This window comes from Exiguobacterium sp. s150, assembly GCF_018618435.1.
GTDB classification, from domain to species: Bacteria; Bacillota; Bacilli; order Exiguobacteriales; family Exiguobacteriaceae; genus Exiguobacterium; species Exiguobacterium alkaliphilum.
On sequence record NZ_JACSMC010000001.1, the window covers coordinates 229395 to 285810 of the forward strand.

Below are 56416 nucleotides of genomic sequence, written 5' to 3' on the forward strand. Positions count from 1 at the left end.
GTTCCCGATTGCTCCGGCAAGCAGTAACCCGACGCTATAGCCGAGCAAGTTGAATCCGTTCACTTCTTTATGCAGGAAGTAAATCAAGCCGACGACGACAATGGCCGTGACGATAAAGAAGAACGTCATCTGTCCTTCGAGCATGCCCCAAGCCGCTCCTTTATTGCGGTAAGACGTCAAATAGAGCCAGCCTGGAATGAGTTCAATTGACTGTCCAATCGTCATCGTCTGGACGACGATCCACTTCGTCACTTGATCGAGCACGATGAGAAATAGGGCCAATCCGTAATAGCGCTTCATCAAATTCTCCTTTCACGTCATAAGAAACCGGAGTGGACGTTCGCCACTCCGGTCCAGCTTATGCGATGACTTCCGTACAGCGCGGGCAAAGCTCTGGATGCTCGGCATGTTGACCAAGCTCCGTCGAGTACGTCCAACAACGGGCACAGGCGGCACCGTCGGCTTTCGTGACGGTGATTTCTGCCGTCGCATAATCGACATCCGCGTGCGCGACATAGTCGAGTTGCGACACTTGGAGCAGTTGACGAACGTTGTCGATCGTCTCGAGCAACGCTTTCGTCTCACCCTTCGGTGCGACGAGCAACTTCGCCTCGAGCGGTTTCCCAATCAATTTTTCACCGCGGGCGATCTCAATCGCTTTCAACACGTCGTTACGGAACGTGAGGAACTTCGACCATTTCGCAAGTAACGCCGTCTCTTCTTCTGAGAGCGCGACGACTTCATCGAGATCCGACAAGAAGACGCTATCGGCTGCCTTCGCCGGAATCTCTTGCCACACTTCGTCCGCCGTGTGCGGAAGGATTGGCGCGATCAACTTCGTGAGCGCGATGACCGTATCGTACATGACCGTTTGAACGGCACGACGGCGTGCGTCATCTTCACGCTCGATGTAGAGGATGTCTTTCGTGAAGTCGAGATAGAACGAAGACAACTCGTTGACACAGAAGTTGTGAATCAAGTGGTAGACGGCCATGAAGTCGAACGTGTCGTATGCTTTGATGACTTTCGCCTGCAACTGCTTGAGTTTCGTCGCCATGAATTGATCGGCTTCTGGCATGTCTTCGAAAGCGACGCGCATCGACGGGTCGAACCCGTTCAAGTTCCCGAGTAAGAAACGGAGCGTGTTGCGGATTTTCCGGTACACTTCCGACACTTGCTTGAAGTTGTCGTGCGAAGCGCGTACGTCAGATTGGTAATCGACCGACGACACCCAAAGACGGACGATTTCGGCACCGTATTGTTTTACGAGATCGTTCGGCGCGATCGTGTTGCCGAGCGATTTCGACATCTTACGTCCGTCGCCGTCAAGCACGAATCCGTGACTGAGAACCGTACGATACGGCGCTTTCCCGGTCGTCGCGACAGCCGTCGAGAGCGACGAGTTGAACCAACCGCGATACTGGTCTGACCCTTCCAAGTAGAGGTCGGCCGGACGGCGAAGGTTGGCGCGTTCTTCGAGCACACCTGCGTGTGACGAGCCCGAGTCGAACCAAACGTCCATAATGTCGAGCTCTTTACGGAACTCCCCGTTCGGGCTGTTCGGATGCGTGAACCCTGCTGGGAGCAAGTCTTTCGCTTCGCGCTCATACCAGACGTTCGAGCCATGCTCGCGGAACAAGTTCGCGACGTGGTCGATCGTCTCGTTCGTGATGATCTCCGTGCCGTCTTCCGCGTAGAAAATCGGGATTGGCACACCCCATGCGCGTTGACGGCTGATGACCCAGTCCCCACGGTCACGGACCATGTTGTAAAGACGCGTCATGCCCCATTCCGGCACCCAGTTCACTTCTTCGATCTCACGAAGCAAGTCACTCCGGAAGTCTTTGATTGACGCGAACCATTGCGGCGTCGCACGGAAGATGACCGGTTTTTTCGTACGCCAGTCGTGCGGGTACGAGTGTTTGATGAACTTTAAGTTAAGGAGGTAGCCGTTCTCTTCAAGCTTCATCCCGATTTGTTTGTTGGCATCTTCATAGAAGAGGCCTTCAAATCCAGGTGCCTCGTCCGTCATGTAGCCACGATCATCGACCGGGCAGAGGACGTCGAGCCCGTACGCTTGTCCGACACGATAGTCGTCTTCCCCGTGACCTGGTGCCGTATGGACGAGACCTGTCGCGTCAGCCGTGACGTGGTCACCAATCATGACGAGAGACGTCCGGTCGTAAAGCGGATGTTGCGCCGTCATATGTTCGAACGCCTGGCCGTTCCACGACCCGTCCACCGTGAAGTCGGTCCAGCCGAGCGCTGTCGTCACGTCTTCCACGAGGCTTTCTGCGACGATATAGCCTTTGCCGTCATGGTTGATTCGCGTGTACGTCAACTCATTACTGACCGCGATCCCGAGGTTCGCCGGAATCGTCCATGGCGTCGTTGTCCAGATGACAAAGTGGTCGGTCGTCTCCAAGATGCCTTTTCCGTCGACGACTTGGAACGCCACATAGATGGCGGGCGACTTCTTGTCATAGTACTCGATTTCCGCTTCGGCGAGGGCCGACTCTGAAGAAGGTGACCAATAGACCGGTTTCTTCCCTTTATAGATGTAGCCTTTTTCAGCCATCGTCCCGAATAGACGGATCTGGGCCGCCTCATATTCTGGGAGGAGCGTGATGTACGGGTTCTCAAAGTCTGCGAGTAAACCGAGACGTTTGAACTGTTCGCGCTGCGAGTTCACTTGTTCCATCGCATACGCCGCACATTTCTCACGGAATTCGGCGACCGTCATCTCTTTACGGTTGACACCAGCTTTTTGGAGCGCGTTCTCGATTGGAAGACCGTGCGTGTCCCAGCCCGGAATCATCGGCGACTGATAGCCGTTGAGTGACTTGAAACGGACGATGATGTCTTTCAACACTTTGTTGAGGGCGTGCCCCATATGGATGTCGCCGTTCGCGTACGGCGGGCCGTCATGCAAGATATACTGCGGTTTGCCCGCATTCTTTTCGAGCACACGGTTGTAAAGGTCCATCTGTTCCCATGCTTCTTGCATTTGTGGTTCACGTTTTGGCAGGTTTCCGCGCATCGCGAAATCTGTTTCAGGCATCAATAGGGTGTCTTTATAGTTCATTGAAACTCCTCCTCATTTTTTGACAACAAAAAAACCCGCCCCTAAATAGGGACGAGTTGGTCGACTCGCGGTACCACCCTACTAGTCTCGACATAGGTCGAGACCGCTCTCGGTGACCGATAACGGGGTCAGGCGGTCGCGCTTACTCGTTTCAGCACGACACTCGTAGGGGATACCGAATAAAGTCTTTCTCTTAGGCTCGCACCTTCCCTAAGTCGCTTAGTAGGTATGACTTTATCGACGTGTCCTAGTCGACGTATTGTGTATTATCCGTGATGTTTGTTTGGTATGACTTCGTCGTCATTATACGTAAGTTCGGTCGTATCGTCAAGAACCGTTTGGACCGGTGGTTCGCCGACAATCGTATCCCATTCCGTACTATTTAACAGCTCCATTTGGGCATCGACGAGAACGCGGAAACGTGTCCGGTACAGCTCGACTTTCTTCAACATTTGAACGACTTCACGCTCAGCGAGTTGCTCTTTCCGTGCCGCTTCCTCTTCACGCGCGAGTGCTTCACGTTCCGCCTGCTTCAAGATGAGGCTCGCCTCTTTCGCAGCGTTCGTCTTCACTTCTTCCGCCGCCTCTTGCGCGACGATAATCGATTTGTTCAATGTGTCTTCCATCGAGGAGAAGTAGTCAATGCGAGCTTGCATATCGTTGACGAGTTCTTCATACCTTCTATTCTCACGAATCAACAGTTCGAACTCTTTGATGATTTGATCTAAAAATTCATTGACCTCATCGATGTCGTACCCGCGAAAACGAGTCGAGAACTCTTTATTATGAATATCAATCGGTGTCAACGCCATTCGACTTTCCTCCTAAATTTAACGTATGATGCCATACTGGATTTTTATTTTCTCACGTTTCGTCGAGCCGAGAATTGCTGTCAACTTCACTCGACCGTAACCGCGAATCGAGATTAAATCATCGGGCTCTAAGATGAAGCTCGCATCCTCGATTTGTTTATGGTTCACTTTACAGTCGCCGTGTTTGACGAGCGCCTGCGCTTTTTGCCGCGATAAATTGAGCACTTCGCTCACGACGGCATCAAATCGAAGCGACGAGACGATTCCGAACTCTTCCGTCCACTTCGTCTCCGGAACGACGAGTACGGCTTCAGGTGCCACGTCCGAAATGCGAATTCGGGCTTTGCCGACTCGGTCGACGTTCATCTCGATGAAACTAGCCGCCTCTGTGGTCGTGGCAAACTGGGCGATCCCGTCTTCTAACACGACGTCTCCAAACTTCTGACGTTTCAGCCCGGCGTTCAAGAGCGTGCCGGTCACTTGACGATGGGTCAAGTCGACAAACTTTGTCGGATAGTCGATTTGACGAATCGCGATTTCAAAATCGTTCGGCTCGAGTTCATAATAGTCCGGCGCCAAAATGAGCCGACGTCGTTCTGCTCCTTCAAAACCACCGTCATCGTAAATCGCTAGACGCTTCCCGACGATTTGCTTCACAATTTGGTGTTCACGCGGGTCTAAAAAGTCCGTCAATTTGAACAAGTAGTTGTCCTCGACTTGTTGCACCCAGTCGAGCACTTGCTCGATGAACGCCCGTTCGCTCGGACGATAATGGTCAAAGACGCTCATTTACAGACCGAAAATCGCTCGCACCCCAACCTGTGCCATTCGAAGTACGAATAAGGCGACGATCGGCGAGATATCGAGCATGCCACCGATTGGCGGGATGATGCGGCGGAACGGGTTGAGAAACGGTTCGCACAAATAAGACAAGATTTGTCCGAACTTAGACTCGCGCGCGTTCGGGAACCACGACAACAAAATATAAGCGATTAACACCCAGCTATAATACCCGAGAAGCGTAACAATCGTATTTCCTAAAGCTTCTACTACGTTATTCATTCACTTACCATCCTTTACTATTGAGTTCGTCCTCCGAAATCAAGTTCGAGATCGACCCCGTCAACTCGATATTGTTCGGAGTACATAGAATCGTGTTATGTCCAATCGACGTCATCGTCCCTTCGAGCGCGTAGACGACACCCGATAAGAAATTGACGACTTGACGAGATTGTTCTTTTGACATGCGTTGAAGGTTGACGATGACAGCGCGGTTTTCTTTCAATTGGTCGCTAATGTCTTGCGCTTCGGCGAAGACGCGCGGCTCGGCAAGAACGACTTTCGAACGTTCTTTTTTCTTCGAGTTGAACGCGACGAGATTGTTTGACGTTTTCGGGCGATCGTCTGTCTTGACGATTTGCTCGGTCATCGGCTGTTGCTTCGTCTCGGCGACGACATACTCTTCACCTTCATACGCATTCCGTTCTTCTTCTTCGAGTCCGAAGAAATCTTTCATCTTGTTTTTGATTGACATAACGGATTCCTCCTTAAGATATATTATTGCACAAGTATGGTTCCAATACGAACAAACGATGCGCCTTCTTCGACGGCAATCGGATAGTCATTCGACATGCCCATCGACAGTTCCGTACACGGGGCGTGAGCGTACCCTTTCGCCAACACGTCGTCACGTAACGTCCGCAACTGATGGAACGTGTCACGAAGTACCGACTCATCTTCTGTCAACGGTGCCATGGTCATGAGACCGATCACCCGGATGTGCGGATACTGTTTACAGTTCTCGATGAAGGCGTGCACCTCCTCTTTTTCAATCCCATGTTTCGATGCCTCGCCCGACACGTTCACTTGGACGAAACAGTCGATGACACGATTCGCTCGCTTATCGATTTCCGCTGCGAGCGACAAGCGGTCGAGTGAGTGGATGGCCGCGACGCGGTCGATGATTTGTCGCACTTTGCGTGTCTGCAGGCTTCCGATGAAATGGATGAGCGCATCATCTGGCAACATTTCTGCCTTTGCCAACAGTCCTTCCGGTCGATTTTCTCCGAAATGACGTACGCCTTCTTCATAAAGGGCGGTCGCCACGTCCGGACCGACCGATTTCGTGACGGCGATAAGGGTCACGTCCTGTCCGGCTCGATGTTGTTCGATGGTTTGTCTGACATGTTTCACGTTATTCGCTATACTCACGACTTCTTCTCCTTGACGAGGACGGCCGCAAATCGACGTAACGCATCCCCGTTCCGATACGAGAAAAACGTTCGGTCCGAGACGGTCGACAAGTTCGATTGGGTGACGTCCAGTTTTCTTTCGACGGCGAGCGTCTCATTCACTTGTTGTAGCGACAAGTGCGCATGTCCGTCTCGCTCATCTGTGACCGCGGCGTCATATGCCGCTTCCGACACGTCTTTGACGGCGTCGAGCACTCGTTGGTCGACCTCATACGCGTCGGCCGTGATGGCCGGCCCGACGACCATGTCAATCGCATCAGCGGGCACCCCGAGTTTGGCGAACGCATCGGTCATCGAGGCGACGATGTTGCCGACCGTACCTTTCCAACCCGCATGGGCCATACCGATGACGCCATGATCTTTCGCACAAAAGAACAGTGGGACGCAGTCGGCGAAGACGAGGGCGAGCGGCATGTCCTCCGTCGTCGTGACGAGGCCGTCTGTCGCTTCAATCGCTTCCGCGTAATCATACGCCCCTTTGCCTCGATCGTTCGTATCGACGAATGCGACACGATTGCCATGAACTTGGTCGGCCCAAACCGAGTCAGTTAACGCAAGACCGGCGTCCATAAAGAAACGTTCTCGGTTTTTCACGACGAGGGCACGGTCGTCTCCGACGTGGAGGCCGACATTCCCTTCATTGTGCCAATCTGTGCGGGTCGTCACGTAGGCCGAGTAGCGCTCCGTTTCAGTTTCCCATGAATGAATCAATCGCATGTCGTTCTCCTTTTTTACAAAAAAGGAGTGCCGAGAACCGGCACCCCCTATTTTTTAGTTACGGCGTTGTCTTACGAACGCTGGGATGTTGATCGTCTCGTCTGGGACGTCACCACCATAGACCGGTCTATGGAAGTTCCCTTCTTCTTGTTGCGCAGAGTCCGCTTTCGGTTGAGCCTCTTTCTTCACTTCTGCCTCAGGTTGTTTCTTCGGCTGTTGAAGGAACGGGTTCGAGCCTTGTGCTTCTTCTGCAAATTCAGTTGCGATGACCGTCACGATAATCTCGTCGTTCAAGTTTTCGTTGATGACCGAACCGAAAATCAAGTTCACTTCTTCATCCGCAGCACTTTGAACGATTTGAGCCGCTTCCGTCACTTCATAAAGACTGAGGCTGAGACCGCCCGTGATGTTCATCAACACGCCTTTCGCGCCTTCGATTGAAGACTCGAGAAGCGGTGAAGAGATGGCTTTCTTCGCGGCTTCAACGGCACGGTTTTCACCTGTCGCGACACCGACACCCATAAGGGCCGAGCCTTTTTCAGTCATAATCGTCTTCACGTCAGCGAAGTCGAGGTTGATGAGACCTGGGATAGCAATCAAGTCCGTGATCCCTTGTACACCTTGGCGCAAGACGTTATCCGCTTCACGGAACGCCTCAATCATCGGCGTGTTGCGCTCGACGATTTCAAGAAGCTTGTCGTTCGGGATGACGATGAGCGTGTCAACTTTTTCTTTGAACGCTTGAATGCCGTGTTGGGCATGTTGCATCCGCTTGCGTCCTTCGAACATGAACGGTTTCGTGACGACACCGACCGTCAAGGCGCCGATTTCTTTCGAAATCTCTGCGATGACAGGGGCTGCCCCTGTACCCGTTCCGCCACCCATACCGGCTGTGACGAAGACCATGTCCGCGCCATCAAGCGCTTCAATCAACTGTTCACGGCTCTCTTCGGCTGCTTTCTTCCCGATATCAGGATTTGCACCGGCACCGAGTCCGCGTGTCAATTTCGCACCGAGTTGGAGCTTCACGTCCGCTTTCGACATGTTGAGTGCTTGCGCGTCCGTGTTGACCGCGATGAACTCGACACCTTGCACGCCGTGTTCGATCATGCGGTTGACGGCGTTTGAACCGCCGCCACCGACTCCAATTACTTTAATTTTTGCTACGGCGTCAATCGCCTCATCAAAGTACATCATTCAGGTATCCCCCTACGTAATTTCCGATTGTGAATCGCATCAGCTTACACGCCAAATAATTTTTCCATTAACCGTCCGAATCCGTTTTTCGATTCGCGTTCTGTCGAATCGTACTCGTCACCAGCATCCGGTTGTCGATCTGTCTTCGTTGTCGACGAGACGACTTCGCGTTCTTCCGGCTTCTCCAAGTTTTGCTTCGAGACGTGGTGATCGCTCATGAGCACGTACTTGAGAACGCCGACAGCTGTCGCATATTTCGGATGTCTGACACCGATGGACGATGGTTGATAAAGTCTCGTCTTTTGACCCATGACACGGGTCGCCAGCTCTTGGATGCCAGGCAAGGCAGCGGCGCCACCACAGAGCAAATAGCCTCCGCTCAGTGCCGGAACTCCTACCTTTTGCACTCTATTCAACACCAATGTAAACATTTCCTCTATTCTCGCCTCTAAAACATAACTAATTTCAGCTTGCGGCTCATACGCCACTTCCCCGTTAATGTTCGTGAACGAGAATCCTTCAGTCGCATCTGCCATTTCTTCAAGCGCAAGACCATATTCTTCTTTCGCGACTTTCGCATCTTGGTATTTGCAGTTGAGCTTGTATACCAAGTCGCGCGTCATATGATCGCCCCCGACTGGAAGGATGTAAGAATAGACGAGGTCACCACGGTAGAAGACAGATACAGTCGTCTTCTCGTGTCCGATGTCGATCAAGCCGATCCCAAGGTCAATCTCATCCACAGAAGCGGCACTCATGCCGAGCGCCAAATTGCCGAGCACGAATCCGTCGAGCTTCAGTCCCGCCCGCTCAATCGAACGACGGATGCTATGTAAGATCGTCTTCGAGCCCGTCACCATCTTCCCGTGCATCTCTAACCGATAGCCGAGCATCCCACGCGGGTCCACGACGCCGGTCTGTTGATCGACCGTGAACGAGGACGGAATGACATCAATCACGCTCATCTCGTCGGGTAGACGCATCACTTGTGCCGAATTGATGACTTCAATCACGTCGGCATCCGTAATTTCTTGGTCTTCTCGTTTGACCGAGGCGATTCCATGACATGGGGCAATTTGGATATGTTCCCCTTCGATGGCAACGTATACCGAACGAACTTGATCACCGAGTGCCGCTTCGGCATGTTCGACGGCTTGTTTGATGGCTTGAACCGTCTTATCGATGTCGACGACGGCGCCACGTTTTACTCCTGCAGACGGAGCACAACCTTCTGCCAAAATATTAAGCGTTCCCCCGAGCAATTCACCCACGACAAGCTTAATTTCTGACGTTCCAATATCTAATGCGGCTACATAACCGTTCGCTTCCAACAGGGAAACACCTCCGCGCTAAAATTTCAGTTTCAGTCTTCCATTACAATATTACAGATATCCAAAAATATTGTTAGGTCCGGCAAGATATCTCACGTCTAAGTTTACAACAAATAAGATAGTGAGAAAAGGTAGAATCCTACAAATTAAGCGGTTTTGGGGTGTCAATTCGATTACAAACGATAAAAAAACAGCCCCGGCATGTCGCAGGGCTGTAAAAATTCAGACTATTCTTCCGATTTTTCATATGGGACGAAATAATAGCCCCCATCCATGACGACCGTTCCTCGCTGTCCTTTCGGGATATTTTCAAAAATTTCACCGTACTTGGACACCGTTTGACTCAGTTTGAACGTCGGTGTGAGCAATGTGTTCCCGTCGTTCATGTAAATCTCATAACGTGTCGGTTCGCCTTCTTGTTGTTTGAACACGATCTCAGACATTCTCGCCCGTAACGCGTCATCGACCTGCTCGAGCTCACCGGCCACTTTCTCAAGATCGGCCTCTTTGTCAAACTGTCTCAAGAGCGGCCCGTCTTTCAACTTTGCCGGGTCATCGATTTGCCCGGTCGGATGAAGCGAGCCGTCCGCTAAGACGACGACTTCCCGGTCGTCCGTCCTCGAATAGGCGATCATCTTCTCCTCTTCGAGCTTGATGGTGACGATATTGTACCAACTTCGATCCACTTCCACGTCTTTTACGCCGGGAAGTTCACGAATCGCCGTCTCGAGTCGGCTAGGAGACACTTCGACGATTTTTGACGTCGTGTCTAGGTCGATTTGTTCCAACACGTAAGACTCGGTCAACCAAGCCAAGCCAGACACGTTCACCGCCTTCACGTCAGACACCGACGTCTGCATATAGACGACGAGGGCGATCAATACGGCGAACAGCAGCAAAATCGCAGACAATCGACGGTTCGCCTTCTTCCGTCGCTGATCTTTCATATATGGAATCCGGTCTTCCAAACTACGGACGGTGTTCTGACGTGTCTCCATGCTTCCTCTCCTTTAGCGACTTACTTCTTCTACAAGCGCGGCGAGGGATTCCGCGGCCTGCGGGAACCCTAACCGTTTCGACGCTTCCGCCATCTGTTGTTCGTTTTCCAAGACGTGCTGTATCTTCTCGACGAGCGTTTTGCCCGTCAAGTCCGCTTCTCGAATCAAGACGGCAGCTCCGCTCTCAACGAGTGTCGAAGCATTTTTCGTTTGATGGTCGGCCGTGACATACGGGCTCGGAATCAAAATGCTCGGCAAACCGAGCGCCGTCAATTCAGAAATGGTCGATGCGCCCGCCCGTGACACGACGAGCGTCGCACAGGCGAGCAGGGCAGGCATATCGTAAACGTATGGCAAGATATGGACGTTTTCCGCCGGCTTCGCTTCGGCGACGACCGCCTCATAGTGCACGTTCCCGGTCACATACAGTACGTTGACCGGTTGTTGGCTCAGTTCCGGAATCGCTTCGAGCACGGCCCGGTTGATCGCCTCGGCCCCACGGCTCCCGCCATAGATGACGATAATCGGACGCTCATCGATTCCGTACGTCGCTCGGATTTGAGTCGGGTCGGCGACTGTCTGTAACACTTCGCTCCCGCGCGGGTTACCGATGACGCGAACGTTCGCCCCCGGGAACTGTGACTCGGACCCGGCGAACGACAGCGCGACACGGTCAGCTTTCTTCGATAAGAACTTGTTCGTCAGCCCTGGGATGCTGTTTTGTTCGTGAAGGATTGTCGGGATGCCCAACTGCTGGGCCGTGAACACGACCGGCCCGGACACGAAACCGCCTGTCCCGATGACGACGTCCGGACGGAACGCCTTCATTTCTTTTCTTAGCTGACGGACCGATTTCAAGAACCAATAGCCCGTCTTCACGTTCTCAAGCGACAATGACCGCTTCAACCCGGCGATTCGAATCGATTTGAACGGGATGCCGGCCCGTGGCACGAGATCGGCCTCGAGTCCGTTCTCGGTTCCGATATAGAGCACCTCTAAATCGTCGTGACGCGCCTTTAACGTGTCGAGCAATGCGAGGGCCGGATAAATATGGCCTCCCGTCCCGCCTCCTGAAATGATGACTCTCATCGACTCGCCTCCTCGATTGAACGGACGAGGTCGACGAAATGGGCACCGCGTTCCTCGAACGTCTTGTATTGATCCCAACTTGCGCAAGCTGGCGATAATAAGATCACGTCTTCTTCTGCCGACTGCTCGAACGCGAGCGGTACGGCTTCTTCTAATGTTTCGACAGCAAAGGCCGGGACTCCTTGGGATTCTCCGAGCGTCTTGAACCGTTCGGCCGTCTCCCCGTACGCGACGACCGCTTTGACACGTGACATCGCCGGGACGAGTGAAGACAAGTCAGCGCCTCGCTCGAGTCCGCCGCAAAGCCAGACGATTGGCGCATCGAAACCGGCAAGTGCCGCTTCGGTCGCCACGTTGTTCGTCGCTTTCGAGTCGTTGTAAACTCGGCGGCCAAGCACGCGGCCGACGTTCTCCGTCCGGTGGGCGACCCCGCCGAACGTGCGCAACACACGCTCAACATGTTCACGCGGGATGTTGAATGGTTCGACGAGGAGCAGTGCAGCCAAGACGTTTTCCACGTTATGGGCACCGCCGAGCGCGAGTTCAGACACGCGGATGATGTTGTCCCCATGAAGTGTAATCCAGCCGTCTCGTACGGAAGCATCGCCGGCATCATAACCGAACGTCGATGCGTGTAACGCGTCAGGGACACGCTTCATCACTTCTTCGTCGGCTCCTTTGACGACGATTCGGTCCGAAGAAGTCATGTTGCGGAACAAGTTTGCCTTCGCATCGGCATAGGAATCAAAGTCGCCGTGATAATCAAGGTGCGCTTCCGATAAGTTCAGTAGCGCCGCTGCTTTCGGATGGAACGTCTCGACGCCCATCAGTTGAAAGCTCGACAGTTCGATGACGATGAGATCATCCGGCTTGGCGCGGGTCGCCACCTCGATTGCTGGGAAGCCGATGTTTCCCGCCACGTGCACTGGACGGTCACCGCCTTTTAACAGTTCGTGGACGAGCGTTGTCGTCGTCGTCTTCCCGTTCGACCCGGTGATGGCGACGAACGCAGCGTCTGTCGCCATATAAGCGAGTTCGACTTCTGTATAAATCGGGATGCCTCGATCCATCGCTGCTTGGAGGAGCGGGATATGGTACGGGATTCCCGGATTTTTGACGATGACGTCTGTGTCATCCAATAAGTCGAGTGGGTGCGAGCCGAACACCGACGTGATGCCCAACTGCTCAACTTTCGTCCGCTCTTCTGTCGACGGCTCCGAACCTGTGTTCATCGTCACGATCACCCCGACACCTACCAAATAAGTGGCGGCGGCGATGCCGCTGCGTGCGGCGCCGAGGACGAGTACGCGCTTACCTTTCCACTGTGCTTCCATTTGTTCCACCATCCATTACATAAGAAGTAACGACAACACTGCCGTGATCAAGCTGATTCCACCGAACGTCAAGACGATGCGCCATTCCGACCATCCGACCATTTCAAAGTGGTGATGAATCGGGCTCATCTTGAAGATGCGCTTCCCGGTCGTCTTAAATGAGATGACTTGCAAGATGACGCTGAGCGTCTCGATGACGAAGATGATTCCGACGAAGACGAGCAACAGCTCGAGCTTCAACATGAGCGCAAGTCCGGCGACCGCGCCACCAAGTGCGAGCGATCCCGTGTCACCCATGAAGATTTTCGCCGGATATTTGTTGAAGACGAGGAATCCGAGAAGTGCCCCGACCGCACTGAAGGCGAACCAGGCGATTCCGGCCTCGTCTTGCCCAAGCGCATAAATCCCGAAGAACGCGAACGTCGGGATGGCCGAGAACGAGACGAGACCATCGAGACCGTCCGTCAAGTTGACGGCATTCGAGAATCCGACGAGCCAGAAGATGACGATGGCGACATACAACCAACCCGTATCAAACGCGATCGAAGTGAACGGGATTTGAATCGTCGTATCCAAGCCGTCTCCGAGTGACAAGAACCAGACGAACAAGACCGAGACGACAATTTGTCCAATCAACTTTTGGAGTGATGTCAGACCGAGGTTTCGTTTGTTCACGACTTTAATATAGTCGTCGAGGAAGCCGATCACACCGAACGCGAGCGTGACGAACAAGAGCGTGCCGAAACCCGCGACCGCGTCTCCGAAGATGAGCGAGACGATGAATCCGATGACGAGCGCGAGCAAGATGACAATCCCGCCCATCGTCGGCGTTCCCGATTTCTTTTGATGCCAATCCGGACCTTCATCCCGAATCTCTTGACCGAACTTCAGCTGCCGGAGCGCGGGAATCGCGCGCGGCATGACGACCAAAACGGTCAATAATGAACTGATTAAGACGATTAAACTAATTAACATGTTCGTACCTCACTACTCTCTATTATTGAACTAGACGCTCGAGCGCCAGTCCTCGCGATGCCTTTAACAATATCACAGTCTGTGGTCGTTGATAACTGCCAAGGAGCGGTTTCGCCTCTTCAACCGTCCCGACGTGCGTCACGTTGACGGACGCGTCCGAAATCTCTTCGGCAATCCATTTCGCCTTGTCGCCAATCAAAATGACATCCGTCACCGGGGCCGTGATGGCATGCCCGACTTTTACGTGTTGCGCCTGTTCGTCGGCACCGAGCTCATACATGTCGCCGAGCACGAGGACACGGCGCGAGAATCCAACGAGCGACTTTACCGTCTCAATCGCCGCAATCATCGAGGTCGGACTCGCATTGTAAGCATCGTTGATCAAGTGCGCATCCCCGAACATCTGTTTCTCCATGCGCATCGTCGTCAGCTTGACCCGGTCGAGACCGCGTTGGATCATGGCATGGTCGAGCCCGAACTGACGGCCACACGCAATCGCGTACGCGGCGTTTCGAATCTGATGGGCACCGAGCACTTTCAGTTCGAACAACTCGCCATCATACCGGAAAATCGACGCGTCGAACGTCGTCTCGACGACCTCGATCTTCCCGTCGGCATCGTCAGCGTAGCCGACGCGGAACCCTTGATCAGATAGAAGCGGCTCATCCGCATCGACAATCAAGAGGCCTTGTTCTTTCAACCCGGCCTTGATTTCAAGTTTCGCTTTCGCGATGCCTTGACGGCCCCCGACTTGTTCCCCGTGCGACTCACCGATATTCGTGACGAACGCGACGTCCGGCTTCGCGATGTTCGACAACAGTTCGATTTGCCCGAACCCGTTCATGCCCATCTCGAGGACGGCCACTTCGGTATCGCGTGGCATGCGGAGCACCGTGAGCGGCAAGCCGACGTCCGAGTTAAAGTTTCCGGCCGTCTTGTGCGTCTTGAACTTTTCCTCGAGCACGACCGCGACCATATCTTTCGTCGACGTCTTGCCGTTCGAACCGGTGATGGCGACGACGAGCGGATCGATTTCTGCCAAATAGCGGGCTGCCGCTTCTTGGAGTGCCTTGAGCGGTGACGGCACCGGGATGACAATGATCCCTTCCGGTCGTTCCCGTCCTTCTTCCCAAAACGTGACGATGGCGCCTTGCTCGATCGCCTTGTCAATAAAGTCGTGCCCGTCGACGCGCGCCCCGATGATTGGGACGAATAGTCCGTCGCCGTTCTCATCACGCGAGTCCGTCGCCACTCGGCGTACTTCCCGTGTGTCTTCAATCGTCACACCGAACCAGCTGGCCAATGTTTGAATCGTTAGTTGTTCCATCGTATTTCCTCCTGTGACAAAGGAAAAGAGAGCCGAGGCCCTCTTGATCCTGTTGCGTTAATTCGACGGGGATTGGAGCTTCACCTTAAGTGTCGCCCCGGTTTTGACAGGCTTGTCTTTCCCGATAGACTGGGAAGTGACGAAGCCGGTCCCGTCGATTTCTAAATTCAATTGATACAACGTTGCCAATCGTTTCACATCTCGGAGTGACCAACCCGACAAGTTCGGCATCGCGAACGTATCGTCGGTCTTGAGCAATAACCGTTCGCCCGTGACGTACGACTGACCTTCGACTGGGCTTTGGGCCGTCACACTACCGCCACTGCCGAGAAGGACCGGTGCGAACGCAGCTGCTCGCGACGTGTCGACTGCTTCCTTCCGACTGAGGTCGATGTAGGATGCAGTCGTCTTCGCTGAGGCCTCGACCGCTTTCTCTTGCTTCTCCGGCTCGACGCTCCGATAGCGGAGCGCCACGTCCATGACGTCCTTGAACAACGGGGCCATGATCCGCGGACCGGTCGTCGACGAGTCGCTGTTCGGACGATCGACGGCGATATACATGACGAGCTCCGGATCCTCTTCTGGGGCCATGCCGACGAACGAGTCAATGTACTGGCCACTCAAATACTTCCCGTTCTCGGCAATCTGGGCCGTTCCCGTCTTCCCGATGACGCGGTAGTTTTCGAGGGCGTACAGTTGCCCGGTACCGAGGTCGCTGTTGACGACCCCGTCGAGTGCTTCTCGCGTCTTTTGGGCCGCCTCGGCCGTAATCGGTTGTCCGACGACTTTCGGGTTCGTCGTCCGAATCGTCTCACCGGTCTCGCGATTGACGACTTTTTTAATGACGTGGGGCTGTTTCATCGTCCCATCCGTCGCAATCGCCGACGTCGCTTGCAAGATTTGCATCGGCGTCACCGCGGTCGATTGTCCCCATGCGGTGATGAGCACGTTGAGCGGGCTGTCGAAGTCGTATTGACTGTTGACCTCGCCCGGCAAATCGACGCCTGTTCGTTGGTCGAACTTGAAGGCGTTGAAGTAGTCTTCGTAACGCCCGAGACCGAGCCGTTCGTTTGCCATGATGGAGAATGCGACGTTCGACGAATGCCAGACACCTTCTACCATAGGGATGGTACCCCATCCGGTAATATTGTAATCATTGAACGTCGTCCGTCCATACGTGTAAGAGCCGGACTTGTACAGTTCGTTCGGATCGAACACGCCTTCGTTGATCGCCGCGGCGAGGGTGAAGATTTTCATCGTCGATCCCGGCTCGAAACGTGACGAGACGGAAAAGTTGCTGTACGACGTGATTTCACGCGTGTTCGGGTCGAACGACGGCCGGTCAGACAAGGCGACGATCTCACCCGTCTTCGGGTCCATGATGATGGCCGTCGCATTTTTCGGTGCGTACTCTTTATACAATTCATCCATCTTCGTGTCGAGTAGTTGCTGAATCCGGTGGTCGATCGTCAACTGGACGTCGGCCCCGTCTTCCGGCTCGATTCGCAGCTGCTCGTCGCTCGCGATGAGCGGACGACCGGCCAAATCTTTCTCGAACCGGGTCAGTCCATACGACTCGCTCAAGATGTCGTTTAGTGACTTCTCAATCCCGAGTTCGCCGACGAGTTCGATTCGTCCGTTCTGATCGATTTTTTGCGCATACCCGATGACGCTTGATGCGAACACTTTGTTCGGGTAATAGCGTTTCGGTTCCTCGACGAACGTGATGCCTGGAATCTCGAATGCTTCAAGCTCTTCTTTTTGCTCGACCGTCAAATCACGTCCGGGGACACCGAACTCGATTTGTCCACGGTCGACGTTTTGTTCGAGCCGTTTTAAGATGTCCGCTTCGGTCATCGGAATGACGCTCGCGAGTTCGCGTGCGGCTTCTGGAAACTCTTCGGGCATGAGTGTCTTTCCTTCGACGCGCTCGCCGCCGAGCTTCAAGACCGCCACGACCCGGTAAGACGGGATGTTGATGGCAATCGGCTGACCGAACCGGTCAAAGATTTCGCCACGTTCTGCTTTCAACGTGCTGACCGCTTTCCACCGTTCTTCTTCGGCGAACGCGAGCATATTCTCACCTTTGTACGTTTGAAAGACAGATAGATAGAAGAACCAACCGACAAAAAATAAAAAGAGTGGTGTGAAGCAAACAATCGCTACCCACGCCACTCTTTTTTTACTCTGTTGTAGAGAGTTCATCTGTCAATCACCTTGACGTTCTTTTCGTTGAACTGCATTCCGAGCTTTTCAGCTATCGCATAGATTCTCTCTGGCGAGCTTAATTGGGCGATCTCATATTTCAATTCTTCATTTTCTTTGGCGAGGGCGTTCGTCTCTTGCGTGATTAACGCCGTGTCGCGCATGATGTTGTACGCTTCGTTATGTTTCGACACCGTGATGCCACCGAACAAGACGACAGAACCAATCATGGTCGGATACAAAATAGCTTCGAACAAAGTTAACGTACGTCGTTTTGGAGCAGGTATCGGTCGTTCTTGCGGAATCGGATTTCGATTCGGTGAAATGTGAGGCTGCAAAGCCTTGCGGGCAGCTTCTGGCATCAGGTATCCCTCCTACGTACAGTCTATTTTTGTTTTTCAGCGACGCGCAGTTTCGCAGAGCGGGCGCGGCGGTTGTCTTCGAGCTCTTCCCCGCCGGCCGTAATCGGCTTTCGGGTGATGAGTTTAAGTTCAGGTTCAAACTCTTTCGGAATGACCGGCAACCCTGGCGGAAGCGGCGGGTGCTGACTTTTCTCTTTAAAGACTTGTTTACAAATCCGGTCCTCTAATGAGTGGAACGTGATGACACAGATGCGGCCGTTGATGGCGAGCATGTCAATCGCGTCTTGCACGGCGCGGTCGAACACGTTCAATTCATCGTTGACCGCGATACGAATCGCTTGGAACGTCCGCTTGGCAGGATGTCCGCCTTTGCGTCGTGCCGGTGCCGGGATCGCATCTTTAATCAAGTCGACGAGTTCGAACGTCGTCTCAATCGGTTTTTCGGCACGTGCCTGCTCAATCTTTCGGGCAATCTGTTTCGAGAACTTCTCTTCCCCATATGTAAAGAAGATGCGGGCAAGGTCCCCGAACGCCCATTCATTTACGACGTGATAAGCCGAAAACGGCTTCGAGCGATCCATTCGCATGTCGAGCGGCGCGTCAAAGTTGTAACTGAACCCTCGTTCCGCCTCGTCGAGTTGTGGCGAGGAGACGCCGAGGTCAAATAAGACGCCGTCAACTTGTGTCACACCGCGACTGAGAAGCTCGTCTTTCAAATGGACGAAGTTGCTCTTTATAAAAGTAACCCGGTCTTCATATGGAGCCAATCGCTCTTTCGCATGTGCGAGTGCGACGTCATCTTGGTCGAACGCGTACAGATGACCGGTCGTCAATCGCTTCACAATCTCTTCGCTATGACCCGCTCCACCTAATGTACAGTCGACATAAATGCCGTCCGGTTTGATGTTCAATCCTTCGATGGACTCCATTTTTAAAACCGTTTCATGCTCAAACATACAAAAACCCTCTCAACCTACAAATTTCAACTGTTTTATTACACTTACTTTATCATAAAAATGTCAAGCACCGCATTCGTTTTTAGCGAAAAGAGGAAACAAAAAGGTAACAAACGAAAAAAGATTCCCTGTTTTCAAGGGAATCAAATTATAAACATCCTTTTTCTTACAATTTAACTAAACATCGCTCAATTTCAGAGGTTTCATACGCACGGAACAGACGTTTGAACAAATCGAGACCGTGCCGGTTCAACATCGGCACCATCGACCAAATCCGCTCTTGCGGCGCATTCATCGGGACGAGACGTGTCGACAGATGGATGCGACGATCGTTCAACCGGTACTGTTCACGCTTCGCCTCGGCCCGCATCTCGTCGGCGAGCCGCTCGAGCAATTGTTTCGCGCTCGATTCAAACCGATGACCGTGACGCCCCGCTTCTTTGCCGACCGCCGCGGCTAACGCCCGATAGCTATACAGTTGTTCATCGAAAGCCGCATCGTCGAACGCATGGTCCGGGAGCGGCGTTGCCAAGTATTCCGCGAGGTCGACCCCTTCTTGCCGTAACTTCTTCTCATCATTTGATGAGAGGAGGACCGCACCGAGCCGCGGAAGCAGGATCGGCATCTTCCAGCCGAAGACGTGGAACAACGGACGCAACTGAAGCCAATAGGCGATCTCACCTGGCCCGGCGACATAGGCGAGCGTCGGGAACAGATAGTCTTGCATGAGCGGACGCGAGACGACGTTGTTCGAGAACCGCTCCGGGTGCGCTTCGATTTCTGCGAGCAGCTCCGCCTCTGTGAAACGATGTCCCCGCTTCGTCGTGAAGACATCACCTTCTTTCGTCAACAGCTCACGCGTCCCGTCATGATAGAAGACGTGTGCCGCTTCTCGGTTCAGCTCCACTTCCGGCATCCCCGGTTCGTACGCCTGCAGGAAAGCCTGTTTTACTTCGTCGTGCCCTTTGATGAGCCGACCGAACGCCGTCTGTCCGAGTGTCCGCACTTCTTTTTGGTGCGGGTCGAAGAGGAGGAACTCCTGACCGACAAAGCGACGCATCATCTTCCCGAAAAATTGGGCGAACGAATGCGACTGTTGCAACACGTCCACGAGCTCACGATAGAGGGAAGGGGTGTGGACCGTCTCCGTCTCGGCGAGGAGCATGCGCTGTAGCATTTGAACGAGTTCAATTTTCAACCGATCGAACTCGAGCTCTCCGACCGAAGCCTTTCCGGCAAGCGGGACGACCGAGAGTGTTTCTTTACGGAACTGACGGGACATCGGTTGCGGGACGAAGACATGGTTGATTTCGGCGTAATCATGGTCCTCCGTCGCCATCCAGAAAATCGGCAATACCGGTTTATTCAACACGGCCTCGGCTTGTTTGGCCCGTTTGAGCACGGTCAACAGCTTGTACACCGCGAACAATGGACCGCCGAACACACCGACTTGTTGTCCGGTCACCATCGTATACGCGTCACCGTTCGCGAACGCTTCAAGCTTTCGTTCCATCGCTTCTGATAGCGGGCCGTACTCGGCTTGTTGGGTTCGTAAGATTGACGCGAGCGCTTCTCGATGCGGATACGTCCGTCCATCGAGCTCTTCTGCCCGCGCCTTCAACTCACCCATTCCTTTATAATCAAGCCAATCTGCATACCCTTCCTCGATTTGAATCATCGGAGAAGACGAGGCATACATGGCATCAAGCGACTCTATCCTCACGTATAACGACTTCCTTTCAATCAATCAATACATCATATGCTTGGCGATGCCGACGATGAACAAGACGGCATGGGTCGGGACGAGCAATAAAAAGAGCAAGCGCCAACCATGGATAAACATCTTCGTGAAGATGACCTCCTCGTGCCTCACCCGCTGCCAAATCGCGTTTATCGGAAAAATGGCAACGCACGCGGCGAGCAACAACCAAAACAGGTCATCCCCGACAATCGCCTCTAACAGGACGGCGCACGCATAAAACCAGAGCACGACGCCGACATCACAAACCAGCTTGAACGTATTGACCGATTTCGGCATAATTTTTCTAAGTATCATATACACCATAAACCAAATGATGAGTGGAAATGAAACGATATACACTAACACGATGCGCTCGCCCCTATAATCAATTTTTGCATGAGCGGGATGGCCGTCAGTTCGACCCCTCGCGTCTCCGCCCGTTTCAAGAGCGGCGTCAGGATAGCGTCTACTTCGGTCGGCCGGCCGGCTTCTATGTCCCGTAACATCGAGGAGCGATTGGTCGCCGTTTTCTCGATGATCGACTCGATATATGTATAGGGTACGGACTCGTCGAACAGCGACGTCAATTCCTTATAAATCGCGAGTGCGACGTCTCGGCACGGCGGTTGCCCGACCATACCGTTTGGCACCCGACAAAGCGCCGTGATCGGATTGATGATGGCGTTCGCGAACAACTTCTCGACGACGACGTGCCGGATATCGGATTCCCAGACGATCTGTAACGGGGACGCGCTAAAAACGAGCGGCTCCATACCTGTCAGGCTGCCGATTCGGACACGCCCGAGTCCGCTATGGCGGATGGTCGTCCCGTCACGTGTCACGCCGTGTTCGACGACTCCAAGCTGAAACCCACGCCGTTCTGCATAATCGAGATGGGCAATCCCGTTCGCACAGATAAACACGGGCACGTTCCCCGTCAACCGCTCGGTCGCCGCTTCCACGTGATGCGCTTTTGTCGTCACAAAAAAGACGTCCGCTTCCGTCTCGTCAAGCAGATGAATCGGTTTGGACACGACACGTGCCGTCCCGCTCGTCACCCCAACGCGTTCGATTGTGACGTCACCGTGTTCGCCGTTTCGACCGTATAACGTCACCGTATACTCTTCTGCGAGGAACGACGCCATCAACATGCCGACGGCTCCGTTCCCGATGATGCCTATCCGTTCAATCGGTCGCATCGGCAACCCTCCTTCTCGTCATACACAAAAAGAGTTTACCACAATCCGAATCGATGACCATAAAAAAAGAAGCGGCCTCCTAAGAGACCGCTTCTTCAAGCATTATTTGCTTGTTACTTCTTTACCGTTGTAATGTCCGCAAGATTTGCAAACACGGTGTGAAAGTTTCATTTCGCCACAGTTCGGGCACTCGTTCATACCAGGTACGTTGAGTTTGAAGTGAGTACGACGAAGACGTTTGCGAGTTTTCGACGTTCTACGGAATGGTACTGCCATCGTTGTCCACCTCCTTGAAAAGTTAGCCTTTCTCGTCCTCTTTTTTCGAGAACAAATCGGCAAGTCCCGCGAGGCGCGGGTCAATTTTTGGTTGGTCGTCCAGCTGGTCCTCTACGAGGGCCCAGCCTTCCCCTTCAACCTGAGTTTTGTCTGTTTCGTTCCCGAACACTTGCATCGGGACGTCTAACATGATGAGCTCACGTACGATCGGTCGCAGATCAATCGTATTTCCTTCTGGCAAATTGACGTCATCGAATTGCTCCGTGTAACGCCCGTTCTCCAAAAAGAAAGGCTCGAGTGATTCAATATCGAATTCATACATGACATCGTCTAACGTACGCGCATCTGGCAACGTCAGGTCACCTTGAATCTTCAGATTGAATGTAACTTGATTAGATGTGAACGACGCATCCCCGTGCACATGCACTGGGCGAATCGATCGGATATCCGGATGGAGCTGAGTCAGCTCCGGAAGTTCGACCGTCTCATCGACGATAAAACTGTCACCTTGGTTTCGAAGCTTAAGTAGCTGTGCAATAGACCATTTCATCCGAATCACCTCAATTGCAACAATATGAATTATAGATAGGCCAACTTGTTTTGTCAATGTTTTTTCTTTACACTAAAATCAGTTGACGACGGCGCTTTGTCAAAGCGTACTTATCCATCTTACACCAATCCAATCGACATTGCAAAGGAGTAATTTTATGCAAAAGACGGCCATCATCGCCGAGTATAATCCGTTTCACAACGGTCACCTGTATCAAGCGGAAACCGCCCGGCTCGAGACCGAGGCCGAAGCCGTCATCGCCATCATGAGTGGACAGTTCACCCAGCGCGGCGAACCGGCCGCCTTCGACAAGTGGTCACGGGCTCGAGCGGCGGTCGAGACCGGGGCAATCGACCTCGTCGTCGAACTCCCGACCCGCTACGGCGTTCAACGCGCCGACCGCTTCGCGAGCGCAGCCGTCCATCTCGCCGAGCGGATGGATTGCCAGACACTGTCGTTCGGAAGCGAGAGCGGTGACGTATCGGCGATTCAGCAGGCCGCCAAGTCCGAGGTCGAATCGACACCGGCCTATCGTGACGCGTTCCAATCTGCGTTAAAGGAAGGATCGTCCCCGGCGAAGGCATCGAGTACGGCGTTCGCTTCCCTGTATCCCGATTTTGACTTGACGCTCCCGAACAATATTTTGGCCTACCACTACGCGCAAGCGGCCAGTTCCATCAATCTTCATACCGTCCGGCGTCTCGGGGCCGGTTATCACGACACCGGCGTCTCGGACGTCATGTCGGCCACGGGCGTCCGCGCTCATTACCTTGAGGCCGGAAGCGTGCGAGCGGTGCCTGAGGCCACGCGGAGGCTGTTTGAACGTCAGTCGATGGCGCATTGGTCGCTCTATTGGCCGATGCTTCAATATAAGCTACGGACGACGCCAAAATACGTGCTCGAGCAGCTCGTCGGCATCGACGCCTCGCTCTCGCCGCGTCTCATCGAGGCCGGGATGGAACCGACGTTCGAACGGGCCCTCTCGAAGATGCTGACGCGCCGGTATACGCGGACGGCGATTCAGCGGGCGCTCGTCTCGGTGCTCATCCACTTCGAGCGGACAGAGTTGCCCGTCCGTTTCGATGACGTCCCTTACGTGCGTCCCCTCGCCTTCAATCCGGTCGGCCGACGCGTCTTGAACGAATTAAAAAAGACGGTACCGCTTCTCAGCAAGTACCATCCTGACCTCGCCTTCGAGGCGCGCGTCACCGAGGCGTACCGCCTCCCGCTCGGCCTGTCCCGGCCCGAATATAGGGAGACGCCTCAGTTCATCGACTCCAAATAACGAATCGCCTCTTCGACCGTCTTGACCGGTACGACTTCAATGTCGGACTCGAGCCGGTCGAGGGACGACCTCGCTTCCTCGTAGTTCGGTCCGTCCGGCACGAAGAACACGGTCGCCCCGGCACGGTCGGCGGCGACAATCTTTTGCCACGCCCCACCAATTGGTCCGACGTTCCCTTCCTCATCGACCGTACCGGTACCGGCAATCCTCTCTCCGTTCGCCAAGTCACCCGGCGTCAATTGATCATAAATCTCAAGCGTGAACATGAGACCGGCCGACGGCCCCCCGACGTTCGTGAGTTCAAAGGCGACGGACGGGTCGGTGACGACGTCCTGGACCGGCAACGGTTCATAGATGCCGATACCGACCCGATCGCCGGAGCGGTCGAGCGGTTGGACGAGCGTGGTGACGACCCGTTCCCGCCCGTCCCGTTCAATCGTGAGTGTTACCTCGTCGCCTGCCTCAAACGTCGCCACTTGATCGAGAAAATCAAGTCGTGACATGAAGGCGCGGCCGTCGATGGCCGTGATCACGTCGCCGGGCTTCAATACGTTCGAAGCGAGCGACCCGGTGATTGGGGCCGAGACGTACATGCCATTGAAATCGACGTCTACGTCCGCCTCGGCGAGCGCGTAGGCATATTGGATCGCCGCTTGTTGCGATGAAGCCATGAGCAGTTGTTGACGCCGTTCGTAGTCCTGTTCACCTTCCCCGTCATATAAATAACGGCTCGATGGGCTCGCTTCGGTGAACGGTGTGAACCAGCTCCCGACGAGCCAGAGTGGTGTCGCCCGTCGCTGCGAGATGGTGACCATCATGAGCTCGCCCGGCTCTTTCTCTCCATCTTCGACCGTCATGAACCGTTCAATCGATGTCGCCTCGCCCGGATACGTGATGTAATACGGTAACGGGACGAACAAGAACATGAGTACGGCGACGAGTAAGCCGAATCCGATTTTGAGCGACTTCATGGTTGTCGGCTCGCTTCAAACTTTCTGCGGAGCGCCTCTTCTACTTGAACCGGAACGAGCTCATTGACGGAAGCCCCGTATTTCGCGACTTCTTTGACGATGGAAGAGCTGAGGAACGAGTATTGACTGTTCGTCATCATGAAAAGTGTCTCGACGTCTTCGTTCAACTTTTTGTTAATGGACGCGATTTGCAACTCATACTCAAAGTCGGAAACGGCACGCAAGCCTCGGACGATTGTCGCCGCTTCCCGCTCGGCGGCGTATTCGACGAGCAAACCGCCGAACGCGTCGGCCGTCACGTTCGGCAAATGTATCGTCACGTCACGGATGAGCGTGAGCCGCTCCTCGACGTCAAATAACGGTGCTTTGCTCGAGTTTTCGAGGACGGCGACAATCACTTCGTCAAAGATGGCCGCGGCGCGCTCGATGATATCTAAATGACCGTTCGTAATCGGGTCAAAGCTTCCTGGACAGATGGCGATGCGTTTGGACATGTTCTCACTCCTCAGTTGATGCGTACTCATAAAAACTGATCGTGATCACGTCTGAGTAGCGCTGAACTTTTATTTTTTCGAGTCGCCCGACACGTTCCGGCAACTCGGCCTCACTCCCATGTTCGCAGACGACGACCCCGTTATCGGTCAGGAGGTGGTTCGCCTCGATGAGCTGTAAAAACGTCTCATGTGCTTCGGCGTGATACGGTGGATCCATGAAAATGAGCTTGAATTCTCGTCCGCTCGTGATCAGCTCGTCGAGCGCTTGTCGTGCATCTTGACGATAAACGGTCGCATTCGCTTCGTAGCGAGTGACGCGCAAGTTCTCTTGAATCGTCTGAATCGCCTTCGTCTGCTTGTCGACGAACACCGCGTGGTCACAGCCACGGGAGAGCGCTTCGATTCCGAGCCCGCCACTTCCGGCATACAAATCGAGCGCGTCTCCCCCCGCGAAATAAGGACCGATGATGTTAAATAACGATTCTTTTACTTTATCTGTCGTCGGACGTGTCGCCGACCCCGGGACCGCTTTTAATCGTGTCCCTTTGCGTTCTCCTGAAATGACGCGCATGGTTCTCTCCCCCACCAGAAAAGATGAAGGTGTCGCCACCTTCATCTTGTTTCGTTTTATTTCTGTTTCGGCGCATACGTCTCGGCGATGAACGGCCGTTCGCTACGCACGACGTCCTCGACGAACGGCAACGCCCGCATTTGCTCGATGACCGCCTCGTGTCCGTCCAAGTCCGTATACAAAAAGGCATACTTCTCCCGTTTCGACACATAATACAAGTTCGCGTATCGTCTGAGCACTTTCACTTGTTTAAGCGACTGGACGTACACGACAAGGCCGATGCGTCCGTTCAGCTCAAACGAGTTAGACAGCACATCCACAGCTTCCGCCTCCTCCGCCACAGCTTCCTCCGCCGGAACAGCCACCCTCATCGAAGAACGGGTTGCCCGTCGGGACTTTTATTTTCGGGGATACGGAGTGGGCCAGTAAGCCGCTCACTTCCCCGAGCAGTTTGTCCAAATTCCGCTCCGCTTTCTTGAAAGCGGCCACTTCCGGTTGGACGTCGAGCCGACGCTTGACGAGATGCATCTCTTTTTTGATGCGGTCATGGTCCGGGTGATGTTTGCCGAACCGCTGCACGTACTCGTAATCTTCTTTCATGCGTAAAAACTCACGCTCTACGTCACGCGCCTCGTCTGACGCCAGGCGTGCCCGCTTCGTCGTGATATATGTTTGGAACGACTCGCTCGACTCAATCCATTCGGCCAACGTTTCGGCCTGGTCGAGAAGTGCGATCGTCTGTTCAGTGATAATCATGGCTTTCACCCTTTCTGACATGATTTTACCACAATTGATTCCCTCTGTGAGCAATCGGCTTTATAATTGAATGTGACTCATGCGTTCAGAACAGAAAGGAAGTGAATCACCGTGCCTGCACGGTGTCCGATGAAAAAAGTCTCGTTCAATATGATTCGCTCGGCCGGCATCAAAACCGACTACGCGAAACCAGAATACTACTTTGACCAACTCGATAAAGTACGCGCCGCTGAACTCGTCTTGTTCCCCGAATATTGGATGGTCAATTCCATCATCTACGGTTTAAATAAACCGATTTATCCGTCTCCAGCGACGTATCACCTCGGCCACGATAAAATCGAGATGACGCGGGCGTTCAAGGCGACGTTCCCGGACCGCATCCCAAAGACCCTCATTTACGGAAAGAACGCGTACACGATTGAACGCGTGCTCGAGGAGTTCACCTATCCGTTCGTCGCCAAGACGGCAAAATCGTCGATGGGGCAAGGCGTCTGGCTCATCAAACAGGAGCAAGACTGGCTCGAGTATGTCGAGAAACACGATACGTTTTACGTACAGGAATACATCCCGAACGACCGTGACCTTCGCATCATCATCATCGGCGAAGACGTCGCCGGCGCCTACTGGCGTGTCAGCGAGGCGTTCCTAAACAACGTCGCCCAAGGCGCTCACTTCTCATATGACGATATCCCGCAAGACGTCGTCGACGAAGTGCTCGAGATTGCGAAGACGCTGCACATCAACCACGCGGCGTTCGATGTCATCGTCACCGCCGAAGGCTTTTATATCCTCGAGTTCAACGTCTTCTTCGGTTCAGAAGGCCTGATGCCGCTCGGAGTCCGCTTGGCAGAGAAGATTGACGCCTACCTCGAGACGCTTCGTTGACCGTTCATCTTTTTTTCACAATTTGAACACACGTTATTCCAACAATGTTTTTGGATATGATATGATGACATATGAGGTTTATTGAAAAAAGGGGGATTATGATGAAATTTGAGCAGTTCCACATCGAGGGAAAAGAGATCCGCTTCGGTTTGCTCGAGACGATCATGGATCATCATCATTTCATCCGTGAAGGCGCTTGGGACTATGAGCGTGCGACGTATGATATGAAATACGAGAAGCAATCGACGGGCGAGACGTTCTACCTTCGCTTACCGGTCTACGCGATTGAAGGCCAAATCGAGGACCGTCACGCTGTCGTAAAAATGTTGACACCGATTCTCGGAAAACACTATTACCCACACGGCGTCGAATATGACGAAGAGTTTCCGGAAGAGATTGTCCGCGACTGCGAGCGTCGCTTGACGGCTCTCGCCGACACATTAGAAGTCAAACCCCTTTAATCGTAAAGGGGTTTTTCATTTGAAGACATATGTCTGTCAACGAAAAAGGACCCCCTATAGAGTCCGTATCCTGTCATGTTCAACCCCCAAGTCAAGCAGGTAAGTCCTCCACTCGAATAATCTTGCAGCCTTTCCCTTCATAATACTGAATCATCTCGGCAATCTTCTTTTGATCATAACTTGTTATACAATCGGACAAGACTTGAACATCATAGTTTGATTTTCGCATGTTGTAACACGTCGACTTCACGCAGGCGATGGCATCCGCCCCGGTGATGTAGAACGTCTCGACTTCATGCTGCTCGATGAAGGTTGCGAACGCTTCGCTCGTTAACGCGTTTCCTTTATATTTCGTGAAGACGTGGTCAGACACCACCTTCAAGTCCGGGACGAGCTCGGCCCCGCGCGTACCCGTTTTAAACGTCCTCGTCCCTGCCGAGAGATTCTCATGACGGATGTAGACGACCGGCACGTCATGCTCGACGGCCCAATCAATCGAGTGATTGACGTTTTCAATCACGGTTTTGTAATTTTTCGTAATATCGTTTTGAAGATCAATGACGACTAACGCTTCTTTTCCCATCCTCTTTCCTCCTCATATCGAACAAATGGCTCGGTAGTCTTTTCTTTTCCTAATCATAACAGAGTTCACTTATGGAAAATATAGGTACAAAGAAAACAGGACTGCGTTGTTGCCCTCGAGCTGTGGATGAGACGAATCGTGACCTGCGATTCGGTTCGTCTTCTTTGGGTTCAATGGTCCCGAGGCGCACGGCCCGACATAAAAATTGAAGAAACGCAAAGACGAGAGGCCGCACAAAGGCGGCCTCTCGCGGCGCTCATCCGACGGCGCCGTAGACAATAGCGAGCGGAGGGAGACCCGGCAGCGTTACCCGATGCGGCTCCCTGCTCGCCCTAAGAGCGGAGACGCCAAGAGGATGAGTGAAAACATTCTGTTCGTCAACAAACGGAGGACCGCAACGCGGCCCTCCGTTGTCGTTACCTCGCGATGACGTTCAACGTCACATCGACTTGCCCGAGCAACAAATCGAATTGATCTCGGATGTAACGGTACAACCGTTCCGCCTCTGCGAGCGAGAGCGGTGCGATCACTTGATAATCGTAGCGATCTTTCGACAAAGAAACGACTTTCACTTCAGCCAAGCCGAACTCGATTGCACTACATGCAATCAAATCCTCAATCGCCCGTTCCGCAATCGTCACATCTCCATACGAATAATCGTTCCCAATCACAGCCATCGTATCGTTCATCGTCTTCACTCCTTTTCAGCAACGAGCACGTTCACGTCCTCCATGATAGATTCTATATCGACCGGCTGATCTCCTGTCGTCGCCATTTGCGCGACGGCCCGCACGTCATGCTGTCGATCGACGATATACATCGTCGTGGCGTGCGTGACGAGCCCGCTGTTCGCCTTCGAATAATAGAATTGAAGCTGGCGCGTGATGCGGTCGATGTCCGCTTTCTCACCCGTCAACACTTTCCATCCTGTAGGTTCCGCTTGAAAGGCGGCACCGTAATTTTCAAGCACCGGTACCGTATCGACTTCCGGGTCGACCGTGATGGCGACGAGTTCGACATCGGTCCCATACAATCCGTCGGCCTTCAACTCTTGCTCGAGTTTCATAAAGTCCCGGAGCGTGAGCGGACAGATGTCCGGACAGTTCGTGTAAAAGAACGTAATCACTTTTACTTTCCCGTTGTCGGAGTTGTACGTCTCACCATCTAGTGCATTCGTGAGTGTGAACGGTGTCGGTTCTTGAATGACCGGCAAATCGTCCTGTTTAAAGAATAAGAAATAAGATGCGACGCCGATGGTGATTAGGACGGCTACCGTCAAACCGACCGTCATATAACTGTTCCGTTTCATCCTCATCCCCCTCTCTTGGGTCACCCTCCGATAATGGCGCGGAAGACGTTCGTCGTCTCACCCGGCTCGAACGCGACATAGAGGAGAACGTATACCGTGACACCGGTAATCGCCGTGAAGAACCAGACGACCGAGGCTTTCGGGGCAATCTTGCGGTGTTTTGCGACTTTGTTTTTATAACCGAGGTAGAGCGTGATCAAACCGAGCACGCCCCCCGTCGTCGCGAGTAAGATATGGAAAATCATGAACGCCAAATAATATGGTTTGATGCTGTCCGGACCGCCGAACGCCGTGTTGCCGACGAAGATGGTGCGTGACACGTAAAGAATGAAGAACGTCGTGGCGGCCACCGCTGCGGCCGTCATGACTTTTTTGTGCTTCTCGATGTCACGGCGGTCCCGTGCGATGATGACCCAGCCGATGGCGACTAAAATCGCGCTGAGCACAATGAATGAAACACTAATCAATGCAAGATAATTCATCGTTGTTTCCCCTTTGCCTTAACTCATTTTTTCTCTTGTTGCTCTTGCGGCGAGAACGACATGCCTTCCTCGAGCGCGAGCGACTTCGTCCGGCGAACCCAGCCAAAGAACGTCCAACCGAAGAAGAAGCCGTAGACGAGTTCTTGACCAAGCTTCATCAATACCCCGCCGAAGCGTTGGTCTTCTAGCGCACTATTCGTCGCACCCATGAGCGCGTTCAAATCGAGTCCTGACACGTCGCCGTTCGGCATACAGTAGCCGAGTACTGTCGCGAACGTCTCGACGTCCGTGTACGCATCGTAAAGGATATTATGACTAAAGATGATGAGCGCACATGCGGGCGTCAAAAGCACCCCGTTGGCGATGATGTATACCATCCGTTTCAAATCGGACATGCCTTCTTCTTCCTCTGAGAGGAACGGTGCGATCACCGGATACCACATCGTCAAACTGAAGACGAGGAGCGCACCGTGGAAAATACGGTGGACTTCATAATTCGTCAACACGTAATCGAAGATGAATGGCATATGATACAACGTGAATAACGCGTTGAACAAGATGAGCGCGATGAGCGGCTTCGTCATGAACTTGAGTGTCGGCCCAATCACTTTATAGCTAAATAATTTTTCAAATACCCAATACGGCAACCCGTAGACGACGAGCGCCGGTGCGAGCACGTAGACGAGCACCATTTGGAACATATGCACCGAGAAGATGATGTGCGCGAGCACGTCGACCGGGCTTCCGAATCCGATGTAATACAAAACGATGGCAAATAGCATACTGAACTTTTGCAACAACGTGGTCGACTCATATCCCCGCTTCGCCATTTTCTCTGTGACGACCGCGTACAGGACGTACAGTCCTACCATGAGCAATCCGAAGAATGGACTCCAAAGCGTCATCCAATCGAACTGCCTGAGTAGCTCTGATGTATTCCAGAGCATCCCTTCACCCCTTTTCTCTCTCTCCCAAACCGATGAAACCGTTCACTTCAAGATTACTATTCCTTTATTTTTGAAGTAAAGCAAAAAGGACCGAATCATCTGTGTTTCCACAGATGTTCAATCCTTTGTCACATTTACCAAATGAGCAAACGAAGTGCCGCTACCGTGATGACGGCGACAAAAATGCCGAGCCACATCATCCCAACGATCCATGTGTTACCACGGTTGTTCATATGCATGAACATGTACAACTGCAAGAACACTTGAATGATGGCGAGGATAATCAAGAAACCACCCGCCGCCCACACCGGCATGAGTTCAGCGTACACAGCGCCGAACGCTAGGAATGTGAGTAAAATCATCATGGCGAAACTGATCAACTGGAGCTGATATTCGCGTTTCGACTCGGCTTTTACTTCGAGCTCTAACTGCTTGTGCGATTCGTTCATTGGACGTTTTTCCATATTAGCTCACCATCCCTAGGAGATAGACGATCGAGAAGATGAAAACCCAGACGACATCGATGAAGTGCCAATACAGGCTCGACACATAAAACTTCGGTGCGTTGTACACATCGATTGGACGGTTCCAGTTCCGGATGAGAAGCGTCCCAATCCAGAATAGACCGAACGTGACGTGCGCGCCGTGGAATCCGACGAGCGTGTAGAACGCTGAACCGAACGCGCTCGACGTGAACGTATGACCGATATGGTAGTAGTGAATGAACTCGTAAATCTCAGCTGCAAGGAAGCCCGCACCGAGAACGAGCGTGACGATCAACCAGAACTTCATGCGGCCAGGGTTGTTCGCTTTCATATTCATCATCGCGAGCACGCTCGTAAGCGAACTCGTGAGGAGGAGCATCGTCATGAAGAAGACGAGCCCCATCTCAAAGATATTGTACGAGCGGAGTTCCTCTGGCGCACCAGAGTTCAATAGGCCGACATACGTTCCGAATAGCGAGGCGAAGAGAACGGTCTCTCCACCAAGGAAGAACCAGAAGGCCACATATTTATTTTTCCCATCCAGCGTGGCTTTCTCTGGATTGGCCGGAAGGCCGGTTACCGGGTGTTTTTCAACTGCATGTGCCATTTATTGTTCTCCTTTCTCACGAATCGCTTTCAAATCCGCTTCGACTTGTGATTTTGGAATGTAGTACCCGTGATCGTCGATCCATGAACGGAGGAACATCGATACGAATGTCATGAGTAAACCGAATGCGATGAGCGACCAACCGATGATCATGTTTTCCTTTTGGAAAATCGCGCCAAGACCGGCGATGAACAGTCCAAGTGACATGAAGAACGGAATCAACGAGTTGTTCGGCATGTGAATGTCTGTCACCGGTTCAGAGACAGACACCCGTTTGTTGCCAGCCATCTTCTCGAGCCAGAACGTATCGAGACCTTTGACGAGTGGCGTTTGCGCGAAGTTGTACTCTGGCGTCGGCACGGGAAGTGTCCACTCCAATGTACGACCGTCTTCCCAATGGTCTGGTTTGACAACTTGTTTCGACATGAATGCTTTCACGACTGCGACGAGCAAGATGATCGTCGACACACCCATGAAGAAGGCACCGATTGTCGACAGTAAGTTCATCGTTTCAAACCCTTGGTTCGGAAGGTATGTGAAGACGCGGCGTGGCATCCCGAACAATCCGAGGAAGTGTTGAGGGAAGAACGTCAAGTGGAAGCCAATAAAGAACAACCAGAACTGCCAATAGCCGAGCTTCTCAGAGAGTGCCTTACCGAACATGAGCGGGAACCAGTAGTAAAGTCCAGCAAACAGTCCGTAGACGACCCCACCTACGATTACGTAGTGGAAGTGAGCGACAACGAAGTAACTATCATGGTACTGATAATCCGCCGGTGCAACCGAGAGCATGACCCCTGTCATCCCTCCGACGAGAAACGATGGAATGAATGCGACCGAATAAAGCATCGCGACGTTGAACTTAATTTGGCCGCCCCATAGCGTGAACAACCAGTTAAAGATTTTAACCCCGGTCGGGACAGCGATCGCCATCGTCGCGACCGCGAAGATTGAGTTGGCAACCGGTCCGAGACCGACTGTGAACATATGGTGGACCCAAACCATGAATCCTAAGAACCCGATGAGCATCGTCGCAAATACCATCGTCGTGTAACCGAAGAGGCGTTTACGTGCGAACGTCGGGATGATTTCCGAGAAAATACCGAAAGCCGGTAAAATCAAAATGTATACTTCCGGGTGACCGAAAATCCAGAAGAGGTGTTCCCAGATGATGACGTTTCCGCCCATCGCCGGGTTGAAGTAAACGGCTCCGAACAGTCGTTCGAACATCAACATGAACAATCCGACCGTAAGTGGCGGGAATGCGAAGACGATCAAAGCCGAAGCGACGAACGTCGTCCATGTGAAGAGCGGCATGCGCATGAGCTTCATGCCCGGTGCACGCATGTTTAAAATCGTGACGAGGAAGTTAATCCCGGCCATGAGTGAACCAAAACCTGAAATTTGAAGACCGAGCGCATAGAAGTCAACGCCCGTCGCTTCCGGTTGTGTCGAGAGCGGCGCATAAGCCGTCCACCCTGCGTTCGGTGCAGCGCCGAAGAACCAGCTCAAGTTGAGCATGACGCCACCGAAGAAGAACAACCAGAATCCAAGTGAGTTAATGAACGGGAACGCGACGTCGCGTGCCCCGATTTGAAGCGGTACGACGGCGTTCATGAAACCGAAGAGCATCGGCATCGCCGCTAGGAAAATCATCGTCGTTCCGTGCATTGTGATCAATTGGTTAAACGTCTCACCGCTGACGAAGTCGTTCATCGGACGAACGAGTTGCCAACGAATGAGTAACGCTTCAATTCCACCGAGAAGGAGGAAGAAAATCCCTGAGAACAAATACAAAATACCGATCTTTTTGTGGTCAACCGTCGTAATCCAGTCCATAAGGCCATTGTATTTACGCGATTGCTGCAATGCAGTGGTCTGTGCCACGTGAAATCCCCCTTTTCCCGTTAGTCAATCTTCTGATCGTACAAGAAGTCAACGAGTGCGTCTAACTCTTCATCACTGATTTGGCCTTCCGTGAAGCCAGGCATGAGCGCGCCTTGTTTCAAGCTTTGCGGGTCACGAATCCATTGCTTCAACTCTTCCTCGTTGTTCTCGAGGTAGCCAGCCAACCATTCGCGATCCCCATAGTTCGTCAAACTCGGCGCAACTTTCCCACCACCGTGACAGCTCAAGCAGCTCTCGACGTATACGGCTTCGCCGACTGTGAGATTTTCGTTGTTCGCTGTGAGGCGTTCCGCATCTTCATCTTGCTTCGCTTTCATGTCCTCAAGCCATTGATCGTAATCCGCTTGATCGAGCGCGATGACTTTAAAGTCCATGAGTGCGTGTGACGGACCGCAAAGCTCGGCACACTTCCCGTAAAACGTACCTGGTTCGTTTGCATGGAGCCACATTTCGTTGTCGAGTCCAGGGTTCGTATCCGTTTTACCAGACAATGCCGGAACCCAGAACGAGTGAATGACATCTTTTGACGTCAAGTTGATGCCGACACGCTTGCCTGTCGGGATGACGAGTTCTTGACCAGTGACGACGCCCGCGTTCGGGTACTCGAATTCCCACCAATAAAGGTTCGCCGTGACGTTGATTTCTTCTTCTTTTTTCGCTTCTTTCGCTTTCGCGAGTTCGACGGTCGTCGTGATCGTCGGGACAGCGAGAATGATAAGCAAGATGATTGGAACGACTGTCCAAATCAATTCGAGTGTACTGCTTCCTTCTACCTGTTTCGGAATCGAATCATCTTTCCGACGGAATTTCATAAGGACGTACACGTAAATAACCGTAACGATGACGAGTACGAAGAGCATGATTGCCAAACTGATGAGAATGATTCGAAGCTGAATCTCAGCCCCTTCTCCCATCGGCCGCAATGCAGACAATCCCTCAACGCCACACCCTGATAACAGGAGTGCAAACATCATCATCGGGACGATGCCAAACAGAAGCTTCTTAAATGATTTCACAACAATCCCCACTTTCTCCCAAAATGATGTGCAAAAGTATCTATATAGTGAGTGCGATTAAAACTTGCCGTCACGATGAAGGCAATGCCGTCAACATGAGGGCGACAATCCACACGACTAAATAAATTAATGAATAAAAGAACATTTTATTGGCCCACTTGATTTCGTCATCGGCTTTAAACCCTTTCAAACCGAGATACAACCAGTACCCCCCGAGTACGGCCGCGATAATCACGTAGACTGTACCGTAGTGCATGAAGAGAAGCGATGCCGGAATGAGCGTTGCGATCCACCAAATGATTTGGCGTTTCGTAATGGCGAATCCGTTCACGACAGGTAGCATCGGGATGCCAGCTGCGCGATATTCCTCGACGCGACGCATCGCGAGCGCGAGGAAGTGCGGCGGTTGCCACAAGAACATGACGAGGAACATAAGCCACGCATCGATATGAAGCGCCGGGTCGATTGCTGCCCATCCGATAAGCGGTGGGACCGCTCCCGAAATGCTACCAACGACCGTGTTCAACGTGTGCGTCCGTTTCAGCCACATCGTATAGATGACGACATAAAAAAATGCCCCGATTAAACCGAATACTGCTGCCACATACGACACAATCAAAAGCATGAATGTCCCGACCGCAAGTTGCGTCAATCCGAGGAGTAAAATGCGTTCTCCTGAAATTTTTCCGGTGACACTCGGTCGATTGTCTGTACGTCCCATCAAGTAATCGATATCTCGGTCCACGAAGTTGTTTAGGTAACAACTCCCGGAGATGACGAGTGCGCTGCCTAACATGGTTAATAAGAGCTGTGGCCATACTTCAAATAAATAAAGCACAGGCGTGTCGCTCTGATATGTTGCTGCTACAAAGAAACCGGCAAACACTAACAATAAGTTAGCACGGACGATTCCCATTTTTGCGAGAGCAACATAGTCACGGAATGAGGCGGATTCTGTATATTCTACTTCTGCCATCATTCTTGGGTTGACTTTTGTCATACTGACCCCCCCACATAATCACGAAATCCTCGTATTCTTTTCACAAAAAAAACACAATATAAGCAAAGTACACCTAACTCATAACAAAGATACCATATTTTTAAAAAGAATACGTCGTTTATGCTTGTAAAATAGCGAGTTTTTTGTGACGAACGTGTGATAATTGTCACACCAAAAACCCATTACTAATACTAGAATAACGATTTTGATAGCGATTGCAAGCTTTTCCGTTTCGTTTTTTGGATCGAAACCCGTATAATAAGTATGGCGAAAAAAATAACAACTTACAAGGCGCAATTGTCGTGATTTTTCTCAAAAGCAGGTGGTAACGAATGCATAAAAAACTCGCACTCTTCTCTGGGTTTGTCACCCTCGGGATGATGCTCGTCCTCATCATGGGTGGAACCGTGACGAAGACGGACTCGGGTGACGGCTGCGGCACGGACTGGCCGCTCTGTCACGGAAAACTGATTCCGACGAACCCGAGCATCGAGACGATGATTGAATACAGTCACCGGGTCGTCTCCGGGATTGAAGGGCTTCTCATCATCGCCTTGACGATTTGGACGTTCGCGGTCGTGAAAAACCGCTTCGACGTCAAAGTGTTCGCGTTCCTCGCGTTCATCTTCATGTTGATTCAGTCGATCATCGGAGCCGGTGCCGTCATCTGGCAACAGTCGGATGCGATTCTCGCCCTCCATTTCGGCATCTCGCTCGTCTCGTTCGCATCCTTACTCATCTTGACGATTCTTTTATTTGAGGGTGAGCGGGTTCATAAGACCGTGTCTGAAAAATTAAAGATCCATCTGTACGGCTTGACGATTTACACGATGGTCGTCGTCTACACCGGCGCTTACGTCCGTCACCTCGGCGCCACGTACTCATGCGTCGGCTGGCCGATTTGCGCACAAGAAGTGTGGACGTTCGAATCCTGGGTCCAAATGGGCCACCGTGCCATGGCCGCGTTGCTCGTTTTCTATACGCTATACGTCCTGTACTTGGCACGCCGGGAGACGAACCGTCTCGTTGAACGTGGCATGTGGGCCTCGCTCTTCTTCATCATGCTGCAAGTCGGCACTGGCGCTTGGATCGTCCTCGGGGGGCACGCGACATACGTTCCACTCCTTCACGCTTTCTTGATCACATGCTATTTCGGGATTATCTCGTACTTGGCGTATCATGCGTACCGAGCCCAAGCACGTAACGACGCCTCGAAACAACAGATCAGTTAATACGAAAACGAACCAAGCCGCTTTCGCGACCTGGTTCGTATCTCGCCTTCCGACACGTCGGAAGGCCTTTTTTATTGCGCCTCTTTAAATCGTTCGAGCGCCCTTGCCCGTGCTTCTTTATGGTCGACGACCGGGTCGACGTACCCGTCCCGTTCGCTTGCATCAGGGAAATGAATCGCCTTCGCGTCGAGATGGTCCAGCTCAGGCACAAACTTCCGGATGAACGTCCCGTCTTTGTCGAACTTCTCCGACTGCGTCGTCGGGTTAAAGATGCGGAAGTACGGTACGGCGTCCGTTCCGACCGAGGCGGCCCATTGCCATCCGCCGATGTTCGAGGCGGCCTCATAGTCGATCAACTTCTGTTCAAAGTAGCGTTCACCTTTACGCCAATCGATGAGCAAATGTTTTGATAAGAACGAGGCGACAATCATCCGTAAACGGTTGTGCATCCAACCCGTCTCGTTCATTTGGCGCATCGCCGCATCGACGATCGGATAACCGGTCTCCCCTCGGCACCAGCGGTCGAACTGTTCGTCGTTGTCCTCCCAGTCGAGGTGTTTATACTTGTCGTTGAACGGCCGGTCTTTCAGCCCTGGGAATTGGACCATAATCATGTAGTAGAACTCGCGCCACAACAGTTCGTCGTAATACGTGTCACGTCCTTTCGACTTCGGTGCCGACAAGACGGCGTCGGCGACGGTCCGAATCGATAAGACGCCGGTCCGTAAATACGGGGACAGACGGCTCGTCCCGGCGATGGACGGAACGTCACGGTCCTCGTCATACTGGTTGATCCGTTCGTTCACGAAGTCGGTCAACCGGCGTTTCGCAGCCGTTTCCCCGAGCGCTTTCCATTCCCGCTCGCACCGGTCGAACTGTTTCTTCAGTTCAGGCGGTACCTCGTTTTTTGACGTCACAAGTCGTTTCAAACGGTCACGACTCACTTCATACGGTTTTGGCGGCACCTCTTCATAGGCCGCCTTTTTGAACGGAGTGTACACTTTATAGGGATCACCGTCTTTTTTCGTGAAGGCGTTCGGTGCGAACAAGTGTCGATCGAGCAACCGGACGACGAGCACCTCATCCCCGAGTAACTTGATGACGTTGTCGTCCCGTTGTTTGAACGGCTCGACATACTCCGCATTGAAGTAAAGCGCCCCCACCGCTCCGAGTTGGTCGACAAAATCATCTTCCGTCTCAGCCACGATTACGTGAAGGCCGAGGCCGTGTTCGTCGAGGTCATCCATGAAATGGCGCATCGTTGAGAAGTAATAATCGTGTCGCGTGTCGAACGGGTCGCAATATTTCGGGTTCAGCCAAAACACGAACGCTACCTCGTCCCCTTCTTCCGCGTCTTTCAAAGCGCGATGCAGCATATGGTTGTCATGCAACCGAAAATCGGACCGGAACCAACAAACTCGTCTCATCTTTCCCTCTCCCATCTAAAAAAGAAGCATAGCCATGCTATGCTTCTTCCCATTATACGAACTCGATTAACAAGTCGTCACTTTGTATTGTGTCGCCTTCCTTGATGTGGATGGCTTTAATCTCTCCGTCCTGGGCGGCTTGGACGGTCGTTTCCATCTTCATCGCTTCCGTGACGAGCAGCTGCTCGCCCCGGTGGACGCGACTTCCTGGCTCGACGAGCACTTTCAACACCGAGCCTGGCATCGAGGCCCCGACTTGTTTCGGGTTCGAGCGGTCGACTTTCGGACGGCTCGTCGTCGCCGATTTTACGTTCACGTCTTTAATCTCGATTTCACGCGGTACCCCGTTCATCTCGTACGAGACGAGACGGATGCCATCCTCGTTCGGCGCACTCACCTGGACGAGCTTGATGATGAGCGTTTTCCCTGTCTCAATCTCGACTTGAATCGTCTCACCGACGTTCAATCCGTAGAAGAACGTTAACGTGTCGAGCACCGAGACGTCACCGTACGTGTTCGTATGTTTGACGTAGTCGTCATACACTTTCGGATAAAGCGCATGGGCGAGCAACTCGAAGTCTGTGACCGGACGTTCGAACTTCTCGAACAGCTCCGTCCGCGCCGCTTCGAAATTATACGGTTCAATCAACTTGCCAGGACGAACCTCGAGCGGGTTCTCCCCTTTCAAGATCGCTTGTTGCACATCGGTCGGGAAACCACCCGGAGGCGTCCCGAGCTCGCCACGCATCATCTCGACGACCGAATCCGGGAAGTCGAGTTGGTGGCCACGGTCAATCACATCTTGTTCATTCAAGTCGTGTTGGACCATGAAGAGCGCCATATCGCCGACGACTTTCGACGACGGGGTCACTTTGACGATATCTCCGAACAACATGTTCACCCGAGCGTACATCGCCTTCACCTCGCCCCAGCGGTCGCCGAGACCGACGGCTTTCGCCTGCTGTTGCAAGTTCGAGTACTGGCCGCCCGGCATCTCGTGCTCATACACGGATGGATGCGGCGCGCGCATATCGCTCTCGAACGGCTCGTAGTTGTGGCGCACGTCTTGCCAGTAGTCGCTGATGACCTCGTAATGTTTCACATCGACTTTCGGCTGGCGTTCGTGATGGTCGAGCGCATAGATCAAACTGCCACCTGAAGGTTGCGACGTCATCCCTGACATCGAGCTAGCGGCGACGTCGACGATATCGACACCTGCATCCGTCGCCCGCGCGTACGTGAAGATCCCGTTGCCGGAAGCATCGTGCGTGTGCAAGTGGATTGGTAAATCGACGGCGTCTTTCAATGCCGAGACGAGCGCGTACGCGGACTCCGGCTTCAAGAGACCCGCCATATCTTTAATCGCCAAGATGTGGGCGCCGCTCGCTTCGAGTTGCTTCGCAAGGTCGACGTAATACGGCAAGTGATACTTCGGACGGTTGCCGTCGTACAAGTCACCCGTATAACAGATGGCCGCCTCGGCGACTTTCCCAGTCGGAAGCGTCGCATCGATGGCGAGTTGAATCGATTCGATATTGTTCAAGCTGTCGAAGATCCGGAAGACGTCGACACCGGCATACGCCGCCTCGTGCACGAACTTCTCGATGACGTTGTCGGCATAGTTTTTATAGCCGACGGCGTTCGCCCCACGTAAGAGCATTTGAATCAAGACGTTCGGCATCCGTTCACGCAGGCGCATGAGTCGGACCCATGGGTCTTCTGACAAGAAACGGTACGCCACATCGAACGTCGCCCCGCCCCACGCCTCGACCGAGAACAGTTCCGGCATGAGCTTGCTCGTCGGCTCCGCGATATTTAAGATGTCTTGCGTGCGCATCCGGGTCGCGAGGAGCGACTGATGGGCGTCGCGCATCGTCGTATCGGTCAATAACAGCTCAGGCTGACGTTTGACCCAATCGGCGAGACCGGTCGGACCGAGCTCCGTCAAGATTTGTTTCGAGCCCGGCTTCGCCTCGGCCGGAAGGTCGTGCGGAATCCGGACCGAGCGACTGATTGGTTTGTCTTTCAATCCGACGCCCGGGAATCCGTTCACCGTGACGTCGCCGATATAGTTGAGTAACTTCGTTCCACGGTCTTTCCGTTTCGGGAAGACGAACAGTTCCGGCGTTTCATCGATGAACGACGTGTTATAGTCACCGCTAATAAAGTTCTGGTGCTTCATCACGTTAATCAAGAACGGGATGTTCGTCTTGATGCCGCGAATCCGGAACTCGTTCAAGTTACGGACCATCTTCGAAGCAGCTTGTTCGAACGTCATCCCATGCGTCGACAACTTGACGAGGAGCGAGTCATAATATGGTGAGATTTCAGCCCCGACATAAGCGTTCCCGCCGTCAAGGCGAACCCCGAAACCGCCCGGTGAACGATACGCCATGATCTTCCCGGTGTCCGGCATGAAACTGTTGGCCGGGTCTTCTGACGTGACGCGCGATTGAATCGCGAAACCGAGCAACTTGATATCTTCTTGCTTCGGCATGTGAATCATTTCACCGTGGAGCGACTCGCCTTGCGCGATCATGAGTTGCGTCTGGACGATATCGAATCCGGTCACCATCTCGGTGATTGTATGCTCGACTTGGATGCGCGGGTTGACCTCGATGAAGTAGAACGACTCGTCTTCTGTGACGAGGAACTCGACCGTCCCGGCGTTCACGTAGCCGACATGGCGCATCAGCTGGACGGCCGCGTCGCAAATCGCTTGGCGCGACTCCTCCGAGAGCGTCACACACGGTGCGACTTCGACAACTTTTTGGTGACGGCGCTGGACCGAGCAGTCGCGTTCGAACAAGTGGATGATGTTACCGTGGTCATCACCGAGGATTTGGACCTCGATATGTTTTGGTCGTTCGACCAGTTTCTCTATGTACACTTCGTCCGAACCGAACGCTTGCTTCGCTTCTGACTTGGCACGTTCAATCAAATCTTTCATCTCGGCTTCTGAACGGATGACACGCATCCCCCGTCCGCCTCCGCCCATCGCGGCTTTGACCATGAGCGGGAAGCCGTGTTCGTTTGAGAACGCCAAGGCGTCTTCATATGATGTGAGCGGCCCATCTGAACCCGGAATGACCGGAAGCCCGGCCGCAATCGCATTTTGACGGGCGCGCACTTTGTCGCCGAACGCATGCAAATGCGCTTCGTTCGGTCCGACAAAGATGATCCCTTCTTCGCGGCAACGACGTGCGAGTTCAATGTTCTCCGACAAGAAGCCGTAGCCTGGGTGAATCGCGTCAGCCCCCGACTGTTTCGCGATTCGAATCACGTCCTCGATATCGAGGTACGCATCGATCGGCTTTTTATCCAGACCGACCAAGTACGCTTCGTCCGCTTTAAAACGGTGTAACGACCCGCTGTCTTCTTGTGAATAGATGGCGACAGTGCGCATCCCTAACTCTGTGGCGGCACGAAATACGCGAATGGCGATTTCCCCACGGTTGGCTACTAGTAATTTGCTAATTGGTTTCAAATGAATTCCCCCCATTAAAGTAGTCCTTTCAGTCTTACCTTACTACATGCAACGACGAGCTTTGAACGTTTTCTGCTGACTTTTCTCGAATCTCAGCCCGTCTCGTCGCTTCGCGATGCCGGTTTCGCATCGAGATGCTACTCAATACGCCGAGGATGCCCATCGTCATGATGAGTGACGTCCCCCCGTAACTGACGAGCGGAAGTGTGACCCCGGTACCCGGGAACCAGCCGGACATCGCCCCGATATTGATGGCCGTTTGAACCATCAACTGGGCCGCAATCCCGAACGAGACGAACATGGCGAAATGGTTGTCCGAATGGTTGGCGATGTTGATGGCCCGGAACGCGATGAAAAAGAGTAGCGTCAAGACGGCGACCACGCCGACAAAACCGAGCTCTTCCGCGATGATGGACATAATATAGTCCGTCTCCGGCTCCGGCAAGTACCCGTACTTCTGATAACTGTTGCCGAGCCCGACGCCCGTCAAGCCCCCATGGACGATGGAGATGATCGACATGAGCAACTGATGTCCGTAACCTTCCGGGTCCATGAACGGATTGAACACGACGTCGACGCGACTCACTTGGTTATCGGTGAAGACGAACGTATACATCGCATAGACGAAGCCGATCCCCGCCAAGATTGCCGGGACGATAATCCGAAGCGGTGAACCGACAGCGAGCCACATCATGAACATGATGGCCCCGAGGACGAACAGCCCCCCATGGTCCGGCTGACCATTGATGGCGATGGCGTACGGTAGGAAAAAGTAAATGATCGGAATCAAGAAAAATGCGCCGATTTGAGCACGCCACCCTTTTTTGACGATGGCGGCCCGTCCGATTCGGCCCGGGAGACCTTTGAGGTCATCGTTCCACAGGCGGTGATAATAGTTCGCCAAGAGCAAGATGAGCGCGAACTTGGCGATCTCGACCGGCTGCATCGTGAAGCCGCCGACGACGAGCCACGCCCGAGCCCCGTTTAGTGGCGGCATCGCCCATGTGACGAACAACAGGATGACCGTTAACGCATACAGCCCATACAGGATATGTGGTTTCCGAAAGTTCTCATAGCGGAATAGCGTCGCCACCAAATAGACGACGATCCCGATTCCGGCGTAGACGAGTTGTCGGTAAAACAGACCACTATTCGCATAATCCCCGCGGTTCCACACACTGGCACTGTAAATCATGACCGAGCTGATGCCAACGAGCATGAGCACGGCGATAAACAACGTAAAATCAAAATACTGAAATCTCGTTTTCATCTGTTCACTTCCTTATGTACAGCAATCCGATTGACCATTATAAAAAAATACTCAAACAGCGCCGCTTGCACAGTTTGAGTATAAGGTTCATAGTTCTGAAGCTTCCGCGAGCGCGGATAACTTTTGTTCCAATGAATCGAGCAGTCCTTTACCTTCAATGTCTGAAATGAGTCCAAGACGGACCGCGAAATCAATTTGGCGTGATAGACCGAACATATGTGTATCAAGCACCTCTTCATAAAGCGGGCACTTCGGCATTTTTAGGTTTTCTAACTGCACTTCAATCAAACAACGGATTTTCTCCGCATCGGCTTCAAGTAATTGAAGCGCTTGCTCCCGTTGGACTGCAGCCAAATTTGTCGCCACTACGACCCCTCCTCCGTACAATGACAGACTGTTTGTCATAACTCAACTGTACATTATATTTCATCATAATTCAATGAACAGTCGTGATTCAAAGCGAGTTTCTGTCTTGTTCCCAAATTGATGCCAAACCTTGTATAATGAACAGTGTATCGTGAATAAAGGGGGACTACCAATGATTTTTCCGTTGGACGGGGCCGTGCGTCACGCGTTGACGATCGACCCGACCGTTTGGATTTTTGACGAACGCAAGCGAAATGTCGAAGCACTTGATTCTGAACTCGAAAGCGATCAGGACGCCTACTATGCCAAAATGGGGAAGGCATGGGACGAGGGACTGACCCAAGGCGCTCGGATTGACCACAACAAGCCGATGTCACGCGCCGATAAAGATGCTGCGCTCCGCGATTCGTTCGCCATGCCGTTCGCTCCGTTTTTGCAAAACGCCGAACCGCTCACGACGGCGACCCACGTCAGCTTTTACGGGGAGACGACGTTGACGCTTTCGCTCGCAGAAGCGCGCACCGTCTATCTTCAATTCTCAAAGGACGGCAAAGTGCTCACAGACGGGCCTGTATATGTGCTCTATGACAATCAGTGCATTCGCTCGGTCGACCATATCGTCGTCCGGAGCAATGGATGAGGAGGCTTCGGCCTTCTCTTTTTTTTAGACTTTTTACTTCATAAAGTGTAAGATATACCGTATGTAGAATATGATGGAAAGGAAGTGACGCTCACGGTGCCACTGTGGAAAAAGAATCTACTCATCGTTTGGCTCGGGAGTTTCTTGACGGCCGCTTCGATGAGTCTCGTGTTGCCGTTCCTGCCGCTCTTCATTGAAGAGCTGGGTGTGCACGACCCGGACGACGTCGTCACGTGGTCGGCCATCGCGTTCGGTGCCACGTTCCTCGTCGCCGCAATCGTCTCCCCGCTGTGGGGACGGCTCGCCGACCAAAAAGGGCGCAAGTTGATGCTCATCCGGGCAAGCCTCGGGATGGCAACGGTCATGACGCTCATCAGCTTCGTCCAAGACGTCTATCAGCTCGTCGGGCTTCGGCTCTTGATGGGTGCCGTCTCCGGGTTCATCTCGGCCGGCATCACGCTTGTCGCTTCACAAACACCAAAAGAGAAAAGTGGCTGGGCGCTCGGTACGTTGTCGACCGGCGGCATCACCGGTGGTCTCCTCGGTCCGTTGATTGGCGGACTGCTCGCTGACTGGGTTGGGCTTCGATCCGTTTTTCTCTTTACCGGAAGCGCGCTCTTCTTGACGTTCCTCATTACGCTCGTCTTCGTCAAAGAAGACTTCGTGCCCGTGGCGGGCGAAAAACTCGATTCGACGAAATCGATTATCCGCTCCGTGCGTCACCCGCAATTGATTCTCAGCTTGTTTCTCACGACGTTCTTAATCACGTTCTCGACACAATCGATCGGTCCGTTGTTGACGCTATACGTCCGCGAGTTGAACCCATACACGACGTCGCTCGCATTTCTTGCTGGAATCGTCGCCTCGGCCCCGGGAGTCGCCGCCCTGATTTCGGCGCCGCGGCTCGGCCAATGGTCGGACCGATTCGGCGCGGAACGCATCTTGTTTTGGGCGCTCATCGTCTATAGCGCGCTCCTCATCCCACAGGCGTTCGTCACATCGACAACACAGCTCGTCTTCTTGCGCTTCGGTCTCGGGTTCGCGGCAGCGGCGCTCCTGCCGTCCGTACAGTCGTTGCTGCGGCAACATACGCCGAGCTTCGCCACAGGTCGAATCTTCTCATACAATCAGTCCGCCCAGTTTATGGGGAACTTGCTCGGTCCGTTGTTCGGATCTCAAATCGTCGTCCATTTTGGATTTTCGGCTTTGTTCGTCGTCACCGGGCTCATCATGTTGATGAACGCATTATTAGAGAAATCAAACGTTCGTTCACTTGTTGCAAAGCCAAAATAAAACGCCGAACGTTAACTCGGCGCAGGATGTTGACGAACCAAGTCGCCCCTTGCGATTTGATTCGTCTTTTTTGTGTTCAACGAGTTCAATCTACTCACCCCGACACGGAATGGATGACGTACGATGTCGACGTTCGTTTCGGCTATCATGGCGACAGAAATAGAAAAACGGCCGTCAGATGGCGACCGTTTGCGTTGCTCGTCCGACGGCGCCCCGACTCCTGCAGGAGAGCAATCCGACGGAGACCCAGCAGCGACGCTAGTCGCGATGCGGCTCCGGGATTGCCTGCGGAAAGCGTGGACGCCGGAAGGACGAGCGATTCGATTGATGTTAGTCAACAAGCTGAAAACGCCGAGCGCGCGCTCGGCGTTTTTTGTTATAGCAAGTCGGCGGCCAACCGGGCGAGCGACGAACGCTCCCCTTTGACGAGTTGGACGTGACCGAACACGTTTTGTCCTTTGAATCGTTCGACCGCATACGTCAACCCGTTCGAATACTCATCCAAGTACGGATGGTCGATTTGATACGGATCGCCGACGAGGACGATTTTCGAGTTTTCGCCGACACGGGTTAAAATCGTCTTAATCTCATGCTTCGTCAAGTTCTGCGCCTCATCGATGATGATGAACTGGTCCGGCATGCTGCGTCCGCGAATATACGTGAGCGCCTCGAGTTGAATCGATTTGATGCCGGCCAAGATATTGCCGAGTTCGTCTTTTGAATTGGCGTTGAATAAAAATTCCAAGTTATCATAAATCGGTTGCATCCACGGACGGAGTTTCTCTTCCATCTCGCCCGGTAGATACCCGATATCGTTCCCCATCGGGACGACCGGCCGCGCGACGACGAGCTTGTTGAAGCGATGTTCGTCCTCGACGAGGGAGAGGCCCGCCGCGAGCGCGAGCAACGTCTTCCCGGTCCCGGCTTTACCGAGCAGCGTGACGAACGGGATGTCATCACGGAGCAGTAAATCGAGTGCCATCCGTTGTTGGACGTTACGCGGGTGGATGCCCCAAACATGGTCGGCATCGAGCGATAAAGGCCGGATGATCGGTTGCAACGCGTCGACGACGGCGAGAACGCTCGCTTTCGAGACGTTGCTTTTCAAGACGACGAACGAGTTCGGATACAGCTGATTTTTCGAAATGGCCGACACAGGCAATTGACGCACTTTATAGAATTCGTCGATGAGCGTTTGGTCGACCTCAAATTCGCGGTACCCGGCATACAGGTTCGTCGTATCGACGATATGGTCCGTCAAATAGTCCTCGGCTTCGATGCCGATGGCGTCCGCTTTGACACGGACGAGTATATCTTTCGACACGACCACGACTTTTCGGTTCGGGTCGTGCTCGTATTGTTTCATAAGTCCTAATGCGACGGTCAAGATCCGGTTGTCATTCGTCATGACGTCGAACGGAAAATCGACCGAATGTTCATGGCCGATCTCGACGAACAACCGGCCTCCGTTTTCGAGCGGCACCCCGTCGTGCAGTTTCGCGGTCGTCCGAAGTTGGTCGAGGACACGCGCCGTCTCTCGGGCGTTGCGACCGACCTCATCCATGTTTCGCTTCTTCCCATCGAGTTCCTCTAAGACGATCGCCGGGATGACGACATCGTGCTCATCAAATTGAAATAAAGAGAGTGGATCGTGTAAGAGTACGTTCGTATCGAGCACATATGTTTTTTTCATAGACTTTGCCGCCCCTCGCAAATTGTTGGTGATCAGGAGTTCAAGCTTTCCTTGACTTCACGGTCCAACTTTTCTGCTGCTTCCACATCGTACGTCTTGATGATTTCCGGTTGCCCGAACATGGCGCCGTAAAACGAGATGTTTCGAACTTCCTCGATCCGCCCTTCGAAAAAGCGAAGGTGTAGCGCCGGAACGATACTAGGTTCAAACTCCGCGACCGGAGATAACGTCGCGTTGTACGCCGAGCCGTCTTCGATAAAGACGAGGCTCGCTGTTCTCTCTTGCTGTAATAGCGTGATTAAATGTGAGTTTTTCGTCAGGGCGAACCGAATCGTCTGTCGCGTCGGGGCTTGCACCCAACTGATGGCATGTGTCGTCGGCCATCGCTTCGCTTCGTCGAACGCGACTAATATCGATAACGGCATGTCGTTCAACGCACCCTGTTGCGCGTCAGACAGCTCAAACATCGCTTTACTTGCCATACACTCCCCTCCTCCACGGGTATATGAATTGCTTTCGCCCTTACCTCATTCATTCCCTGCTTTTCTATTGTGAAATCATGCTATAATCGAGAAAGAGGAAGGTGAGACCATGCGCGTAAAGTGCTCTCTTTGTGATAAAGTCGAAACGATTGACTCGTGGTCGTTTGAAGCGAAACGGCTTCGCAACAAACCCGCCAAAACGTATATGTGCCAAACGTGCCAAGAACGTATTTCCGAACGAACGGCAGAGCGGAATGCGACCGGTCACTTCAACTTATATCCGTCGTTCCGCCAAAAGCGGAGATGGTAATCAAAAATGACGCCCCGCATAGTGCGGGACGTCATTTTTTTAGTGGGATTCGATCCCTTGGCGGCGGTTCCACCAAAGGCGTCCTCGATAAATCGCCAAGACGATCGCCATGACGAGAAGCACTTCGGGAATCGGCCACGTGAAGAAGACGAGCGCCATCGTTCCGGCACCGAGTGACAAGAGAATGTAGACGACGAGTGATTTCCACCACGTCAACTGTTTGGCAAAACCTAGTTTGAACACGAGAATCGTAAGTAAGATGACCGTGATAATCAACGCGTTAAACCCGACCGAAAAGTCGTTCGCGTCACTGCCGACGCCGAGGAGCGAGGCAATCCACGGCACATCGATTTGTGTGATGTCCATCGTTTGAGAAGCTTTCAAGCTGATAATCCCCCTTTACTTCATACACATCCATTCTACACTATCCAAAACAAAAGGGAACGCCGAGGCGCTCCCATTTCATTATTCTTTACCAAGTTTACGACGCTTGTCAGCTTTCTCGCGTTCGTTCTTGTTCAAGACTTTCTTACGGAGACGAATTGACTCCGGCGTGATTTCGCAGTACTCGTCGTCGTTCAAGAATGTGAGCGACTCTTCGAGTGAGAAGACGCGTGGACGCTTCAAGACTTGTGTCGAGTCTTTTGATGACGCACGCATGTTCGTTAACTGCTTCCCTTTGACGGCGTTGATGGCGAGGTCGACGTCACGGTTACATTCACCGATGATCATTCCCTCGTACACATCCGTACCTGGCTCGATGAAGATCGTTCCACGGTCTTCAAGCGCACCGATTGAGTAAGCCGTCGACTTACCAGGTTCGATACAAACCATGACACCGCTACGGCGGCCGCCGATGTCAGCAGAGATGAACGGACGGTATTCTTCGAACGTGTGGTTCAAGATTCCGTATCCGCGTGTCGCTGACAAGAACTCGTTACGGTATCCGATGAGCCCACGTGAAGGAACGATGAATTCCATACGCGTCTGACCGTTGTCGTTCGTGTTCATGTTCGCAAGTTCACCTTTACGGAGACCGATCGACTCCATGACTGAACCTGTGTACTCTTCTGGCACGTCGATGATGACGCGCTCGAACGGCTCGATTTTCGTACCATCTTCGTCCTCACGGATGATAACTTGTGGCTTCGAAACTTGAAGCTCATACCCTTCACGACGCATGTTCTCGATCAAGATCCCGAGGTGAAGTTCACCACGGCCTGAAACGATCCATTGGTCAGGTGAGTCTGTGTTTTCGACACGGAGCGAAACGTCCGTCTCGAGTTGTTTCATCAAACGCTCTTCGATTTTACGTGCTGTCACGAAATCGCCTTCGCGTCCTGCGAACGGTGAGTTGTTTGTCATGAAGCGCATTTGAAGCGTCGGCTCATCAATGCGGAGGAGCGGAAGCGGCTCTTCTTTTCCGACCGGTGTGACCGTCTCCCCGACGTTGATGTCTTCCATCCCGGCGATGGCAATCAAGTCACCGGCTTTCGCTTCGTCGATTTCAACGCGCTTGAGGCCGAAGTAACCGAACAATTTCGTTACACGAAGTTGCTTGATTGAACCGTCTGTTTTGCAAAGTGACACAGACTCGCCGACTTTGATTTTTCCACGGAAGACGCGACCGACACCGATCCGGCCGAGGTAGTTGTCGTAGTCGAGCATCGTGACTTGGAACTGAAGCGGCTCATCCGAGTTGTCGATTGGCGCTGGCGTGTTCTCAAGGATTGTGTCGAGCACGTACGTGATCGTATCTTCTTGCTTCTCTGGATCAGGATCGAACGAACTTGAACCGCTGACTGCAGACGTATAGACGACAGGGAATTCAAGTTGATCTTCATCTGCTCCAAGGTCAATCAACAAGTCGACAACTTCATCGACGACGTCGAGTGGACGTACCATCGGCTTGTCAATCTTGTTGACGACGACGATTGGACGGAGACCTTGGTCGAGTGCTTTCTTCAATACGAAACGCGTTTGCGGCATGCAGCCTTCACGCGCGTCGACGACGAGGATAACGCCGTCAACCATACGCATGATTCGCTCAACTTCTCCACCGAAATCGGCGTGACCTGGCGTATCTACGATGTTGATGCGTGTGTCTTTATAATCGATTGCCGTGTTTTTCGCGAGAATCGTGATTCCGCGCTCACGTTCGATATCGTTCGAGTCCATGGCGCGCTCAGCGACCATTTCATTTGTCCGGAATGTCCCAGACTGTTTCAACAATTCATCGACTAGCGTTGTTTTACCGTGGTCAACGTGGGCGATGATGGCTACGTTCCGAAGGTTTGTTCTTACGTTCATGTAGTTAGTCCTCTCTTATTTAAAAAAGTTTCATCTTTTATTCAACTTTAAGAGTATAGCACACGTCCCACTACCTTTGTCGAGCGTTATCGACTGTTACCGTTTCCATTTATCATCTTTTTTGCATACAATAGAGGAGATTAGACAATAAGGGGGAATCTCCATGCAAAAGCTGTTCGTGCTCATCGCCATCGCCGTCGTTGCCGGGTTTGTCGGTATCGGGGTCGGCGTCGCCGAAAGAAGTGCCGCCATCATCATCGGTAGCCTCGCGTTAAGCGCGGTCGCCACGTATTTCGGAATCAACTTACGCCGTCGCATCCTCTCGAACCAACAATCATGACAAAAGCCCGGGCACAGTCGATGCCCGGGCTTTTCCAATTTATAAATCTCGCGTCAAACAGATTCGGTCGAGAAGTGGGAGACCGTCCTCTTCAATCGCCGCGTACCCATGGTTCGGGAAGTAATCGCGTTCGACCGATTCGAAACGAAAACCGGCTTGTTGATAGAAACGGAGCTGGACGACACTCGAGTTGCCCGTGCAGACGAGCATCCGCTTTGCACCGCTCCCCTTCGATCGCCGAATCGCGTCTTGGAGCAATCGTTGGCCAATCGTCTGATTTTGGCGTTCCGGCTTGACGGCGATGTTGACGAGCTCAATCAACTCGTCGCTGCGCCGAACGAGCATGTATGCCCCGACGAGTTCGCCTCCGAGCATCGCGACATACGTCTCCCCCGCTTTGAACTGTTCTTGAATCATCGCTTCCTGCGGGTTTGCCAAAAGCAGTAACGTCTCGACATCTTTGTAAGACGCCTGTGGCTGAATCTCTAAGTCAGGCCGTACTTCCGGCGTCGCGCCTTTGGCGATGACGTAATGCTTGACGACATCGTTGACGAACGTCTCGCTTCCGGCGAGGACCGACGTCTTGCCATCGTAACGAATCGGCTCCCCATATAAGGAAGCGACCCGTCCACCTACTTCTTCGACAAGCAACTTACCGGCCGCATAATCCCAGGGCATGTTGCGCATTGTGATATAGCCGTCGACGCGACCTGCCGCAAGCCACGCCAGTTCGAGCGAGGCGGCACCGTGCGCACGTGTCCCGACCGAATCTTTGACGATCGGCGCCAACACTTCCGGTGCGATTTGTCGGTTCGGCGTCACCCACGTCGCGTTCATGCTGAGGAATGCATCTCTTACGTAATGCTCTCTGATGGCAGGCAAGATCCTACCGTTTAACGTCGCCCCCTGATTTCGACGCGCGACGAACAGTTCGTCCGCCATCACATCGTAGACGAACCCATATTCGACGACCTCGTCAATCATGATAGCGACCGAGATGGCGAACATCCGCTTTTGATGGATAAAGTTCAGCGTGCCGTCAATCGGGTCGACGAACCAAACCGTCCCCGTCAAGTCGGCCGGTCCGGTTGAGATGCCCTCTTCGCCTACAATATGATGGTTCGGATAGGCGTCTTGGATCCGGTCGACAATCAGCTGTTCGACGGCCCGGTCGATCTCCGTTACCAAGTCGCCTTTCCCGGTCTTTCGCTCAATCTCGTACCGCTCGTCAATCTGTTGCCGAATATATTCCCCCGCTTGCTTGATTAAGTCGATTGCAAACCATTCCAACATGTATATCACCTCTATCTGCATTGTACCAAACAAAAACCAGTATTCGCATGGAATACTGGTTGAATGGGTGGTTGTGGGTCAGGCTTCGAGACGCAAAAGTTCTTGGCGGTATTTCTCTAACCGATGCTTGCTAGCCTGGACAGTGGCATCATCTTGTGACGCCATTGCATCGAAGAGCGTTGCCAATTCATAATCAATCTCTAAGCGCAGCACCGGAATCCGTTTTTCTGCGTCTTTTCTTTTGAATGCCTCGATCACTTGTTTCATGAGATGCCACACTCCTTTAGTTGGGCTACAAGTTACGGTTTAGTGAGTTGAATTGAGTATATCAGATGAGATTCAAAAAAGAAAGAGAATTGTCTGACTATTTTGAATTTTTTATCTTAGAGAGTATATTCCCACTTCAACCGGTCCTAAACCTGATTTAACTGTTAGTGATATGTACCCTATTTCTGCAGGAATTAACAAAAAAAGCATGAGAAAACGGTTGCGTCTCCTCACACTTTCTACACTCACACTTTTAAAATCTTTGTATTTGATTTTAATGCCGCTTGGACCGTACGATAGGTGGAGTATCCGGTCTGTTCATCGTGGACGGCACTCAATTGTTTTTCCTCGGACTTCGACGTCACGATTCGTTTGAACGTCCGATACGCGTCTAAAAATGCCTCCCGTTCGACGCCACCTTCGTTCGCGAGTGCGACTTGGTTATAGAACTCGACGACGTCGATTAACTCCTCGGTCGTCCAGTCCGGATTGATTGGATAGTTGATTTGCATATTGTTCACCTCGTCACTCATTGTATCAACAAAAAAAACTATTGCAAGTTGGGTTGGAAATCTCTATAGTTTTTTTGTTGCATCATTTTTATCACTAGTTCCTAAACGTCAATTGGGGAAAGACATATAGTTTGATTTTATTGACCGACCTCACCTACAAACTGATTCCAAGGAGGGCTCACTATTGAAATTGAAAGCTGCCACACAGCTCGAGACACCGCTTTTTGACACGTTGCTCAAACACGTCGACACGAATCCAATCGCATTCCACATTCCTGGCCATAAAGGCGGAAAAGGAATGGATCCTGCGTTTCGCGACTTCATCGGCGAGAACGCACTCAAAATCGATTTAATCAACATCGCACCGCTCGATGACTTGCATCACCCGAAAGCAGCTATCGCTGAAGCGGAACGACTTGCCGCCGACGCGTTCCGTGCTGACGAGACATTCTTCTCGGTGCAAGGGACGTCAAGCGCCATCATGGCGATGATCATGGGTGTCGTCGGACCGAACGAAAAGATTATCGTCCCGCGCAACGTGCATAAGTCTGTCATGTCGGCGCTCGTTTTGACAGGAGCCCACCCGGTCTTCATCCATCCGGAGTTTGACGAGACGTACGGCATCGCCCACGGCATCACGGCGAGCGCTGTCGAACGTGCGCTCGAGTTGCACCCGGACACGAAAGCCGTCCTCGTCATCAACCCGACATACTTCGGGGTAGCCGGTGACTTAGAGCGCATCGTCGCGGTCGCGCACGCTCAGGACGTGCCTGTCCTCGTCGATGAGGCGCACGGCGTCCACTTGCCGTTTCATGACGAATTGCCGCTCTCGGCCATGCAAGCTGGGGCTGACGTCGCGGCGACGAGCGTGCATAAGCTCGGAGGTTCGATGACGGGAAGCTCAATTTTGAACGTCCGTCGGGGCCTCGTCTCACCTGAGCGAATTCACGCGATGTTGTCGATGATCACGACGACATCGACGTCTTATTTGTTGCTCGCCTCGCTCGACGCGGCCCGGCGACAACTCGCGACGAAAGGTGAGGCGATGAACAACCGTGCCCTCTCGCTCGCTCGTACAGCGCGTTCGGCCATCAATAACATGCCGCACCTATCCGTATACGGCCACGCCGAACTGCATTCTGAGTCGACGTACGCCCTTGACGAGACGAAAGTGCTCGTCTCGGTCAGAGAGCTCGGAATTACCGGCTTCGAGATTGAGAAGTATTTACGTGAGAAGCATCAGATTGAAGTCGAGATGTCCGATTTATTGAACGTCCTCTTCATCGTGACGAGCGCGGACGACGAATCGACGATCCAAGCATTGATTGACGCGATGCGCGACGTCGTTTCGGTGTATAACACGTCTGACAACGATTCGTTGTCCATCATGCTCCCGGAGATTCCACCGCTCGCGCTCAGCCCGCGTGACGCGTTCTACGAAGAGACGGAGACGATTCCGCTCGAGAACGCCGTCGGGCGCATCTCGGCCGAGTTTATCATGGTCTACCCGCCAGGAATCCCAATCATCATCCCGGGCGAGCTCATCACCGCATCGACGCTCGAGTATATCATGGCGAACATCGAGGCAGGCCTTCCGGTCCAAGGACTCGAGGACGAGTCGCTCCAAATGATTAAAGTGATTCAACAGACGAAAGCCATCCGTTAACACGAAAGCGCACCGGTCGATTGACCGGTGCGCTTTGTTGTCATCAAAAGAAAAGGTGGCTTATGATGATCGAATTGCTTCCCCTTCACCCATTATAAGAAAACGCTTACATTTTTTCAAGAGAAGATTCTTCCGAGTCTATTTCTTTTTCTTCTAAACATAACCGCAAAAACTCAGCGACATGATCCGTGTCTCGTAATGCAATCCCGAGCATCGGGTACAGCTGTCTCGGCTCTTCTAATGCATGTTGATCGAGAAGCGCGGACTGGCCGGTCTGCATGCAGACGACGAGTACCTTGCCCATGAATTGATGCGTATAGACGAAACCGAAATCGTAGCGGGCCCTCTCCGTCTCGATGCCCGTGAAACGGACACGGCTCGTCTCAGAGACCGTATATAAGAGTTCTTCATCGAACGCCATCATGGAGTCCCTCCTTTCTAACATCTCTATATATTTTTCCTTTATACTTGATGTATGAAACCTAAAAGGAGGTGGCGCGATGCAGATTAAAAAGGCGACGTCACGTGACGTACACACCCTAGTCCGTTTGATGCATCAGCTTTGGCCGGATGCGCCAGTCGCCGAGCTGTCGGCCGAAGTCCGACTTGGCCTTCGTTCCGACAAGATGCATTACTTCCTCGCCATCACGGAGGAGCCGATCGGATTTTGCCAACTGAGCTTTCGATATGACTATGTCCCTGGGGCCACGGAAGAACCGACGGCATTCATCGAAGGGATTTACGTCATCGGTCCGGAACGAGGCAACGACGTGGCGACGCAACTGATCGAGACGGCTACAAAGTTTGCCCGCTCGAACGGTTGCTATGAGCTCGCCTCGGATACCGAGATTGACAATACAGGTAGCCAACAGTTTCACGAGCGTCTCGGCTTTGAAGAGGTCGAGCGGACGGTCCATTACATTAAAAAAATCTCTCGCTACGAATAGCGAGAGATTTTTTGTCGTTACTTGACGACGTGGATTGGCATACCGATTGCGATTTCTGCAGCTTCCATTGCCATCTCACCGAGTGATGGGTGAGCGTGGATTGTAAGTGCGATATCTTCAGCCGTCATACCTGCTTCGATGGCGAGGCCGAGCTCGGCGATCATATCAGAAGCGCCTGTACCCGCGATTTGAGCACCGATCAAGAGACCGTCCTCTTTACGCGTGATGAGCTTCATGAAGCCGTCTGGCTCGTCGAGAGCGAGGGCACGACCGTTTGCAGCGAATGGGAATTTCGACACTGTGATGTCGAGTCCTTCTTCTTTTGCGAGCGGCTCTGTGTAACCGACTGTCGCGAGCTCAGGGTCAGTGAAGACGACCGCTGGGATTGCTGAATAGTCGAGGTACGCAGGCTTGCCTGCAGCTGCTTCTGCCGCGATTTTCGCTTCATACGAAGCTTTGTGCGCGAGCGGTGGTCCCGGTACGATGTCACCGATCGCGTAGATGTTTTCGTTAGACGTCTTGCACTGGTCGTCGATTTCGATGATGCCGCGGTCGCTGACTTTCACTTCCGCGTTCTCAAGACCGATATCACCAGTGTTTGGACGACGGCCGACTGTGACGAGGACGTAGTCCGCTTCCACAGATTGCTCTTCGCCGTTCACTTCAAACTTAACGGTTACGCCGTCTTCTGTCTCTTCGACGCCTTTTGCAAGCG

61 protein-coding genes (2 of these 61 only partly in view) are annotated in these 56416 nt (G+C 52.9%); 10 read left to right on the forward strand and 51 right to left on the reverse strand.

Annotated features, from left to right (window positions below):
* The 23 genes from lspA to KNP76_RS01305 form a co-directional block, all read right to left on the reverse strand.
* A protein-coding gene (gene lspA / locus KNP76_RS01195) for a signal peptidase II (RefSeq protein ID WP_034815042.1) crosses the window boundary here: on the reverse strand, nucleotides 1-300 show its 5' portion. The gene continues 174 nt to the left of window position 1, outside the view; 300 of the gene's 474 nt are visible here — the first part of the coding sequence; its start codon is at nucleotides 298-300; its stop codon lies beyond the left edge, outside the window.
* 58 nt (nucleotides 301-358) lie between these two features.
* On the reverse strand, nucleotides 359-3085 hold the full coding sequence (ileS, locus tag KNP76_RS01200) for an isoleucine--tRNA ligase (RefSeq protein ID WP_214842195.1): 2727 nt from the start codon (nucleotides 3083-3085) through the stop codon (nucleotides 359-361).
* 266 nt (nucleotides 3086-3351) lie between these two features.
* Nucleotides 3352-3897, reverse strand: coding sequence for a DivIVA domain-containing protein (locus tag KNP76_RS01205; protein WP_214839461.1), 546 nt, complete (start codon nucleotides 3895-3897; stop codon nucleotides 3352-3354).
* Nucleotides 3898-3915: 18 nt separating this feature from the next.
* Nucleotides 3916-4686, reverse strand: coding sequence for a YlmH family RNA-binding protein (locus KNP76_RS01210; RefSeq protein WP_214839463.1), 771 nt, complete (start codon nucleotides 4684-4686; stop codon nucleotides 3916-3918).
* Nucleotides 4687-4959, reverse strand: a complete 273-nt coding sequence (locus tag KNP76_RS01215; RefSeq protein ID WP_034805585.1) for a YggT family protein — start codon at nucleotides 4957-4959, stop codon at nucleotides 4687-4689.
* A 4-nt stretch (nucleotides 4960-4963) separates the two neighbouring features.
* Entirely contained in the window at nucleotides 4964-5431 is a 468-nt protein-coding gene (locus KNP76_RS01220) for a cell division protein SepF (protein WP_034805588.1), read from the reverse strand.
* Between the two features lie 23 nt (nucleotides 5432-5454).
* Nucleotides 5455-6108, reverse strand: coding sequence for a YggS family pyridoxal phosphate-dependent enzyme (locus KNP76_RS01225; protein ID WP_214842197.1), 654 nt, complete (start codon nucleotides 6106-6108; stop codon nucleotides 5455-5457).
* Nucleotides 6105-6866, reverse strand: coding sequence for a peptidoglycan editing factor PgeF (gene pgeF, locus KNP76_RS01230; RefSeq protein ID WP_214842199.1), 762 nt, complete (start codon nucleotides 6864-6866; stop codon nucleotides 6105-6107). The genes KNP76_RS01225 and pgeF overlap by 4 nt, the downstream gene beginning before the upstream one ends.
* A 54-nt stretch (nucleotides 6867-6920) precedes the next feature.
* Nucleotides 6921-8063, reverse strand: a complete 1143-nt coding sequence (ftsZ, locus tag KNP76_RS01235) for a cell division protein FtsZ (RefSeq protein WP_034805598.1) — start codon at nucleotides 8061-8063, stop codon at nucleotides 6921-6923.
* A gap of 44 nt (nucleotides 8064-8107) precedes the next feature.
* Nucleotides 8108-9394 carry a cell division protein FtsA gene (gene ftsA / locus KNP76_RS01240; RefSeq protein WP_034805600.1) on the reverse strand — a complete coding sequence of 429 codons (1287 nt, stop codon included), beginning with the start codon at nucleotides 9392-9394 and terminating at the stop codon, nucleotides 8108-8110.
* Nucleotides 9395-9621: 227 nt separating this feature from the next.
* Nucleotides 9622-10392 (reverse strand): cell division protein FtsQ/DivIB, encoded by a 771-nt coding sequence (locus KNP76_RS01245; RefSeq protein ID WP_034805603.1) that lies wholly within the window; start codon nucleotides 10390-10392, stop codon nucleotides 9622-9624.
* Between the two features lie 12 nt (nucleotides 10393-10404).
* The gene (murG, locus tag KNP76_RS01250) at nucleotides 10405-11481 is read right to left on the reverse strand and encodes an undecaprenyldiphospho-muramoylpentapeptide beta-N-acetylglucosaminyltransferase (protein WP_214842201.1); all 1077 of its coding nucleotides are present in this window, start codon (nucleotides 11479-11481) and stop codon (nucleotides 10405-10407) included.
* Nucleotides 11478-12815 carry a UDP-N-acetylmuramoyl-L-alanine--D-glutamate ligase gene (gene murD, locus KNP76_RS01255; protein ID WP_251137276.1) on the reverse strand — a complete coding sequence of 446 codons (1338 nt, stop codon included), beginning with the start codon at nucleotides 12813-12815 and terminating at the stop codon, nucleotides 11478-11480. Before murD ends, murG begins: the two co-directional genes overlap by 4 nt.
* Nucleotides 12816-12830: 15 nt before the next feature.
* On the reverse strand, nucleotides 12831-13790 hold the full coding sequence (gene mraY / locus KNP76_RS01260) for a phospho-N-acetylmuramoyl-pentapeptide-transferase (protein WP_034815028.1): 960 nt from the start codon (nucleotides 13788-13790) through the stop codon (nucleotides 12831-12833).
* 22 nt (nucleotides 13791-13812) lie between these two features.
* Nucleotides 13813-15117: a UDP-N-acetylmuramoyl-tripeptide--D-alanyl-D-alanine ligase gene (locus tag KNP76_RS01265; RefSeq protein ID WP_214842205.1), complete on the reverse strand. Its 1305-nt coding sequence runs from the start codon at nucleotides 15115-15117 to the stop codon at nucleotides 13813-13815.
* Nucleotides 15118-15174: 57 nt separating this feature from the next.
* Nucleotides 15175-17322 carry a penicillin-binding transpeptidase domain-containing protein gene (locus KNP76_RS01270; RefSeq protein ID WP_214842207.1) on the reverse strand — a complete coding sequence of 716 codons (2148 nt, stop codon included), beginning with the start codon at nucleotides 17320-17322 and terminating at the stop codon, nucleotides 15175-15177.
* Nucleotides 17319-17684, reverse strand: coding sequence for a cell division protein FtsL (gene ftsL / locus KNP76_RS01275; protein ID WP_034805621.1), 366 nt, complete (start codon nucleotides 17682-17684; stop codon nucleotides 17319-17321). Before ftsL ends, KNP76_RS01270 begins: the two co-directional genes overlap by 4 nt.
* 23 nt (nucleotides 17685-17707) lie before the next feature.
* Entirely contained in the window at nucleotides 17708-18640 is a 933-nt protein-coding gene (rsmH, locus tag KNP76_RS01280; protein WP_034805624.1) for a 16S rRNA (cytosine(1402)-N(4))-methyltransferase RsmH, read from the reverse strand.
* 166 nt (nucleotides 18641-18806) lie between these two features.
* Entirely contained in the window at nucleotides 18807-20318 is a 1512-nt protein-coding gene (bshC, locus tag KNP76_RS01285; RefSeq protein ID WP_051690271.1) for a bacillithiol biosynthesis cysteine-adding enzyme BshC, read from the reverse strand.
* A 69-nt stretch (nucleotides 20319-20387) separates the two neighbouring features.
* Complete coding sequence (locus tag KNP76_RS01290) at nucleotides 20388-20747, reverse strand: DUF3397 domain-containing protein (protein ID WP_034805628.1); 360 nt, start codon at nucleotides 20745-20747, stop codon at nucleotides 20388-20390.
* Nucleotides 20741-21580, reverse strand: a complete 840-nt coding sequence (locus tag KNP76_RS01295) for a ketopantoate reductase C-terminal domain-containing protein (protein ID WP_214842209.1) — start codon at nucleotides 21578-21580, stop codon at nucleotides 20741-20743. The genes KNP76_RS01290 and KNP76_RS01295 overlap by 7 nt, the downstream gene beginning before the upstream one ends.
* Before the next feature lie 102 nt (nucleotides 21581-21682).
* Complete coding sequence (gene rpmF, locus KNP76_RS01300) at nucleotides 21683-21856, reverse strand: 50S ribosomal protein L32 (RefSeq protein WP_015881300.1); 174 nt, start codon at nucleotides 21854-21856, stop codon at nucleotides 21683-21685.
* A 22-nt stretch (nucleotides 21857-21878) separates the two neighbouring features.
* Nucleotides 21879-22406, reverse strand: a complete 528-nt coding sequence (locus tag KNP76_RS01305; protein WP_034805635.1) for a YceD family protein — start codon at nucleotides 22404-22406, stop codon at nucleotides 21879-21881.
* Between the two features lie 157 nt (nucleotides 22407-22563).
* Here KNP76_RS01305 and KNP76_RS01310 point away from each other — a divergent pair, with 157 nt between their 5' ends.
* Nucleotides 22564-23691: a tRNA(Met) cytidine acetate ligase gene (locus KNP76_RS01310; RefSeq protein ID WP_034815019.1), complete on the forward strand. Its 1128-nt coding sequence runs from the start codon at nucleotides 22564-22566 to the stop codon at nucleotides 23689-23691.
* Here the strand turns inward: KNP76_RS01310 and KNP76_RS01315 are convergent.
* Genes KNP76_RS01315 through KNP76_RS01335 form a run of 5 tightly spaced genes read right to left on the reverse strand, consistent with a single transcriptional unit; the run spans nucleotide 23670 to nucleotide 26483 of the window.
* Nucleotides 23670-24662 carry a SepM family pheromone-processing serine protease gene (locus KNP76_RS01315; protein ID WP_034815016.1) on the reverse strand — a complete coding sequence of 331 codons (993 nt, stop codon included), beginning with the start codon at nucleotides 24660-24662 and terminating at the stop codon, nucleotides 23670-23672. The two genes, KNP76_RS01310 and KNP76_RS01315, sit on opposite strands and share 22 nt — an antisense overlap.
* Complete coding sequence (coaD, locus tag KNP76_RS01320; RefSeq protein ID WP_211779682.1) at nucleotides 24659-25156, reverse strand: pantetheine-phosphate adenylyltransferase; 498 nt, start codon at nucleotides 25154-25156, stop codon at nucleotides 24659-24661. Before coaD ends, KNP76_RS01315 begins: the two co-directional genes overlap by 4 nt.
* Before the next feature lie 4 nt (nucleotides 25157-25160).
* Nucleotides 25161-25727 carry a 16S rRNA (guanine(966)-N(2))-methyltransferase RsmD gene (gene rsmD, locus KNP76_RS01325; protein WP_034805646.1) on the reverse strand — a complete coding sequence of 189 codons (567 nt, stop codon included), beginning with the start codon at nucleotides 25725-25727 and terminating at the stop codon, nucleotides 25161-25163.
* Between the two features lie 56 nt (nucleotides 25728-25783).
* A complete protein-coding gene (locus tag KNP76_RS01330; RefSeq protein ID WP_051622553.1) occupies nucleotides 25784-26047 on the reverse strand; it encodes a DUF2129 domain-containing protein in 264 nt (87 codons plus the stop codon).
* The gene (locus tag KNP76_RS01335; protein WP_034815012.1) at nucleotides 26031-26483 is read right to left on the reverse strand and encodes a YlbF/YmcA family competence regulator; all 453 of its coding nucleotides are present in this window, start codon (nucleotides 26481-26483) and stop codon (nucleotides 26031-26033) included. The genes KNP76_RS01330 and KNP76_RS01335 overlap by 17 nt, the downstream gene beginning before the upstream one ends.
* 129 nt (nucleotides 26484-26612) lie before the next feature.
* Here KNP76_RS01335 and KNP76_RS01340 point away from each other — a divergent pair, with 129 nt between their 5' ends.
* Together KNP76_RS01340 and KNP76_RS01345 are read left to right on the forward strand one after the other, a co-directional pair.
* Complete coding sequence (locus tag KNP76_RS01340; protein ID WP_034805652.1) at nucleotides 26613-27368, forward strand: ATP-grasp domain-containing protein; 756 nt, start codon at nucleotides 26613-26615, stop codon at nucleotides 27366-27368.
* Between the two features lie 101 nt (nucleotides 27369-27469).
* The gene (locus KNP76_RS01345; protein WP_034805655.1) at nucleotides 27470-27829 is read left to right on the forward strand and encodes a YugN family protein; all 360 of its coding nucleotides are present in this window, start codon (nucleotides 27470-27472) and stop codon (nucleotides 27827-27829) included.
* Nucleotides 27830-27920: 91 nt separating this feature from the next.
* Here the strand turns inward: KNP76_RS01345 and KNP76_RS01350 are convergent, their stop codons facing one another.
* The 10 genes from KNP76_RS01350 to cyoE all read right to left on the reverse strand — a co-directional run bounded on the left by KNP76_RS01350 (nucleotide 27921) and on the right by cyoE (nucleotide 36166).
* Complete coding sequence (locus tag KNP76_RS01350; RefSeq protein ID WP_034815008.1) at nucleotides 27921-28412, reverse strand: cysteine hydrolase family protein; 492 nt, start codon at nucleotides 28410-28412, stop codon at nucleotides 27921-27923.
* A gap of 416 nt (nucleotides 28413-28828) precedes the next feature.
* The gene (locus KNP76_RS01355) at nucleotides 28829-29101 is read right to left on the reverse strand and encodes a hypothetical protein (protein WP_211779683.1); all 273 of its coding nucleotides are present in this window, start codon (nucleotides 29099-29101) and stop codon (nucleotides 28829-28831) included.
* A gap of 5 nt (nucleotides 29102-29106) precedes the next feature.
* Complete coding sequence (locus tag KNP76_RS01360) at nucleotides 29107-29721, reverse strand: SCO family protein (RefSeq protein ID WP_034815004.1); 615 nt, start codon at nucleotides 29719-29721, stop codon at nucleotides 29107-29109.
* Between the two features lie 20 nt (nucleotides 29722-29741).
* Nucleotides 29742-30203 carry a DUF420 domain-containing protein gene (locus KNP76_RS01365; protein ID WP_034805677.1) on the reverse strand — a complete coding sequence of 154 codons (462 nt, stop codon included), beginning with the start codon at nucleotides 30201-30203 and terminating at the stop codon, nucleotides 29742-29744.
* A gap of 23 nt (nucleotides 30204-30226) precedes the next feature.
* Nucleotides 30227-31150, reverse strand: coding sequence for a cytochrome c oxidase assembly protein (locus KNP76_RS01370; protein WP_034815003.1), 924 nt, complete (start codon nucleotides 31148-31150; stop codon nucleotides 30227-30229).
* Between the two features lie 134 nt (nucleotides 31151-31284).
* On the reverse strand, nucleotides 31285-31614 hold the full coding sequence (locus KNP76_RS01375; RefSeq protein ID WP_034815002.1) for a cytochrome C oxidase subunit IV family protein: 330 nt from the start codon (nucleotides 31612-31614) through the stop codon (nucleotides 31285-31287).
* Nucleotide 31615: 1 nt separating this feature from the next.
* Complete coding sequence (locus tag KNP76_RS01380; RefSeq protein ID WP_034815001.1) at nucleotides 31616-32242, reverse strand: cytochrome c oxidase subunit 3; 627 nt, start codon at nucleotides 32240-32242, stop codon at nucleotides 31616-31618.
* Nucleotides 32243-34081 carry a cytochrome c oxidase subunit I gene (gene ctaD, locus KNP76_RS01385; protein WP_211780960.1) on the reverse strand — a complete coding sequence of 613 codons (1839 nt, stop codon included), beginning with the start codon at nucleotides 34079-34081 and terminating at the stop codon, nucleotides 32243-32245.
* Between the two features lie 68 nt (nucleotides 34082-34149).
* Nucleotides 34150-35127: a cytochrome c oxidase subunit II gene (coxB, locus tag KNP76_RS01390; protein WP_211780961.1), complete on the reverse strand. Its 978-nt coding sequence runs from the start codon at nucleotides 35125-35127 to the stop codon at nucleotides 34150-34152.
* 109 nt (nucleotides 35128-35236) lie between these two features.
* Entirely contained in the window at nucleotides 35237-36166 is a 930-nt protein-coding gene (gene cyoE / locus KNP76_RS01395; protein ID WP_211779684.1) for a heme o synthase, read from the reverse strand.
* Nucleotides 36167-36498: 332 nt separating this feature from the next.
* On the opposite strand from cyoE, the gene KNP76_RS01400 reads away from it, so the two are divergent.
* Nucleotides 36499-37398, forward strand: a complete 900-nt coding sequence (locus KNP76_RS01400; RefSeq protein ID WP_211779685.1) for a COX15/CtaA family protein — start codon at nucleotides 36499-36501, stop codon at nucleotides 37396-37398.
* 71 nt (nucleotides 37399-37469) lie between these two features.
* On the opposite strand, the gene KNP76_RS01405 is transcribed toward KNP76_RS01400, so the two are convergent.
* From KNP76_RS01405 to KNP76_RS01420, 4 genes are all read right to left on the reverse strand, one after another.
* On the reverse strand, nucleotides 37470-38825 hold the full coding sequence (locus KNP76_RS01405) for a cryptochrome/photolyase family protein (RefSeq protein WP_214842211.1): 1356 nt from the start codon (nucleotides 38823-38825) through the stop codon (nucleotides 37470-37472).
* A 52-nt stretch (nucleotides 38826-38877) separates the two neighbouring features.
* Nucleotides 38878-42318 (reverse strand): pyruvate carboxylase, encoded by a 3441-nt coding sequence (locus KNP76_RS01410; protein ID WP_371816132.1) that lies wholly within the window; start codon nucleotides 42316-42318, stop codon nucleotides 38878-38880.
* A 28-nt stretch (nucleotides 42319-42346) separates the two neighbouring features.
* Nucleotides 42347-43582, reverse strand: a complete 1236-nt coding sequence (locus tag KNP76_RS01415; RefSeq protein WP_211779688.1) for an FtsW/RodA/SpoVE family cell cycle protein — start codon at nucleotides 43580-43582, stop codon at nucleotides 42347-42349.
* Nucleotides 43583-43669: 87 nt separating this feature from the next.
* The gene (locus KNP76_RS01420) at nucleotides 43670-43948 is read right to left on the reverse strand and encodes an Fpa/YlaN family protein (RefSeq protein ID WP_034805704.1); all 279 of its coding nucleotides are present in this window, start codon (nucleotides 43946-43948) and stop codon (nucleotides 43670-43672) included.
* Between the two features lie 172 nt (nucleotides 43949-44120).
* Between KNP76_RS01420 and KNP76_RS01425 the strand changes: the two genes are divergently transcribed.
* The gene (locus tag KNP76_RS01425) at nucleotides 44121-44588 is read left to right on the forward strand and encodes a hypothetical protein (RefSeq protein ID WP_211779689.1); all 468 of its coding nucleotides are present in this window, start codon (nucleotides 44121-44123) and stop codon (nucleotides 44586-44588) included.
* A 96-nt stretch (nucleotides 44589-44684) separates the two neighbouring features.
* A complete protein-coding gene (locus tag KNP76_RS01430; RefSeq protein ID WP_214842213.1) occupies nucleotides 44685-45881 on the forward strand; it encodes a multidrug efflux MFS transporter in 1197 nt (398 codons plus the stop codon).
* Nucleotides 45882-46257: 376 nt separating this feature from the next.
* On the opposite strand, the gene KNP76_RS01435 is transcribed toward KNP76_RS01430, so the two are convergent.
* Together KNP76_RS01435 and KNP76_RS01440 are read right to left on the reverse strand one after the other, a co-directional pair.
* Nucleotides 46258-47574: a PhoH family protein gene (locus KNP76_RS01435; protein WP_034805711.1), complete on the reverse strand. Its 1317-nt coding sequence runs from the start codon at nucleotides 47572-47574 to the stop codon at nucleotides 46258-46260.
* A gap of 32 nt (nucleotides 47575-47606) precedes the next feature.
* Nucleotides 47607-48056, reverse strand: a complete 450-nt coding sequence (locus KNP76_RS01440; RefSeq protein WP_034818024.1) for a PNPOx family protein — start codon at nucleotides 48054-48056, stop codon at nucleotides 47607-47609.
* A gap of 109 nt (nucleotides 48057-48165) precedes the next feature.
* Here KNP76_RS01440 and KNP76_RS01445 point away from each other — a divergent pair, with 109 nt between their 5' ends.
* On the forward strand, nucleotides 48166-48366 hold the full coding sequence (locus KNP76_RS01445; RefSeq protein WP_024369989.1) for a YlaI family protein: 201 nt from the start codon (nucleotides 48166-48168) through the stop codon (nucleotides 48364-48366).
* Nucleotides 48367-48405: 39 nt separating this feature from the next.
* Here the strand turns inward: KNP76_RS01445 and KNP76_RS01450 are convergent, their stop codons facing one another.
* Both KNP76_RS01450 and typA read right to left on the reverse strand, forming a co-directional pair.
* Complete coding sequence (locus KNP76_RS01450; protein WP_081825869.1) at nucleotides 48406-48732, reverse strand: YlaH-like family protein; 327 nt, start codon at nucleotides 48730-48732, stop codon at nucleotides 48406-48408.
* 99 nt (nucleotides 48733-48831) lie between these two features.
* On the reverse strand, nucleotides 48832-50676 hold the full coding sequence (gene typA / locus KNP76_RS01455) for a translational GTPase TypA (protein WP_034807539.1): 1845 nt from the start codon (nucleotides 50674-50676) through the stop codon (nucleotides 48832-48834).
* A 163-nt stretch (nucleotides 50677-50839) separates the two neighbouring features.
* Between typA and KNP76_RS01460 the strand changes: the two genes are divergently transcribed.
* Nucleotides 50840-51016: a DUF5325 family protein gene (locus KNP76_RS01460; protein ID WP_211779691.1), complete on the forward strand. Its 177-nt coding sequence runs from the start codon at nucleotides 50840-50842 to the stop codon at nucleotides 51014-51016.
* A gap of 39 nt (nucleotides 51017-51055) precedes the next feature.
* Here the strand turns inward: KNP76_RS01460 and KNP76_RS01465 are convergent, their stop codons facing one another.
* From KNP76_RS01465 to KNP76_RS01475, 3 genes are all read right to left on the reverse strand, one after another.
* Nucleotides 51056-52309: an inositol monophosphatase family protein gene (locus tag KNP76_RS01465; protein WP_034818022.1), complete on the reverse strand. Its 1254-nt coding sequence runs from the start codon at nucleotides 52307-52309 to the stop codon at nucleotides 51056-51058.
* A 78-nt stretch (nucleotides 52310-52387) separates the two neighbouring features.
* A complete protein-coding gene (locus KNP76_RS01470) occupies nucleotides 52388-52576 on the reverse strand; it encodes a hypothetical protein (protein ID WP_015881266.1) in 189 nt (62 codons plus the stop codon).
* Between the two features lie 245 nt (nucleotides 52577-52821).
* Entirely contained in the window at nucleotides 52822-53088 is a 267-nt protein-coding gene (locus KNP76_RS01475; RefSeq protein ID WP_034807542.1) for a UPF0223 family protein, read from the reverse strand.
* 184 nt (nucleotides 53089-53272) lie between these two features.
* Between KNP76_RS01475 and KNP76_RS01480 the strand changes: the two genes are divergently transcribed.
* A complete protein-coding gene (locus KNP76_RS01480) occupies nucleotides 53273-54754 on the forward strand; it encodes an aminotransferase class I/II-fold pyridoxal phosphate-dependent enzyme (protein ID WP_034807544.1) in 1482 nt (493 codons plus the stop codon).
* A gap of 106 nt (nucleotides 54755-54860) precedes the next feature.
* On the opposite strand, the gene KNP76_RS01485 is transcribed toward KNP76_RS01480, so the two are convergent.
* Complete coding sequence (locus tag KNP76_RS01485; RefSeq protein ID WP_051622657.1) at nucleotides 54861-55175, reverse strand: DUF3055 domain-containing protein; 315 nt, start codon at nucleotides 55173-55175, stop codon at nucleotides 54861-54863.
* Between the two features lie 79 nt (nucleotides 55176-55254).
* Here KNP76_RS01485 and aac(6') point away from each other — a divergent pair, with 79 nt between their 5' ends.
* The gene (aac(6'), locus tag KNP76_RS01490) at nucleotides 55255-55701 is read left to right on the forward strand and encodes an aminoglycoside 6'-N-acetyltransferase (protein WP_211779692.1); all 447 of its coding nucleotides are present in this window, start codon (nucleotides 55255-55257) and stop codon (nucleotides 55699-55701) included.
* A 17-nt stretch (nucleotides 55702-55718) separates the two neighbouring features.
* Here aac(6') and lpdA read toward each other — a convergent pair whose 3' ends face one another.
* Nucleotides 55719-56416, reverse strand: the 3' end of a protein-coding gene (gene lpdA / locus KNP76_RS01495) for a dihydrolipoyl dehydrogenase (RefSeq protein ID WP_034808641.1). 715 nt of this gene lie beyond the right edge of the window; the window shows 698 of its 1413 coding nt (coding positions 716-1413); its start codon lies beyond the right edge, outside the window; its stop codon occupies nucleotides 55719-55721.

Excerpts from the sequence above, each read along its gene's own strand:
- KNP76_RS01470 (WP_015881266.1), bottom strand. The coding sequence starts at position 52,576 with ATGAAACAAGTGATCGAGGCATTCAAAAGAAAAGACGCAGAAAAACGG.
- KNP76_RS01400 (WP_211779685.1), top strand. The coding sequence starts at position 36,499 with ATGCATAAAAAACTCGCACTCTTCTCTGGGTTTGTCACCCTCGGGATG.
- coaD (WP_211779682.1), bottom strand. The coding sequence starts at position 25,156 with ATGTCCAAACGCATCGCCATCTGTCCAGGAAGCTTTGACCCGATTACG.
- rsmH (WP_034805624.1), bottom strand. The coding sequence starts at position 18,640 with ATGTTTGAGCATGAAACGGTTTTAAAAATGGAGTCCATCGAAGGATTG.
- KNP76_RS01210 (WP_214839463.1), bottom strand. The coding sequence starts at position 4,686 with ATGAGCGTCTTTGACCATTATCGTCCGAGCGAACGGGCGTTCATCGAG.
- KNP76_RS01340 (WP_034805652.1), top strand. The coding sequence starts at position 26,613 with ATGAAAAAAGTCTCGTTCAATATGATTCGCTCGGCCGGCATCAAAACC.
- KNP76_RS01350 (WP_034815008.1), bottom strand. The coding sequence starts at position 28,412 with ATGGGAAAAGAAGCGTTAGTCGTCATTGATCTTCAAAACGATATTACG.
- ftsZ (WP_034805598.1), bottom strand. The coding sequence starts at position 8,063 with ATGATGTACTTTGATGAGGCGATTGACGCCGTAGCAAAAATTAAAGTA.
- KNP76_RS01485 (WP_051622657.1), bottom strand. The coding sequence starts at position 55,175 with ATGGCGTTCGATGAAGAACTCTTATATACGGTCTCTGAGACGAGCCGT.
- murD (WP_251137276.1), bottom strand. The coding sequence starts at position 12,815 with ATGGAAGCACAGTGGAAAGGTAAGCGCGTACTCGTCCTCGGCGCCGCA.
- typA (WP_034807539.1), bottom strand. The coding sequence starts at position 50,676 with ATGAACGTAAGAACAAACCTTCGGAACGTAGCCATCATCGCCCACGTT.
- KNP76_RS01245 (WP_034805603.1), bottom strand. The coding sequence starts at position 10,392 with ATGGAGACACGTCAGAACACCGTCCGTAGTTTGGAAGACCGGATTCCA.
- KNP76_RS01355 (WP_211779683.1), bottom strand. The coding sequence starts at position 29,101 with ATGAACGATACGATGGCTGTGATTGGGAACGATTATTCGTATGGAGAT.
- KNP76_RS01360 (WP_034815004.1), bottom strand. The coding sequence starts at position 29,721 with ATGAAACGGAACAGTTATATGACGGTCGGTTTGACGGTAGCCGTCCTA.
- KNP76_RS01205 (WP_214839461.1), bottom strand. The coding sequence starts at position 3,897 with ATGGCGTTGACACCGATTGATATTCATAATAAAGAGTTCTCGACTCGT.
- KNP76_RS01445 (WP_024369989.1), top strand. The coding sequence starts at position 48,166 with ATGCGCGTAAAGTGCTCTCTTTGTGATAAAGTCGAAACGATTGACTCG.
- KNP76_RS01370 (WP_034815003.1), bottom strand. The coding sequence starts at position 31,150 with ATGCTCTGGAATACATCAGAGCTACTCAGGCAGTTCGATTGGATGACG.
- KNP76_RS01345 (WP_034805655.1), top strand. The coding sequence starts at position 27,470 with ATGAAATTTGAGCAGTTCCACATCGAGGGAAAAGAGATCCGCTTCGGT.
- KNP76_RS01295 (WP_214842209.1), bottom strand. The coding sequence starts at position 21,580 with ATGCGACCGATTGAACGGATAGGCATCATCGGGAACGGAGCCGTCGGC.
- KNP76_RS01215 (WP_034805585.1), bottom strand. The coding sequence starts at position 4,959 with ATGAATAACGTAGTAGAAGCTTTAGGAAATACGATTGTTACGCTTCTC.
- KNP76_RS01335 (WP_034815012.1), bottom strand. The coding sequence starts at position 26,483 with ATGATTATCACTGAACAGACGATCGCACTTCTCGACCAGGCCGAAACG.
- KNP76_RS01365 (WP_034805677.1), bottom strand. The coding sequence starts at position 30,203 with ATGAATTATCTTGCATTGATTAGTGTTTCATTCATTGTGCTCAGCGCG.
- KNP76_RS01415 (WP_211779688.1), bottom strand. The coding sequence starts at position 43,582 with ATGAAAACGAGATTTCAGTATTTTGATTTTACGTTGTTTATCGCCGTG.
- KNP76_RS01265 (WP_214842205.1), bottom strand. The coding sequence starts at position 15,117 with ATGGAACAACTAACGATTCAAACATTGGCCAGCTGGTTCGGTGTGACG.
- KNP76_RS01315 (WP_034815016.1), bottom strand. The coding sequence starts at position 24,662 with ATGAAGTCGCTCAAAATCGGATTCGGCTTACTCGTCGCCGTACTCATG.
- murG (WP_214842201.1), bottom strand. The coding sequence starts at position 11,481 with ATGAGAGTCATCATTTCAGGAGGCGGGACGGGAGGCCATATTTATCCG.
- rpmF (WP_015881300.1), bottom strand. The coding sequence starts at position 21,856 with ATGGCAGTACCATTCCGTAGAACGTCGAAAACTCGCAAACGTCTTCGT.
- KNP76_RS01405 (WP_214842211.1), bottom strand. The coding sequence starts at position 38,825 with ATGAGACGAGTTTGTTGGTTCCGGTCCGATTTTCGGTTGCATGACAAC.
- KNP76_RS01425 (WP_211779689.1), top strand. The coding sequence starts at position 44,121 with ATGATTTTTCCGTTGGACGGGGCCGTGCGTCACGCGTTGACGATCGAC.
- KNP76_RS01375 (WP_034815002.1), bottom strand. The coding sequence starts at position 31,614 with ATGGAAAAACGTCCAATGAACGAATCGCACAAGCAGTTAGAGCTCGAA.
- coxB (WP_211780961.1), bottom strand. The coding sequence starts at position 35,127 with ATGATGATGTTTGCACTCCTGTTATCAGGGTGTGGCGTTGAGGGATTG.
- KNP76_RS01450 (WP_081825869.1), bottom strand. The coding sequence starts at position 48,732 with ATGGACATCACACAAATCGATGTGCCGTGGATTGCCTCGCTCCTCGGC.
- KNP76_RS01270 (WP_214842207.1), bottom strand. The coding sequence starts at position 17,322 with ATGAACTCTCTACAACAGAGTAAAAAAAGAGTGGCGTGGGTAGCGATT.
- ftsL (WP_034805621.1), bottom strand. The coding sequence starts at position 17,684 with ATGCCAGAAGCTGCCCGCAAGGCTTTGCAGCCTCACATTTCACCGAAT.
- ctaD (WP_211780960.1), bottom strand. The coding sequence starts at position 34,081 with ATGGACTGGATTACGACGGTTGACCACAAAAAGATCGGTATTTTGTAT.
- mraY (WP_034815028.1), bottom strand. The coding sequence starts at position 13,790 with ATGTTAATTAGTTTAATCGTCTTAATCAGTTCATTATTGACCGTTTTG.
- bshC (WP_051690271.1), bottom strand. The coding sequence starts at position 20,318 with ATGATTCAAATCGAGGAAGGGTATGCAGATTGGCTTGATTATAAAGGA.
- KNP76_RS01220 (WP_034805588.1), bottom strand. The coding sequence starts at position 5,431 with ATGTCAATCAAAAACAAGATGAAAGATTTCTTCGGACTCGAAGAAGAA.
- KNP76_RS01475 (WP_034807542.1), bottom strand. The coding sequence starts at position 53,088 with ATGCAAATCAACTATCCAATCAATCCGGACTGGACGACCGAGGAGTTA.
- pgeF (WP_214842199.1), bottom strand. The coding sequence starts at position 6,866 with ATGCGATTGATTCATTCATGGGAAACTGAAACGGAGCGCTACTCGGCC.
- rsmD (WP_034805646.1), bottom strand. The coding sequence starts at position 25,727 with ATGCGCGTCATTTCAGGAGAACGCAAAGGGACACGATTAAAAGCGGTC.
- KNP76_RS01460 (WP_211779691.1), top strand. The coding sequence starts at position 50,840 with ATGCAAAAGCTGTTCGTGCTCATCGCCATCGCCGTCGTTGCCGGGTTT.
- KNP76_RS01310 (WP_034815019.1), top strand. The coding sequence starts at position 22,564 with ATGCAAAAGACGGCCATCATCGCCGAGTATAATCCGTTTCACAACGGT.
- KNP76_RS01435 (WP_034805711.1), bottom strand. The coding sequence starts at position 47,574 with ATGAAAAAAACATATGTGCTCGATACGAACGTACTCTTACACGATCCA.
- KNP76_RS01380 (WP_034815001.1), bottom strand. The coding sequence starts at position 32,242 with ATGGCACATGCAGTTGAAAAACACCCGGTAACCGGCCTTCCGGCCAAT.
- ileS (WP_214842195.1), bottom strand. The coding sequence starts at position 3,085 with ATGAACTATAAAGACACCCTATTGATGCCTGAAACAGATTTCGCGATG.
- KNP76_RS01305 (WP_034805635.1), bottom strand. The coding sequence starts at position 22,406 with ATGAAATGGTCTATTGCACAGCTACTTAAGCTTCGAAACCAAGGTGAC.
- cyoE (WP_211779684.1), bottom strand. The coding sequence starts at position 36,166 with ATGACAAAAGTCAACCCAAGAATGATGGCAGAAGTAGAATATACAGAA.
- KNP76_RS01440 (WP_034818024.1), bottom strand. The coding sequence starts at position 48,056 with ATGGCAAGTAAAGCGATGTTTGAGCTGTCTGACGCGCAACAGGGTGCG.
- KNP76_RS01465 (WP_034818022.1), bottom strand. The coding sequence starts at position 52,309 with ATGTTGGAATGGTTTGCAATCGACTTAATCAAGCAAGCGGGGGAATAT.